Source organism: Humibacter antri (genome assembly GCF_054777235.1).
On the sequence record NZ_BAAHAW010000043.1, the window covers coordinates 1 to 56265 of the forward strand.

The window sequence follows — 56265 nt, forward strand, 5'->3', positions numbered from 1 at the left end:
CAGAACGAGTCGGTTGAGCAACAAGTCAGACCCGACCAGCACCCCCACCACCATCCTCAATGTTGAGCTTGAACCGCTGGTTGAGCTTGTCGAAACCGAGCCCGCCCTGGAACCTGGTTTCGACGAGCTCGATCAGCGATTTGCGGGCTCAGTCCTCGTCCGGTTCGTCGTCGAAGACGACCACCCGGTCCTCATCGGGAAAGCCGTCATCGATGTCGTCGTCGATGAGGCGTTCGTCCTCGTCTGCCAGCGCTTCCGCCTCATCGAACTCGGGCTCGTAGTCGCCCTCCTGAGCGGCGGCGAACTCGTCGTAGTCCGGGTCGGAGTCCGCGGGCACGGCTTCGGCGTGCTCGGTCATGCAGTCAGGTTACTTCCGGCCCGGCCGACGTGCACCCCATTGCTGCGTTCGCCTTCCGCGGATGCTCGGCCGCCCCCGCACGCAGTCCGCTCGTGACACCTGCGCAAGACTGGGGCGATGAGCAAGCGGCACGGCACCTCCACGATCGAGATCGAGCGCAAATACGACGTGACCGAGACGGCGGGCGTTCCCGCATTCGTCGGCGTCGGGCCGATCGCGGTGATCGAACCGCCGGAGATACGCGAACTGGATGCCGTCTACTACGACACCGCCGACCATGCGCTGGCTCGCGCCCGGGTGGCTCTGCGCAGGCGCGAGGGCGGCCCCGACGCGGGCTGGCACATCAAGCGCGACGTCGAAGAGGGCCGCCTGGAGCAGCACTGGCCGCTCGCGGTCGAATCGGATGACGGTCGCCCTGGAGACGACGACGTCCGCGGTGGTGGGTGGGTGCCGGTGCCGAATCCGCTGCTCGATGAGGTGACCGCCCTCATCGGGGGCGCGCAACTGCACCCGGTCGCCCGGGTGCGCAACCATCGGGTGGTCAACCGGCTTCTGGATGCCGCCGGGTACCCGGTCGCCGAGTACTGCGACGACCACGTGACCGGCGAGAACCTCGTCGCCGGCGGGCGCGAGACGTGGCGGGAGTGGGAGGTCGAGCTCTCGGCCGCCGCACCGGACAGCAGGCGGGCGCGAACCGAACTGCTCGACGGGCTGGAGCAGGTGGTGTTGGCGGCGGGCGGGCATCCGTCGCAGAGCTCGTCGAAGCTGGAGCGCGCGCTCATGGCGCACTGACCCGCGATCGGCCGTCCTCGTTTTGGAGGGACCGGCGGCATCCGGCATGATCATTGACGTATCGGCCGATACAGCGGCGTATCGACGTGCAAACAGATGTGATCCCTGTGTGTGCGAAAGAGGCGCGTAATGAAAATCGGAATCCTCACCTCGGGCGGAGATTGTCCCGGTCTGAATGCGGTGATCCGCGGTGCAGTGCTGAAGGGCGATCGCGTCTACGGCGACGAGTTCGTGGGATTCCGGTACGGCTGGCGCGGCGTGGTCGACGCCGACATCGTTCCCCTCGACCGGCACAGCGTCCGCGGCCTCTCCCGCCAGGGTGGGACCATCCTGGGTTCCAGTCGCACCAACCCGTTCGAGGGTGACGGTGGTGGGCCGGAGAAGATCCAGCGGATGCTCGACGAGCACGGCATCGACACGATCATCGCGATCGGCGGCGAGGGCACGCTGACCGCCGCACGTCGTCTCGTCGACGAAGGCGGCCTCAAGGTGATCGGCGTGCCGAAGACGATCGACAACGATCTCGCGGCCACCGACTACTCGTTCGGCTTCGACACCGCGGTCGAGATCGCGACCGAGGCGATCGATCGCCTGCGCACGACGGCGGAGTCGCACCAGCGGTGCATGATCGTGGAGGTCATGGGCAGGCACGTGGGCTGGATCGCTCTGCACTCCGGCATGGCGGCCGGCGCGCATGCCATCCTGATCCCCGAGCAGCCGCAGTCGATCGACCAGATCTGCGAATGGGTGGAGCATGTTCGCGACCGTGGTCGCGCGCCCGTCGTCGTGGTCTCCGAAGGCTTCCACCTGAACACCATGGAGGGCGCGCACTCGCACAAGGGGCTGGACGCGTTCAACCGTCCGCGCCTGGGCGGCATCGGCGAGCTGCTCGCTCCGATGATCGAGGAACGCACCGGCATCGAGTCCCGCGCCACGGTGATCGGCCACATCCAGCGCGGCGGCGTGCCCAGCGCGTACGATCGCGTGCTCGCCACGCGCCTCGGCATGGCTGCTGTGGATGCGGCGCAGACCGGGCAGTGGGGCTCGATGGTGTCCCTGAAGGGAACGGATGTCGAGATCGTGTCGATCGCGGACGCCACCGGCGGCCTGAACACGGTGCCCGACTACCGCTACGAGGAGGCGGCACTGCTCTTCGGCTAGAGGGCGCACAGAGCCCTTCAGGGCGGTCGGCCCGTCTCCGGGCAGCCGGTCTCTCGGCCGGCGAGATTGCTGGTGAAGCGAACCTTTTCGGGTGCTCGATGGTCCACCTGCGCAGCGTTGGCTAGGCTTGCCGCGTACTGCAGTCCTGATGAGGGGGGTCTATTCGGGCTGTCTGGAACCCGACCAGGAGTGCCCGTGGGCCGACACAGCAGCACCGACCGTCCCCGGAGGGGTGCATCGAGACGACCGGTCTTGCAGTCCACCGGACCCATCCCCGTTCCGCAACAACCGAAGCGGCGTCGTGGCCGCGGAACGGTGTGGTTCATCGCAGGCGGCGTGGTGCTCGTGCTCATCGTGACCGGGTGCGTCGCCTGGAGCAAGAACGTGTTCAACCCGATCCTGCCCGCCGCGGCCTGGGCGCAGACCTGCGATCCTGTCGACCTGCGGGTGGTGGCAGATCCCTCCATCGCGGCCGCGCTTGCGAAGTCCGCGCAGGGCTTCGACGCGACGACGCCGTGTGTGCACACGACGGTACGTTCCGAGAAATCGGCCGACACGGCATCCACGCTCGCCGTCGGCGGCGACGCGAAGGCCGACGTGTGGATACCCGACTCGCCCGCCTGGGAGCCGCGCATGCAGGTGCTGTCGTGGTCGCTCATCCGACGGGCGCCGCTGGCCGATTTCGGGCCTTCGATCGCCTCCAGTCCGCTCGTTTTCGCGACGCCGGCGCAGAATGCCGATGCCTTCGACGGGCAGGCCCTGCAGTGGAGCACCATCGCCGACGGAGACACTCCGGCGCTCCTTCCCGAACCGGCGCAGAACGGTTCGAGCCTTGCGGCGCTCGCCGAGATCAAGGCGACGGCGAATCCGAACGACGACCTGGCGTTCTCACGCGACATGATCGAACTCGGCAAGACGATCCCGCCCACCGTGGCCGACGCGTTCACCGATGCCGAGAAGGCGTCGAAACCCACGGTGGTCGTCACGACGGAGCAGTCCGTCGTCGCCCAGAACGACAGCTCGCCCGCCCATCAGTTCTTCGCCCTGTATCCGAAGGACGGCACCGTGAGCGTGTCGTATCCGTTCGTGCGCGTCGCCGGGCCCACGACCGGCGACAAGAACAAGGACGCCCTCATCGACGCCCTGGAGCGCCAGTTCACCAGCGACGCCCAGACGCTCGCGCACGCCGGATTCCGCACGGCCAACGCCGCGTCGGACTTCGTCGCGAAGGGTGTCGTGGCGAACGCGCCGAAGACCCGTGCGGCGCTCGACGGCGGCGCCCAGACCGGCCTGCTGCAGAGCTGGTCGGCAATCACTCTGCGCTCCCGCATGCTCGTGGTCGTCGACACGTCGGGTTCGATGGACGAAGACGCAGGCGGCCGAAGTCGCATCGCCGTTTTCCAAGATGCGGCGAACAGCATTCTGCAACTTCTCCCGCCGCAGACCGACATGGGCGTGTGGACCTTCTCCACGAATCAGGCCGGCTCGCAGCCTTGGGCGCAACAGACGCCCATCCTCCCGCTGACCGATCCTGCGCACGCCGCCGACGTGTCACGCGTGTATGCGTCTCTCTCCGGCATGGTCAAGGGCGACACCGGCCTGTACGACACGGTGCTCGCTGCGGTGAAGGCCGTGCAGAACGGCTACGACCCGCACATGGTCAACTATGTGCTCGTGGTCACCGACGGCAGGAACGACAACCCGGCAGGCGGTCTCAGCCTGCCCGACCTGCTCGCGCAGCTGAAGGCGCTGCGCAATCCCGCAAAGCCCGTGCCGGTGATCATGGTCGGAATGGGGCCGGACACCGACGTGTCCGCCATGTCGCAGATCGCGAATGCCACGGTGGGTGCTGTGTACACGGCGGAACAGCCGAAGGACATCACGAACGTGCTCGTCGATGCGCTCGCGCAGCGCACCTGTCGCCCCTACTGCTCGTGACCCGTCCCGCAGGGTGAGCTGGGCGTGTCGAAGGGTTGAAACCCGAGCGTCCTGGTTTCGACGAGCTCAACCAGCGGTGTGGAGCTCGACCAGCGGTGTGGAGTTCGACCAGCGGTGTGGAGTTCGACCAGCGGTGTGGAGTTCGACCAGCGGTGTGGAGTTCGACCAGCGGTGTGGAGTTCGACCAGCGGTGTGGAGTTCGACCAGCGGTGTGGAGTTCGACCAGCGGTGTGGAGCTCGACCAGCGGTGTGGAGCACATCCAGCAGCCAAGCCAGCTCGAACGCGCGTTCGCGCCACGAGTTGTACCGTCCGCTGACGCCACCGTGCCCGGCCGACAGCTCGGTCTTCAGCAGCACCGGAGCGCCCGCCGCTCGTAGTCGCGCGACCCACTTGGCCGGCTCCACGTACAGGACACGGGTGTCGTTCAGGCTGGTGACGGCGAGGATGCGCGGGTAGGCGCTGGCATCCTGCGGCACGTTCTCGTACGGCGTGTACGACTTCATGTACGCGTACACGGACGAGTCGTGCAACGGGTCGCCCCATTCGTCCCACTCGATCACGGTGAGCGGCAGATCGGGGTCGAGGATGCTCGTCAACGCGTCGACGAACGGCACCGCCGCCAGAATGCCGGCGAACAGCTGCGGAGCGAGGTTCGCCACCGCACCCATGAGCAGCCCGCCCGCGCTGCCACCCTCGGCCGCCATCCGGTCGGGAGTCGTCCAGCCGCGTTCCACGAGGTGCTCGGCGCACCGGACGAAATCGGTGAACGTGTTGCGCTTGCGGGTGAGCTTGCCGTCTTCGTACCAGTGCCTGCCGAGCTCGCCGCCGCCGCGCACATGAGCGATCGCGAACACGACGCCGCGGTCCAGAAGCGACAGTCGAGCGATGGAGACGGACGGGTCGATGCTGTGCTCGTACGATCCGTACCCGTACAGCTCGAGGGGCGCGGGAGTGCCAGGAGAGACGAGGTCTCTGCGGTAGACGAGCGAGATGGGCACCAGTGTGCCGTCGTCGGCTCGCGCCCACTCGCGGCGCTGCTCGTACGCATCCGGGTCGTAGCCGCCGAGGATCGGCTGGCGCTTCAGCAGTCGCAGTCCGCTCGTGGCCCCGGCGCCGGCGCCGTCCGGCGTCCAGTCGTAAACGGTGGACGGCGTGACCAGCGACCCGTAGCCGAGTCGCACGGTGGGCTGTTCCCATTCCGGGTTGCCGGCAGTGCCCACGGTGTACAGCGGCTCGTCGAACCCGAGTTCGCTCAGCTCGCCGTAGCCGTCGGCGTTCAGCGGAAGCACGGCGACTCGGGTGAGCGCTTCCCTGCGGTACTCGACGACCACGCGAGAGGCGAATGCGTCGACCGATTCCAGCCGAACGCCCGGGTGATGCGGAAGGATGACCCGCCGCGGCCCGCGCGGATCGGATGCCGCGACATCCACCAGCTCGAAGTCCTCGGCGCCGTCGTTGTGCACGATGAGCAGTCGATCTTCGCCGGCCACGACTGCGTGCTCCACCGAGTATTCGACGCCCTCGCGCCGTGGCCACACGACGATGGGCGTGGCGGTCGGATCGGCCGCCGGGATCAGTCGCGACTCGCTCGTGATCGACGATCCGATCCCGACCTCCAGATATCCGCGACTGCGAGTGACGCCGATCCCGACCCAGAACCGTTCATCGTCCTCGTGGTGCACCACGACGTCGGCGGAAGGCTCTGTTCCCCGTTCGTGCCGCCAGATGGTGTCAGGGCGCCACGCATCGTCGACGGTGGCATAGAAGGCGTACCGGCCGTCGGGGGAGAACACGGCGCCGGCCGATGTGTTCGGCACCTCGTCGCCGAGTTCGCCGCCGTTCACCAGGTCGCGCACGCGCAGCGTGTATCGTTCGTCGCCGACCGTGTCCACGGCGTACAACAGCATCGTGCCGTCGGCGCTGACGTCGAATGTGCCCAGCCGGAAGAACTCGTGGCCGTCCGCCTCCGCGTTCGCATCGAACAAGACCTGCTCGCCGGGAAGTGCGGGCGTTCCCGCGTCGACGTCTGCCACGACAGGTGGCGTCCAGTCGTCGTCCGCTGCGATCGGAGCGCGGCAGTGCACGCCGTACTGCTTGCCCTCGAACGAGCGGGAGTAGTACCACCAGCGTCCCTCGCGCACCGGGACGGAGAGGTCGGTCTCCTGCGTGCGGGAACGGATCTCCTCGAAGATCCCCTCGCGCAGAGCCTCGAGGTGCGCCGTCTGCGCCTTGGTGTAGGCGTTCTCGGCCTCCAGGTGTGCAATGACCTCGGTGTCGTCCTTGTCGCGCAGCCATTCGTAGGGGTCTTGCACCGAGTCTCCGTGGTGCGTGCGGGTGAACGGCACCAGCTTGGCGGCGGGTGCGACGATGTCGAGGTCGGGCATGGCATCCACGCTATCCGCAAGCACGCGTCGTCGCGGACGGCCGCTGCGACAGTCGCAGTGACAGCGAAAGCGACGTCGTCGGTGCCCGCCTCGGCATGGTGCACGGTCGGTAGCGTTGCATTCATGAGCATTGCGCAGCGCGTGTTGAACGATGGAACGAGCATTCCGGCGATCGGTTTCGGAACGTACCCGTTGCGTGGTGACGACGGTGAGAAGGCCGTGGTGTCGGCGATCGAGGCGGGGTACCGGCTCCTGGACACGGCCGTGAACTACGAGAATGAGGATGCCGTCGGTCGCGGCATGCTGGCATCCGGACTTGAGCGCGCGCAACTCATCGTGCAGACGAAGGTCCCCGGGCGGCATCACGGGTACGAGGAGACCCTTGCCTCGTTCGAGGAGTCCCGTCGCGCGCTGGGAGTCGATGTCATCGACATCTATCTGATCCACTGGCCGAACCCGAGCGTCGACCGGTATGTGGACACGTTCAAGGCGATGATCGATCTGCGCGACCGTGGATTGGTGCGCACCATCGGTGTCTCCAACTTCACCGAGGAGTTCCTCACCAGGGTGCAACGCGAGACCGGAGAGCTGCCGGCGGTGAACCAGGTGGAGCTGCACCCGTACTTCCCCCAGGACCGGCTGCGGGCGTTCCACGATGAGCACGGCATCGTGACCGAGGCGTGGAGCCCGCTCGGCAAGAACTCGCCGGTGCTGAAGGAGCGGGCGATCGCGGATGCCGCGGCGGTTCACGGCGTCACCCCGGCTCAGGTCGTGCTGCGCTGGCACGTTCAGCTCGGGTCGGTGCCGCTGCCGAAGTCGGGCGACGCCGAGCGTCAGCGGGAGAACTTCGACATCTTCGGCTTCGAGCTGAGCGACGAGGAGATCGCGGCGATCACCGCGCTCGGAGATCCCGACGGCCGGTTGTTCGCAGGCGACCCGAACCACCACGAGGAGCAGTGACCATGCAGCGCCCCGAAGAGATCGCACGCAGATTCGACCAGCGTGCCGGCCACTACGACGAGTCCGTGTTCCACAGAGCGCTCGCCGAGGCGGTCGTGCGGTTCGCCGGAACCGACGGCGTGCGCAGCGCACTCGACATGGCGACCGGCACGGGGCTCGTGCTTCGAGCGCTGCCGGAGGCGGGCATCCGGAAGGTCGGCGTCGACCAGTCTCCCGGCATGCTGGCCGTAGCGCGCGACCACCTCCCCGGTGCCCAGCTGATCGAGGGCGATGCCTCGATCGCGCCCGAGATCGAACACGGCTCGTTCGATCTCATCACCTGCGTCACCGCCCTGCACCTTCTGCCGAGTCCCGCGGATGCGCTGCGATCGTGGTTGCGGGTTCTCGCGCCGGGCGGGCGTGTCGTGGTGGGCGTGTTCCGAACGGACGACGTACGCGATGTGCCCGAGGTCGCCGAGGCGATGAGCCATGGCGCAGAGCGGCACCCGCACGGCGAACACGATGAACTTCACGCACGGGTCGGAAGCGAGGAAGCGCTCCGGGCGCTGTCGGTCGAGTCAGGTTGCGAGCTTGGGCGAGTGCGCACCTGGGTGCTGCCGGATCCGCTCGAGGTGTGTCTGCTCGCGGAGTTCGCTCCCGCACGCCGACTCGGTGTCCGCGACGCATAATGGCGACATGATCACCACCGAGCTGGCGCGCGACCTGCGAGATCACGGACTGGTGTGGCACCCGGCATCCGGCGACGTGTTCGCCATCGACTCGGGCGAGTTCGACGGTGAGACGTTCACCGTGAGCGACATGACGATCGAGGCGCACGAGTTCGACACCGGCACGATTCTCGGCTTCAACGGCACGACGGAGTGGGCGCTCGACTCGGTCGCGGTCGAGAACGCGGTGTGGCTGCCGCGCGAGGATCAGCTCCGTGGCCTGCTCGGCGGCACATTCGTCTGCCTGAACCGCACGGATGCCGGCGACTACGTCGTCGAGACCGCCCGCGAAGGAGCGCGTTCACGTTTCGAAGCGACCGACGCCGAGACGGCGTACGCGCACGGCGTGCTCGCTCTCATCGCGCAGGCGACGGCGGACGCCGCGACCTGATCGAGAGAGGCATGCTCAGACGTCGGCGAGCATCTCGCGCGTGATGTCTGCCGCCGATCGGCATCTGCGAGCAGGCGATGCCGAGGTTGCGGACTCTGACATCCTTCAGCGAGCGCGGTTGGTGGCCGGATCGGCGAGCGGGTTCCTGGCCGAGTTGACCGTGCCACCGCCACATGTGACGATCGACGTGGTCTTAACGCCCGGTGCACGACGAATGAACCTCGACCGTGCGCCGACTTCGGCTCGCCGGAGATGCGGGAGGCCGCGCCCGTGCCCGCTATTCGAGAAAGACGTCGGTGGACTTCAGCCTGATCGTCGTGCTGGTGATCGCACTGGCGCTCTTCTTCGATTTCACCAACGGCTTTCACGACACGGCGAACGCCATGGCGACCCCGATCGCGACGGGCGCAATGCGTCCGAAGATCGCCGTTGCGTTGGCCGCAGTGCTCAACCTGGTCGGCGCGTTCCTCTCCACCGAGGTGGCCAAGACCGTCTCGAGCGGGCTCATCAACGAGGGCCACGGCGGCGTGTTGATCACGCCGACGATGATCTTCGCCGGGCTCGTCGGCGCCATCATCTGGAATCTCGTCACCTGGCTGTTCGGCCTTCCCTCCAGTTCGAGTCACGCACTGTTCGGCGGCCTCATCGGGGCGGCCATAGTCGGAGCAGGGTTCGGATCCGTCGACTACGTCGTGCTGCTCGACAAGGTCATCCTGCCTGCCGTGCTGTCGCCGGTGATCGCCGGGCTCGTCGCGTTCTGCGCCACCCGGCTCGCCTACGCCATCACACGCCGCTACGATCGCCTGCCCGACGGGCGGGCCGGCTTCCGGTTCGCGCAGATCTTCTCGTCATCGCTGGTTGCGCTGGCCCACGGCACCAACGACGCGCAGAAGACGATGGGCGTCATCACGCTGGTGCTCATCTCGGCCGGTGCACTCGCCCCAGGGTCGAACCCGCCGATCCTCGTCATCGCGGCATGCGCGCTGGCGATCGCGATCGGCACGTACACGGGCGGTTGGCGCATCATCCGCACGCTGGGCAAGGGGCTCACCGACGTGAAGCCGGCGCAGGGTTTCGCGGCGGAGACCAGCACGGCAGCGACCATCCTGGCGTCATCGCATCTCGGGTTCGCACTCTCGACCACCCAGGTGGCATCCGGATCGGTGATCGGCTCCGGCCTCGGCCGCAGAGGCTCCAGCGTGCGGTGGGGCACGGCCGGCCGCATCGGGCTCGGCTGGCTCATGACACTGCCTGCCGCGGCGGTCGTCGGTGCGATCACTGCATTCATCGGGTTGCTCGGCCTTCCCGGCGTGCTGATCGATCTCGTCATAGCGATCGGCGTGATCGTGCTCATCTTCGCGATCTCCAAGCGCGATCACGTGTCGGCGCGCACCGCCTTCTCGGGCGTCAACGAGGTGGCCGAGTCCGGTCGCGTCGTAAAAATCCGCAAGGTCAAGCCGAAGAAGCCGAAACGGAGCGCAGCATGAGCGGCATCGACTGGATCTCGTTTCTGATGGTCGCCGTCGTCGCCATGGTCTCCGCGTGCGTCGTCGTGTCGCTCTTCGCCCTCGCCCTTCGAATGCTCTCCACGGCAGGCAAGGCCCCGCACGTCACCCCTGCGGAGTTCACCGACGCGATCACGATCGTCACTCCTGCGGAGGCCGCTGCCGAGGCGAAGCGCATCAAGAAGGCCGCATCGCGCAATCCGCTCACGCCGCTGCAGAAGCGCCTGGCACTCGTCGTGGCCTATACGTGCTTCGTGCTGTGCGCTCTCGTCGTTCTGTTCGGCATCTACCTGATCATTCCCGCGCTGCACAGCTGATCGAGGCTCGGCAGAACGAGTTTCCCCGTTCTGCCGGAGCTGTTGAGCGGCGCAGCCGCGATCACACCTGGCGCTGGCACGAACCTCAGTCGGTGCGCCGCCACCGGCCGATCGCGTTCATCAGGTGGTAGATCACGATGGCGGCGATCGTGCCGAGCACGATGCCGCTCAGCTGGATGCCGCCCTTCGGGCTGCCGATCACCCATGTGAGGTTGCCGACGCCGATCACCAGAGCGACGGCCGCGGTGAACTGGTTCTTCGGCTTGGAGAAGTCGACCCGGTTGTCCAGCCAGATCTTGATGCCGACCACGCCGATGAGTCCATACAGCGCGAGGGTGGCGCCGCCCAAGACGCCGGACGGGATCGTGTTCAGCACGGCACCCACCTTCGGTGACAGGCCCAGCAGCACGGCGACGGCGCCGGCCACCCAGTATGCGGCTGTCGAGTAGACCTTCGTGGCCGCCATGACGCCGATGTTCTCGCCGTAGGTCGTCGTTCCCGAACCTCCGAACAGGCCGGCCACCGTGGTGGCGAGGCCGTCGGCGAACAGTGCACGGCCGGTGAGCACGTTGACGTCCTTGCCGGTCATCTGTGCGACGGCTCGGATGTGCCCGACATTCTCGGCGATCAGCACGAGCACGACGGGGAGGAAGACCGGCAGCAGCGCCCAGAGCGAGGCATCCGCGAACGGATTCCCCGGCAGCGAGAACGAGGGCAGCCCGATCCAGGCAGCCTTCGCCACCGGTGCGAAGTCGACCACGCCGAGCAGCACGGCGACGAGGTAGCCGATCACCACGCCGACGAAGATCGACATGCGGCCGAGCATTCCGCGGAACAGCACGGTGCACAGGAGGATCGCGGCCAGCGTGACGAGCGCGACCAGTGGCGACGTGCTGAAGTTCGAGACAGCGGTGGGCGCCAGGTTGAAACCGATGAGCGCGACGATCGCCCCTGCCACCACCGGCGGCATGAGGGCGTCGATCCAGCCTGTGCCGGTGAGCACGACCACGCCGCCGACGATGGCGAGCAGGATGCCCACCGCCAGGATTCCGAACAGCGCCCCGCCCCTGCCGTGGCCCGCGGTTGCGGCGGTGATGGGTGCGATGAAGGCGAAGGACGATCCGAGGTAGCTGGGCAGCCGATTCCGGGTGATGAGCAGGAACCCGATGGTGCCGATGCCCGAGAACAGAAGCGTCGTCGACGGCGGGAAGTGTGTGAGGAGCGGAACCAGGAACGTCGCGCCGAACATCGCGACGACGTGCTGCGCGCCGATGCCGATCGTGCGCGGCCAGCTGAGCCGCTCATCCGGTGCGACGACCGTGTCGGGGCGGATCGTCTTGCCATCGCCGTGCAGGGCCCACAGAGTCGGCATCTGGCCTCATTTCGTCATTTCACAGGTGGGGGAGGGTGGAACGCGATCGACTGCCGCGGCATGCATCTCCGCGATGCCCGCATCACCTGGCAGTTGCCTGACAATATCGTCTCTACGCGCAGCGTTCATCTTTCCCCCCGCTGGAACCGAGAGCGCGCCCGGCTTGAACCACGTTCCGTGGGTCGAGCTCGTCGAAACCCGAGTCGGGACGACTCAACCTGGTCAGCTGACCAGCATTAGCATGAGGCATGACTTCTGAGCAGATCGCAGGCATCGTGGCCGAGCGACGCGCGGCCTTCTCGGCCGGAATCACCAAACCGCTGGCCTGGCGCATTCAGCAGCTGACGGGTATCGCTCGCATGCTCACCGAGCACGGTGCGGAGTTCGAGGCGGCGCTCGCCGCCGACCTGCGCCGCAGCCCGACCGAGACGCAGCTCGCAGACATCAACGTCATCTTGGCCGAGGTGTCGCACGCGCTGAGGAATCTCAAGTCGTGGACGACGCCGAAACGAGTCTCGCTCCCGCTGGCGTTGCAGCCCGGGCGCGGATGGGTCATCCGCGAGCCCCTCGGCGTCGTGCTCGTCATCGCACCGTGGAACTACCCGATCCAACTGCTCCTCGGCCCGGTCGTCGCCGCGCTCGCGGCGGGCAACGCCGTCGTCATGAAACCCAGCGAGCTGGCGCCGGCCACGTCGTCCACGGTCGCCCGCCTGGTTCCGGACTATCTGGATGCCCGCGCCGTCTCGGTCATCGAGGGTGCGGTGCCCGAGACCACTGCCCTCCTCGAGCAGCGCTTCGACCACATCTTCTACACCGGCGGCGCCCGTGTCGGTCGCATCGTCGCCGCTGCGGCCGCCAAGAACCTCACGCCGGTCACGCTGGAACTCGGAGGCAAGTCACCGGTGTACGTCGACGACTCCGTCGACCTGGCGGCGGCCGCCAAGCGGATCGCGTGGGGCAAGTTCCTCAACGCCGGTCAGACCTGCGTTGCGCCCGACTACCTGATGGCCACGCGAGAGGTGATCGACCGCGTGGTGCCGCTCATCGATGCAGCGGTGCACGAGTTGTACGGCCGCGACCCGCAGGCATCCGGTGACTACGCCCGCATCGTGAGCCCTGCCAGGTTCGAGGCGCTCACCGGGCTTCTGGGGGACGGCACCATCGCCTCAGGAGGGCAGACGGATGCCGCCGACAAGTACATCGCGCCCACCGTGCTGATCGACGTGGCCGACGACTCCCGCATCATGGGGGAGGAGATCTTCGGACCGATCCTCCCGGTCATCGAGGTGACCGGTGCAGACGACGCGATCCAGCGCATCGCGTCCGGCGAGAAGCCGCTCTCGCTGTACGTGTTCACGAACGACGACCGCGTACGCAAGGCGTTCCTGAGAGGCACGTCGTCGGGCGCGGTCGGATTCAATGCGGCACTCATCCAGCAGACCGTGATCGGGCTGCCGTTCGGCGGCGTGGGGGAGAGCGGCATGGGCCGCTACCGCGGCGAGGCCGGATTCACCACGCTCAGCAACGAGAAGGCCGTTCTCAGCAAGCCGCTGAAGCCGGAGTCGATGACCATGATCTTTCCGCCGTACACGAAGCGGGTCGATTCTTTCGCGCGGGGCCTGCTGCGCCGTCTCTCGTAGCCCGTCCGTTCTCGCAGCTCATCCTGCGCGTGGGAGCGGCGGCGCGCGGCCGAGTGTCCTGAATCCGGTCGGTCGGACACCCGTGCGTCCGGTGCCCAGGATGGCATACGGCGCGCCGCGTAGAGTCGGAACGCGGGCGCGACGACGCGTTACGCGGAAAGGCCGATGAGTCGTGACAGCGACGCAAGAGATCCCCGTTCAGCAGCCCGATTCCGACATGTCTCCGCCCGACGGCTGGGAGGCGCAGGAGGGCGACCATCGCATCGAGACGGACTCGCTGGGGCAGCGTCGTATTCCTGCAGACGCATATTGGGGCATCCACACGTCGAGGGCCCTGGAGAACTTCCCGATCGCACATCGGCCGATCTCGGTGTACTCGACCTTCGTCGACGCGCTCGCCATGGTGAAGCTCGCAGCGGCGAGGGCGAACGCCGAGATCGGTGCGATCGAGCCGCACAAGGCGGAACTCATCGAAGCCGCATGCCTCGAGCTGCTCGACGGCAAACTGCACGACCAGTTCGTGGTGGGCATCATCCAGGGCGGTGCCGGCACCTCCACCAACATGAACGCCAACGAGGTGATCGCCAATCGGGCGCTCGAACTCGGCGGATGGCAGAAGGGCGACTACGCCCACATCCACCCGATCGACGACGTCAACCGCAGTCAGAGCACGAACGACACGTATCCGACGGCGCTGAAGATCGCGTTGTCGTTGTTGCTGCGTTCGCTGCTCGACGAGCTGTGGGCGCTGCGCGAGTCGTTCTCACGCAAGGGCGTCGAGTTCAAGCATGTGCTGAAGGTGGGGCGAACGCAGCTTCAGGATGCCGTGCCGATGACTCTCGGACAGGAGTTCCATGGCTTTGCGACGACGCTCGGCGAAGACCACCAGCGGCTCAAGGAGACCATCTGGCTGCTCTCCGAGGTCAACATCGGCGCGACAGCGATCGGCACCGGCATCACCGCGGATCCGCGCTACTCCGCCTCAGCGGTGCAGCACCTCGCGCGCATCTCAGGGCTCGACCTTGAGGCCGCGCCCGACCTCATCGAGTCCACGAGCGATGCGGGCGCCTTCATGTCGTTCAGCGGCGCGCTGAAGCGCAGCGCGGTGAAGCTCTCCAAGATCTGCAACGACCTGCGCCTGCTCTCCAGTGGTCCGCAGGCGGGCCTCGGCGAGATCAATCTGCCGCCGCGGGCTGCGGGATCCAGCATCATGCCCGGCAAGGTGAACCCGGTCATCCCCGAGGTCGTGAACCAGGTGGCGTTCAGCATCATCGGAGCGGATGCCACGGTCACCGCGGCCGCGGAGGGCGGCCAGTTGCAGTTGAACGCGTTCGAGCCGGTCATCGCCAACTTCCTGCTGCAGTCGATCACCTGGCTGCGCCAGGCATGCCTCACGTTGCGTGTGAACTGCGTGGACGGCATCACTGCCAACGAGGAACGGCTCGAGACGATGGTGGGATCGAACATCGGCGTGATCACCGCACTCACCCCGCACATCGGGTACGCGGCGGCCGCGGCGCTGGCGAAGACGGCATTGCTGACGAACCGGAACGTCGCCGATCTCGTGGTGGAGGCCGGTCTCATGCCGCGCGAACGTGTCACCAGGCTGCTCTCGCCTGCCCGGCTGAGCGGGCTGGAGACGATCACCACGTCGATCCCGGTCGTCTCGGACCATCACGGCAGTCCCGACGAAGGGCTCTGAAGCACGCCGCCCCTCTCCGACGCACGCTGCCCCTATGGTGAACGAGTGCCCATCGACGAGGAGCGCCGCGACACGTCGCGGGCGGCAGGCGACCGCGACTCGCGTCGCGCAGCGATAGCGGCCGACGCGGCGATCGGCGAGTTCGACTGGTCGGTTCCTCCGGAGGGCACCGTGGTCGGCCGGTTCGAGGCGCCGAGCGGATCACTCGCCACCTGGTCGATGGGCGACCCCAGTGGTCCGCGCGTCGTGCTCGTGCCCGGTGTGACCGGCTCGAAGGAAGACTTCGTGCTGCTCGGCCCGATCCTCGTGGCCGCGGGCTACAGCGTGCTCAGCTACGACCTCGCTGGGCAGTACGAGTCGGCGGATGCCGGCCCTCCCCTTCGTGCGGCCGTCACGTCGCAGACCGCCGGCCGGAACCGCCGACGGGGGCCGGGAACGGGTGGGGCCTACGACTACGACCTCTTCGTCGACGATCTTCTCGCCGTGCTCGCCGCCGGCGGCCCGTCGCACCTGCTGGGATACTCGTTCGCCGGAACCGTGGCCCAGCTGGCCGCCGTGCGCCGGCCAGACCTCGTGCGCAGTCTCACCCTGCTCACCACACCACCGCTGCCGGGCGGGACGTTCCGCGGAGTGCGGCTGATCGGCTGGCTGAGTCGCTTCTCCACGGCCCGTCAGGGCGCTGGGCTGATGATCTGGGGGATCGTCACCAACAAGAACAAAGTGGGCCCGAAACGGCTCGAGTTCGTGCGATCCCGGTTCGAGCTCACCAGTCGCAAATCGATCGACGACATCATCGGGCTCATGCGCCACACGCCGGACGTGGCGCCCGTGCTGCGCGCGACAGGCATCCCGGTGCTCGTGGCCACCGGGGAGCACGACCTGTGGCCGGTCAGGCTGCATGCAGGGTTCGCAGAGCGGCTCGGAGCCACGCTCGCGGTGTACCGAACGGGACACAGCCCTTGCGAGACCGCACCGCACCAGCTCGCCCGCGACATGCTGGAGTTGTTCGCCCGAGCCGGATGACGCGCCGTGCCTTCAGACCGTGCTGGTCGCGTCGCCCTGGTCGGCCTCGTCCGCCCGGTGACGCAGCCGGTACTTCTCGCGCTCCTCGCGGATGCGCCACGGCGACGCCTCCGGCCAGTTCAGCCGGAAGGTCAGATAGGCCCAGCCCAGCCTCCTGCCGAAGGCGCGCCACGACGAGAAGGGCCTTGCCGAGATACCGACGCGCAGCGTGTCATCGACTCGCACGACGACATCCGGCGGTAGGTGCAGGCTGAGGTCGAGGTCGTCGTGCACACGCCGCAGATCGCGGTGCACATCGTTGCGCACGCGCAGCCACACCTCACGTCGCATCGCGAAGTTCGAACCGAAGATCGGGCCGTTGTCGAGCCACAGCCCGCCGAACCAGAAGTACCCGCCGATGTACAGATTCTCGCCCAGCCAGGTCACGAGCGGGTTGCCGTCGTAGAACTCGCCAGGGCCGGTGAGTACGCCGACTTCGGGCGCGACGGTGAGTTCCGCCTCGATGTGGACCAGCCAGTCTGCCGGAGGCCGCGAGTCGGCGTCCAGCCGGGCGATGATGTCTCCGGATGCCGCGTCATAGCCGGCCGAGGCGGCCGGGAAGATGCCAGGCACCGGCTGGTGCACCACTGTGGCGCCGAACGAGCGGGCGACTTCGGCAGTCTCGTCGGTGCTCGCATTGTCGACGACCACGATCTCGTCGGCCGGCCGCAACTGGCCGCGCAGCCTGTGCAGACACTCCCGGAGCATCACCGCATCGTTGTACGAGGGGATCACCACGGAGATCGTCGACACGTCGCGCAGCGCTCCCATCCGCATGACGACCCGTGAGCTGGGCGCCCGCCGCCCACCGATCCTACGCGTAAGATTCCGATGCGTTCACCGGCGCCCGTGCGTCTCAGCGGGCTTGACACGACGAGGAGTCGCATGTTCGATCGGATGCGCCGCGGCGCCCCCGGAACGGTCGGACCGTCTGCATGAGCGGGTATCCCCGCTCTCCGTCGCCACCCTTCCCGCCGAAGCCGCGCGCCCGCACCAGCACCGTGGTGTGGACGATCATCGGGCTGGTGCTGCTCACCCAGCTCCTTGTCGTCGTGTTCGCCTACCTCGTGCTCGCGTTCGGGGCCGGCGCCGTCGCGGTGAGCACCCTGCTCGCGCTGGTGCCGCTGGCCATAGTGGTGCTCACGGCCACCTGGATCGACGCCTGGGAGCCGGAGCCGTGGGCGGCGAAGGTGTTCGCCTTCCTGTGGGGCGCGGCTGCAGCCATCACCATCGCGTTGCTCTTCGACGTGGGCCAGCGTCTCCTCACGGGCATTCCCGAGAGTTCGATCCTGTCTGCGACGGTCCGGGCCCCGATCGTGGAGGAGTCGGCGAAGGGTGTGGCGGTGCTCATCCTCGTCTTCGCGGCCCGCCGCACGTTCGACGGTCCCATCGACGGCATCGTGTACGCGGCGTTCACCGCCGGCGGTTTCGCCTTCGTGGAGAACATCCAGTACTTCGGTACGGCGCTGCACAACGGCGGTGCCAGTGAAGCCGCCACGGTGTTCGTTCTGCGCGCGTTGTTCTCGCCGTTCGCACACGTGCTCTTCACCTCGTGCACCGGGCTGGCCGTGGGGCTGGCAGCGCGCAGGAGGGGTGTCGGGCGGATCCTCGGCGCGTTCGCCGTCGGACTCGCGGTCGCGATCGTGCTGCATTCGGTGTGGAACTTCGCCGGCTACCTCGGCTTCTGGGGTGTCTACCTGTTCTTCGAGTTCCCGATCTTCGTGGCCGCCGTCGTCACCGTGGTGCTGCTGCGGGTGCGCGAGCAACATTCGACCAGGGACCGGCTTGAGGAGTACGGCAGGGCCGGATGGTTCGCGCCGGAGGAGGTCGCGCTCTACGGCACCAGAGTCGGGCGCCGTCGGGTGCGCGCCTGGGCCAGGACACGAGGCGGTGAGGCGCCGGCCATCGTGCGATCGATGGTGCGTGACACCACCAGGCTCGCGATGGACCGGCAGCGCCTCGTGACCGGGGCGGGGGATGGCTATACGTCGGCCGAAGAAGCGGCTCTGCTCGCCGAGATCAGCACGTCGCGGAGCCGGCTGTACGGCCTCGGCTGATGCGACCCATGCACGGTTCGCGGTGCGGATCGTGTCGTTGACCAAAAACTCACCGCTCGGTGGTGCGGCACTGCCTGCAGCCGAATCCGAGCGGCGAGTTGGTCTGCACCCAGAGTGCATCGGTTCGCGCAGTATTGCAAGCACTCGAATCGCTTCGCCATGGCTGAGGCCGGTCGCCACGTCGTCGAGGCCACGCTTTGACGCAGACGGCACCGTGCCGTTGGATGGACGGATGAGTGAAACGCAGAAGTCCAAGCCCGAGATCGACGCGCCCCAGGGCCCGGCACCAGAGGCTCTCGAGATCGTCGACCTGGTCGAGGGCGACGGTGCACAGGCGACGCCCGGCGCGAGCGTCGACGTGCACTACCTCGGAGTCGACTACGACTCGGGCGAGGAGTTCGACTCGTCGTGGAGCAGGGGCCAGTCCATCCAGTTTCCGCTCCGAGGTCTCATCCAGGGCTGGCAGGACGGCATCCCCGGCATGAAGGTCGGCGGTCGGCGCCGGCTCACGATTCCGCCGCAGCTGGCGTACGGTCCGGCCGGCAGCGGACATCCGCTTGGTGGCAAGACGCTGATCTTCGTGATCGATCTGCTCGACGTGAAGTAGGAACGGCTTCTGCCACCGAGTGCCGGTACGGAGCGCCGCATAGGGTTGGACGGGTGACCCGTGCGCGTGACGAGCTGGCCCGTCTGCTGGTGAGCGTTCCGGACTTCCCCGAGCCGGGCGTACTCTTCCGCGACCTGGCCCCGGTGTTCGCCGACGGCGTCGCGTTCAGGGCCATCATCGACGACCTCGCACAGCATTTCGAGGGCGAGTTCGATGCAGTCGCCGGCGCGGAGGCGCGAGGATTCGTGCTCGCCGCCGCGGTCGGCTATGCGGCAGGAGTGGGCGTGCTCGTGGTGCGCAAGGCGGGCAAGCTGCCTGGCGCGTTGCTCGCCGAGTCGTAGGACCTCGAGTACGGCAGTGCCGGCCTCGAACTGGAGCAAGGCCTGCTGACGAGCGGTTCACGGGTGCTCGTGCTCGATGACGTGCTCGCCACAGGCGGCACCCTGGGCGCGACCGCCAGGCTCATCCGCAGGGCCGGATACTCGATCGCGGGTTTCGGTGTGGTGCTCGAACTCGACGAGCTCGGTGGCCGTGACCGTCTCTCCGGCTCGCCGGTGTACAGCATCGCTGCGCTCTGACGAGAACCTCCGCCTGTGTCGCGCGTCTAACCTGATCGTGTGACTGCAACGGAGGCGGCGCTCGGGAACGCCGCGGAGGAGCAGGGGCCGGTCGTTGCCACCGGGTTCGGACGTGTTCGGGGCGTGCGCGGCGACGGCGTGCACTCGTTCAAGGGAATCCCATACGCGGCTCCTCCGGTCGGAGCGCTGCGCTTCCGCAGCCCGCAACCGCCTGAGGGGTGGGAGGGCGTGCGTGACGCCACCAGGTTCGGCAGCATCGCGCCGCAGCCGTTCCAGGCGTTCCCCGGCGCGCAGCCGCGGGAGATGAGCGAGGACTGCCTCACGGTCAACGTCTACACGCCGGAGCTCGGGTCGGCAGACCTGCCCGTCATGGTGTGGATCCACGGCGGTGCCTACTACGTGGGGTCTTCGTCCGACCCGCTGTACGACGGCGCCCTGCTGGCGAAACGCGGAGTCGTGGTGGTGACCTTCAACTACCGCATCGGACCGCTGGGCTACCTCGACCTGTCGTCGTTCTCGACGGCGGACGACGTGTTCGAAAGCAACGTGGGTCAGCGCGATCAGTTGGCGGCGCTCGCCTGGGTGCGCGAGAACATCCGCGAGTTCGGCGGATGCCCGGATCGCGTCACCCTGTTCGGCGAGTCCTCGGGAGCCGGAGCGGTCACCACCATGCTGGCCACTCCGCGTGCGGAGGGCCTGCTGCACGGAGCGATCGCCCAGAGCTCCCCGGTCGGAAGCGTGTATTCGCCGCAGACCGCGCGCGTCTCGGCCGAGCGGTTTCTGGCCAGGCTCGACATCACCCGGCATGCTGTGCACCGCCTCCGCCTACTCCCTGCCGGAGCGCTCGTCGAGGCGTGCTCTCGGCTCATCGTCGACACCAGCGTGCTCGAACCGGGCACGATCCCGGTGGCGCCGGTCGTCGATGGCGATCTGGTGCCGGAATACCCACTGACCGCCATGGCTCGCGGCGGTGCACTCCGCGTGCCGCTCCTGATCGGATCGAACCGCAACGAGGCGATGCTGTTTCGGCTGCTGCGCTCGCCGATCGTTCCCAACAGCTCGAAGGCCGTCCAACTCATGGTGGAGCGGCTCGGCACGCCGGAAGCGCTCGCAGTGCCGTCCGGCTATCGCGGCTATCCGCGGTTGCGGCCGGCGCTGAGCTTGGCGACGGATGCCGCGTTCCGCATGCCGACGGTGTGGGCAGCTTCCGCGCACAGCAGCTACGCACCCACCTGGGCGTACGAGTTCGATTTCGCGCCGCCGCTCATGAAGGCGGCCGGATTGGGAGCGATGCACGGAGCGGAGCTGCCGCATGTGTTCGGTGCCGACGTGCCGCGCGTGCTGTCGTTCGGCGCGCGGGGATCCGGGCGTCGTCTGACGGAGAGGATGCAGTCCCGCTGGGTCTCGTTCGCCCAGATCGGCGATCCGAATCCGCTCGGCATGTCACCGGTATGGCCGCATTACGACACACAATCCCGTTCGACCTACGTCTTCGACAGCAGCGACCGGGTTGTGGCAGACCCCCAGGGCGACCTCCGCAGGGTCTGGGGCGATGGAATCATCGCCTTCCGTTGACGGGGTGCGATGGAATCATCGCCTTCCGTTGACGGGGTGCGATGGCATCATCGCCTTCCGTCGGCCGCCCGCAACGTGCGTCGCAGCAGGGTCCACAGCTCCGGATGACCCAGCACACGGAAGTGCCCGTCCACCGGAAGGCGCACGTTGGCGCGGGCATCCGGCAGCAGGCTTCCCGCGGGGATCTGCGGGTCGAAGCGCGGGAACACCGACACGATGTCGTGATTCGCCGCCTTGTTCGCCGCGAGTTCGAGCAGGGTGGAGTCGGCGGGGGAGAAGTCGCGCAGCGAACGCACCGGTGCCCGGGTGGCGAATGCCGATCCGGAGAACGGGGTCGCGATGGCGACCATGTCGCTCACGCGTGATCGAGTCCGCTCCCACGTCATCAGCTGCTTGCCGACGAGGCCGCCTTTGCTGTGCGCAATGACGAGCACGTCGGTCAGATCGTGTCGTTCGAGGTAGGCCGCGGCGAGTTCCGCGGTGTCGAGCACGCGTTCCACGTTGCGTCCGAGCGCAGTCAGCACGTGCGGGCGTTGCCCGCACGCCACGCAGAGCGCCGCGAACGGGTCGAGGAACCGGGGCGATTCGTGCACGCCGGGCAGGAGCAGCACGGGTGGCCCGTCGAGCGGATGCCCGTGGTCGCCGACGATCCACCTTCTTGCCCGCGCGCCGCGAGCGTGCCATCCGGGGAGGAACGCCGCATCCGCAAGGCCCACCGTCGCGGCTTTCGCCACGGCCCGCGCTGTCAGCTGGTCGTGCGTCGACATGTCTTCCACCTTCGCACCATGGGCCTGACCGACTCGAACCGATCGGTCGAGGTCGCGGCTCGCGGAGGTACGGCCGGCCCGTCTCGCAACCCGCGGGTAGTGTCGATCGGGTAGTTGAAACGACCCGGCCGGGCGTTGCGTCAGCCCGGTGGACAAGGAGACGACCTGTGACCCCGACGAGGAAGACGAGCCAGGGGACCCGGCCGAACGAGGCGGAGTCCGAGCGGTCCGCCGAGCTCGCAACCGAGGCGACGACGGTGCCTGTCACGCCCGAGCGCGTTGCCTCTGCATCACTCCGGCGCGAGCCTGTGGCGCCGGAGGCGGTGACCGAGCGGCTCGACGCGGCGGATCCGCTCGGCGATGCCGTGCAGCGACCCGCCGATGCGGAGTCCGACGCCGTCGCGCACGAGGTGCCGGTGGGCGAGGCGCCGCAGCTGTTCGCCGCGGAGGACCACGTCGGGCGCCCGCAGCCCGTAGAGGCTCCCGCACAGCCATACGTTCCGGCGCCACTGAGCGCGACCCAGTTGCAGAACGATCCGCTTCTGGGCACTCACGACGAGATCATCGTCGACCTCGGGCTCAAGCTCAGGTGGGCGGCCGTGGGGTGGGCGCTGCTGGGCGCCGTCGCTTCGTGGCTCATCGCCGCGCAGGTCGGGATCGCCACGAAGAGCGGCACACCGTTCGGCTGGGCGCTCGCCGCGACGATCTTGATCTTCGCCGGAGCCGTCTGGTACTTCGCGGATGTCTCCACCCGCTTCACCTCGGTCGCCGCGTATCGCAAGGCCAAGACACCGCAGTCCATCGCCCGCCTCCATCGAGGTGCTGTCGTCGGCCTGTACTCGGCGATCGGCGCGTGGATCGGGGTCGCGCTCGGCGCGCTCGTCGTCGTGAGCGGAACGGTCACGGCCGTGCTCACCCTGGCGTTCGGGGCATCCGGCTGGGCCTGGTTCTTCGGGGCGGTCCCCGCCGCACTGCTCTACCTTTACGGCTTCGCGCTGCTGCATTACCGACTGCTGGAGAAGACGCGCGACGCAGTCGCCTGACGCTTCCGCGCCGTCGCCTGACGGTTCCCGCCCCTTTCGCCGACAGGGCCGTCCGCGTTCTCTCGTCGCGCGAATCGGCATGTTCTCGGTCCGATGTCCTGTCGAGACCGGGCCCGACGCGGGCCGGCCAGCGATGCTGCTAAGCTTTTCCGGTTGCCGTCAGAACGGCCGCGGAGAAAGAGCGCCAGGGCATCCGGCTCGTGGCACCGCGCAACGAGAGGAAGGGGATCGAATCTATGGCACTCGATGCAGATGTCAAGAAGGCGATCATCGAAGAGTACGCAACCCACCCCGGTGACACCGGATCCCCGGAGGTTCAGGTCGCGATCCTGACCAAGCGGATCAAGGACCTCACCGAGCACCTCAAGGAGCACAAGCACGACCACCACTCGCGTCGTGGTCTGCTGCTGCTCGTGGGCCAGCGCCGTCGCCTGCTGGGTTACCTGCAGGAGATCGACATCAGCCGGTACCGCACGCTCATCGAGCGTCTCGGCCTTCGCCGATAAGGCACAGCTGAGAACCGCGTCGATCGACAGCTCTGCGTTCGACAACGCGAACTTCTTGGAAACGGCCCGCCACCTCTCAGGGTGGCGGGCCGTTTCGCCGTTCCCGGGTGCGCTCAGGAGGCAGGGAATCGATCAGGCGGGTTCTGCGGCAGCGAGCTCTGCCGCCAGCTCTCGCGTGCCCCGGTTCCACGGTGTCCCGTGTCCCGGCAGCACCCACGTGGCGTCGATGGAGGCCAGCTTCGCGTGCGACCGGCGCGCCGCATCCGGATCGTCGGTGAACGGCGAGGGCTGAGGGCCCCGCTTCCCGGTCAGCACGTGTCGGGTGGTGAGAGCATCGCCGACGAAGACCGCGTCGAGGGAGGGTGCCACGATCGCGATGCTTCCGGCGGAGTGGCCGGGAAGGCCGACGATCCGAGGACTGCCGGGGAGGTCGAGCACATCACCGTCGTGCACCGGTGTCACCGCCGTCAGGTACGTCGTGCGCAGACCGCCCTTGCGCAGGGTGTACCAGAGGAACCCCGCAGTGGCGCCGAAGCGCGTCTTGCCCCACGCCGGATGAGTCGACTCCTCGCCGCGAGCACGAGCCGCGTCTTCCTCGCCGATGTACACCGGGATGTCGTGTTCGCGTCGTAGTCGTTCGGCGTATCCGATGTGGTCGGAGTCGCCGTGCGTGAGGATGATGCCGCGGACGTCTGCGACCGTGCGTCCCATTGCGGCGAGTTCCTTCAGCAGGTCGGAGTACTGGCCGGAGATTCCGGCGTCGATGAGGGTGAGGCCGCCGTCTCCCTCGATGAGGTACGCGGCGACGAGGTCGTTGCCGATGCGGTGCAGGCCGGGGGCGAGTTCCATGACTGTTCCTTCGGGCGGTGATGAGTGTAACGTTGCCATGGCTACGATAATTAGCCATGATGGCTAATGTCAATAGCCAACGCCGTGTGTGTCGTTGCAGCACGGCGGCGTTTCGAAGGGGGAGACGGATGCCTGCACCCACCCGCACGACGAACGACGAGATCTTGACGGCGGCCGTGCGGCTCGTGGAGGAGGGCGGTCCCGACGCGCTGACCATGAAGGCCGTGGCCGCCAGGGTGGGCGTGCAGCCGCCGTCGTTGTACAAGCGGGTGCAGGGCAGAGAGCATCTGCTCGGGATGGTCGCCGAACGCGCCGCTTCCGATGTGGCGGCCGTGCTCGACGAGGCGCAGGGGGCTGCAGGTGAGAATCCGCTGAACGGCGTGATCGCCATGGCGAGGTCGCTGCGACGGTTCGCTCACGAGCATCCGCGCCTGTTCGGATTGATCTTCGCTGCGCTGCCCGACGCAGCGCGCCCGTCACGAGACGTGCTGGCGCGAGCGAGTGCCGGCGTGGTCGCCGCGGGCGGCCGCCTCGCCGGTCCCGAGCGCGCGCTCGACGCGGCACGCACCGTCACAGCGTGGGCGTTCGGCTTCCTCACGATGGAGCTCGCGGGTGCCTTCCAGCTCGGCGGCGACCCGGGTGAGGCGTTCGAGTTCGGCGCGCACGCCATCGCACGCTCGCTCGAGGCGCCCGTGGATGAGCCGGGAAAGGTGCGCTGATTGGCCCGGCGGCGGTCCGTCGTCGTAGTCTGGGAGCGACGCTTGGCAACGGTGCTGAGCGGACCGGCCACGCCACAAGCATCCGCCGGTCACGATCGATGAAGGCTGCGTACAACGATGCTCACCATCAGACCTGGTATGGACACGTCCACCCGTCAGGGCCAACTCGCCCGGCTGATCGCCCCGGACGGCGAACGGCTGCATGACCCCGATCTCGACCCGTGGGTCGCCGACGTCTTCGAGGAGCAGCTCCTCGGTCTGTATGAGGACATGGTGGTAGCCCGCCGTATCGACACCGAGGCGACGGCGCTGCAGCGTCAGGGGCAGCTCGTGCTCTGGCCGCCACTGATCGGCCAGGAGGCCGCTCAGATCGGCTCGGCCCGCGCCTTGCGGCGCGGAGACTTCGTGTTCTCCAGCTACCGAGAGAACGCGGTCGCGTACGTGCGCGGCGTATCGATGACCGACATGCTCCGGGTGTGGCGTGGGTCGCAGTTCTCCGGCTGGAACCCCTACGACGTGGGCATGGCGACCCCGACCGTGATCATCGGCGCCCAGACCTTGCACGCTGTCGGCTACGCCATGGGCGTGCAGCACGACGGTGCTGACGACATCGCCATCGCGTACTTCGGCGACGGTGCGACCAGCGAGGGCGACACAAACGAGGCGATGGTGTTCGCCGCCGCGTACGGTTCGCCGGTCGTCTTCTTCTGTCAGAACAATCAGTACGCCATCTCCGAGCCCGTCGGATTGCAGGCGCAGAAGCCGATCGCCGACCGCTCACCGGGATTCGGCATCCCGAGCATCCGAGTCGACGGCAACGACGTGCTGGCAGTGCTGGCCGCCACCCGCATGGCCGCCGAGCACGCGCGCTCCGGTGAGGGCCCGATGTTCATCGAGGCCGTCACGTATCGGCTGGGGCCCCACACCACCTCCGACGACCCGACCCGGTACCGAGAGACCGTGGAGCTGGACACCTGGCGGGAACTCGACCCGATCGAGCGCACCCGCCTGCTGCTCGTCGACTCCGGCGCCCTCACCGAGGAACGTGCGGCCGCCGTGAAGGCCCGGTCCGACGCGATCGCCAAGGAACTGCGCGACGGATGCCTGTCGCTGCGTCCCCGGGCACCGCTCACGATCTTCGACGACGTCTACGCGCACGCCCCGTCGGCCCTCCAACGCGAGCGCGACGCGTACGCCGACTATCTCGCGTCGTTCCAGAACCCGGATGCCGCGGCGGGCCGGGCCGGCACGTCGGAGGTGTCGCGATGACCGAGCTCACTCTGGCGAAGGCGATCACCACCGGCCTGGCCGATGCACTCGAGGCCGACGAGAAGGTGATTCTGCTCGGTGAAGACATCGGCAGACTGGGCGGCGTCTTCCGCGTCACGGACGGCCTGCAGGAACGCTTCGGCGCCGACCGGGTCATCGACACACCCCTCGCCGAGGCGGGCATCATCGGCACCGCCGTGGGAATGGCGATGCGCGGGTACCGGCCGGTGTGCGAGCTGCAGTTCGACGGCTTCGTGTTCCCCGGTTTCGACCAGGTCGTCGCTCAGGTCGCCAAGATGCGTTACCGCACCATGGGTGCTGTGGGCATGCCGATCACGATCCGCGTGCCCTTCGGCGGCGGCATCGGCTCGGTCGAGCATCACTCCGAGTCCCCGGAGGCGTACTTCGCGCACACACCGGGGCTGCGCGTCGTGGCGTGCTCGAACCCGCAAGACGCGTACACCATGATCCGGCAGGCGATCGAATGCGACGACCCGGTCGTCTTCTTCGAGCCGAAGCGTCGCTACTGGTCGAAGGGCGATGTGCTGCCCGATGTCGCAGACGCGCCCTCGCTCGAGCGGGCGCGCGTCGTGACCTCCGGAACCGATGCCACCCTCGTGACATACGGACCACTGGTGCAGACCGCGAAAGATGCCGCGCTCGCCGCTGGAGACGAGGGCGTCTCGGTCGAGGTGATCGACCTGCGTTCGCTGGCTCCACTTGACGAGGATGCCATCGTCGACTCCGTGCGCAAGACCGGGCGGCTCGTGATCGCACACGAGGCGCAGCGGTTCGGCGGCCTCGGCGCGGAACTCGCAGCCACGGTCACCGAACGCTGCTTCGACACGCTCCTCGCGCCGCCGCTTCGGGTGACCGGGCACAACATCCCGTACCCGCCGTCGGAGCTGGAGGAGCACTATCTCCCCGACCTCGACCGTATGCTCGACGCGGTCGACCGTGTGATGGGGGTGCGGGTATGACCGTCAAGGAGTTCGCTCTGCCCGACCTCGGCGAGGGCCTGACCGAGTCGGAGGTCGTGGCGTGGAAGGTTTCCGTCGGTGACGCGGTCGAGCTGAACCAGATCATCGCCGAGGTGGAGACCGCGAAGGCGTTGGTCGAGGTGCCGTCGCCGTTCGCCGGCATCGTCAAAGAACTCCACGCCGAGCCCGGTGAGACCCTCGAGGTGGGTGCGCCGTTGATGTCCTTCGACGTCGAGAGCGAAGCAGCCTCGGAAGACTCTTCGGATGCCTCTGTTCCGGCATCCGATGAGGCACGCGTCGCGGAACCGATCGGCGTGGGCGCCACGCAGACAGGCTCGCGACCGGTCGTGACGAACGCCGGCGGTCGGCCGCGCGTCGCCGGGCCCGCGGGACGCGAGCAGTCCGAGGGGACGGGCGCCGGCCCGGAGCCTGCGGCGGCCGCATCCGCCGACAGCGCAGAGCCGGTAGAGGAGGAGCGCCACGAAGTGCTCGTCGGACGCGGTCCACGTGCGCAGTCCGCGCGGAGGCCGCAACGCAAGGCGCGCTCAGGACGCCTGGCTGAGCCGATCGCCTGGGAACGTCCGGCGGGTGTCGGTCGCCGAGACGGGGCCGAGCCCGTGCGGTCGGTCGAGTCCACACAGTCGGTCGAGTCTGCGCCGCCTGTCGAAACCGCGACGACGACCAGATCGGCGGGCGAGACCCGGAGCACCGCGACCGGTGTCCGACGTCGCACCGCAGAGGCGATGGTGCGCAGCGCCGCCGTGCCGCAAGTGACGGAGTTCCTGACGGTCGACGTGACTCGGAGCATCCGTCTCATCGACCGGCTGGCCGGCTCGCACGAGTTCCGCGGGAGGCGCGTCACCGTGCTCACTCTGGTGGCGAAGGCGCTCTGCCTCGCGCTCCAGGCCACCCCGGAGGCGAACACGCGTTGGGACGACTCCACCGGCGAGATCGTGACGCCTGCCGGAGTGAACCTGGGGATCGCCGTGGCGACCGACCGCGGCCTCGTCGTGCCGAACATCCGCGATGCCGCTGCTCTGCGCATGCCGGAGCTCGCCGACGCGCTCACCGCTCTCGTCGAGCGCGCCAGAACGGGACGGTCGACGCCGGCGGAGTTCACGGGCGGCACGGTGACGATCACGAATGTGGGCGTGTTCGGCGTGGATGCCGGCACGCCGCTGCTGAACCCCGGTGAGACGGCGATCCTCGCGCTCGGCGCCGTGAACCGGCGTCCGTGGGAGCACAAGGGACGCGTGCGTCTGAGGCACGTCATGACACTGAGCCTGACGTTCGACCACCGCGTGATCGACGGCGAGCAGGGATCGAGGTTGCTGCGTGACACCGGGCGCATCCTTTCCGATCCCGCCAGCACCCTCGCACTCGCCTGACCATTCTCGGATTCGGTCGGTCGTCGAAAGCTACGGCCCCTGGACGGGCGGAGCATGCCGGAGCGCACATCTCACAAGCAGCTGCGCCTGTTCAGGGGTCGTGATGCACGTCGGTGGGGTCAGGAATGACCTAACCTGTCAGGAATGACCAGCACGCCGCGCAAGCCTCTGTGGCGCTGGGATCCGGCGCCCTATGTGCTCCTTCTCATCCTGCTGATCGTCACCTCGTCGATCCCGCCGCTCGGCGCGCCCGTGCTCTACTGGGCGCTCGTCGCGATCACGGCGCTCGTGGCGCTCGTCCTCGTCGTCCTGCTCGTCGCACAACTCGCTCGCGGACGGCGCAACCCGGATGCCGCAGGCATCCTTTCCAGTCTTGACGGGCTCGAACTCGTGCGACTGGCGGCGAGTGCCGCACCGGCAACGCCGGTCGTGGAGACGCGGCGCCACCAGGGCGCGCTCGAGAGCGTGCTGGCCAGAGTCGGGGAGAACCCCGAGGCGGTACTCGTTCCGGATGCCACGCGCTGGCTGGGCCTGCGCATCCGCATCGCTGTGCACCTCGTCGCGGGCGGCCGTGTGCATCACGTGGGATTCCTGCCCGACCGCTCGACACAGCGGTACAACGCCGGCCTTCGGGCGCTGGCGGCGCGGCACCTCTATGTGTGTGCCCCCTCCACGGTGATCTCTTCGAAGGCCACAAGGTCGACTCCGAGCGGAACATCGTCCGTTCTCGACGTGCAACTGGATCTCGGCTCCCTCGCCGATGTCGTCGACCAGGCGTCGACCTGACGCACAGCGAGTCGCCAGCGACACTCCAGGGAGTACCGACAGGCTGAGCAGATGTTCCGGCGACACCCCATCATCAGCGTTCTCACGCTTCTCTACCTTGCCGGTGTCGCGATGATCACGTTGGGGCCGCAGCCGCCGGTCGCAGGCAAGGACGGCATCGTCATGCAGGTGCTGCGCGTTCTGTGGGAGCATCCGGCGACGGACTGGATCACCTACAGCGGCATCGAGTTCACGGCGAACATCGCGATGTTCCTGCCGATCGGACTCTTCTTCCTCCTACTGTTCGGTCGGAGGAAGTGGTGGCTTGCAGTGGGCATACCGTTCCTCATGACGTTGAGTATCGAGACGGCGCAGATCTGGATTCCCGGTCGGGTCTCCGACATCCGCGACGTCATCTCCAACACGATGGGCGCGATCGTGGGCGTGCTTCTAGGACTGGCGATCACCGCACCCCGAGCACGCCGGGACCGTGAGGCCGCGCGCATCGCCTCGGCGCATGCGGCAGCGCGCCGCGCCACGCCCACCGACGCCCGCTGAGGGCAGCAGGCCCGGAACGACCCGCTCTGCTAGGATCGTCACGGTTCAAGTACCACATGACACTCGCCCTGCGGATCAGGCAGGCTGCTGGTCTTCGGTGGTGGAATCCCAACCGCACCCCGCGCGACAAACGAATCTCGCCGCGGAATCTCGGCTGCGGGTGGTGCTCTTCTACTGATGGCCGGCGCGGAGCATCTCGCTGACGTAACGCCTGTCTTTCCGCATGTTCGGGCGAGCGCGCCCATGTCCACACGGGACGGCGCACGAACAAAGGAGAAGAGACCTCAATGGAAGGTCCAGAAATCAAATTCGCCGAGGCTGTCCTCGACAACGGCCGATTCGGCACCCGCACGGTTCGTTTCGAGACCGGGCGGCTCGCGCAGCAGGCGCAGGGCGCCGTGGCCGCGTACCTCGACGAGGAGACCATGCTGCTGAGCGCCACGAGCGCCGGCAAGCACCCGAAAGACAACTTCGACTTCTTTCCGCTGACGGTCGACGTCGAGGAGCGGTCGTACGCGGCCGGCAAGATCCCCGGCTCGTTCTTCCGTCGCGAGGGACGTCCGTCGACGGAGGCCATCCTGGTCTGCCGCCTGATCGACCGCCCGTTGCGTCCGTCGTTCGTCGACGGCCTGCGCAACGAGGTCCAGATCGTCATCACCGTGCTCTCGATCGCACCCGACGAGTTCTACGACGCGCTCGCCATCAACGCGGCATCAGCGTCGACGCAGATCTCGGGGCTGCCGTTCTCCGGTCCGGTCGCGGGCGTTCGTCTCGCGTTCATCCCCGGCAACGGCGAGCACGAGGACCAGTGGGTCGCATTCCCGAAGGCCTCGCAGCTGGAGAGCGCCGTGTTCGATCTCGTCGTGGCGGGCCGCGTGCTCACGAACGACGACGGCTCGGAGGGCGACGTCGCGATCATGATGGTCGAGGCCGAGGCGACCGAGCACAGCTGGAACCTGATTCAGGGCGGCGCGACGAAGCCGAGCGAGGATGTCGTCGCCCGGGGTCTCGAGGCGGCCAAGCCGTTCATCCGTCAGTTGGCCGGTGCGCAGAACGTGCTCGCTCAGCAGTCGGCGAAGGACATCGCCGAGTATCCGGTGTTCCTGCCCTACTCGCAGCAGAGCTACGACAACGTCGCAGGACTCGCGTACGACGACCTGGTGAACGTCTACCAGATCGCCGACAAGATCGAGCGACAGAACGCCGACGATGCACTCAAGGAGCGCGTCAAGGCCGCCGTCGCCGAGAAGGTCGAAGCGGGCGCGTTGCCGGCCGAGGTACTTGAGCAGTTCTCCGCGGCCTACAAGGCCGTTTCGAAGGTGGTCATGCGCTCTCGCGTGCTCCGCGAGGGCATCCGCATCGACGGCCGTGGTCTGCGCGACATCCGTCCGCTCGACGCCGAGGTCCAGGTCATCCCGCGCGTGCACGGTTCCGCCATCTTCCAGCGCGGCGAGACCCAGATCCTGGGTGTCACCACTCTGAACATGCTCAAGATGGAGCAGCAGATCGACTCGCTCTCCCCGGTGACGAAGAAGCGTTACCTGCACCACTACAACTTCCCGCCGTACTCGACCGGTGAGACCGGCCGTGTCGGCAGCCCGAAGCGTCGTGAGATCGGCCACGGCTTCCTGGCCGAGCGTGCGCTCGTCCCGGTGCTGCCCACCCGCGAGGAGTTCCCCTACGCGATCCGCCAGGTCTCAGAGGCGCTGGGCTCCAACGGCTCGACGTCGATGGGTTCCGTCTGCGCGTCCACGCTGTCGCTGCTGAACGCCGGTGTGCCGCTGCGCGCCCCGGTTGCAGGCATCGCCATGGGGCTCATCTCCGACACGGTCGACGGTGAGACGCGCTACGCGGCGCTCACCGACATCCTGGGAGCCGAGGACGCCCTGGGCGACATGGACTTCAAGGTCGCCGGAACAAGCGAGTTCGTCACCGCCATCCAGCTGGACACCAAGCTCGACGGCATCCCGTCGTCGGTGCTCGCAGGTGCCCTGCAGCAGGCGAAGGATGCCCGCACGACGATCCTCTCGGTGCTCAACGCCGCGATCGACCGTCCGGACGAGATGGCACCGACCGCTCCGCGCGTGATCAGCGTGCAGATCCCCGTCGACAAGATCGGCGAGCTGATCGGCCCGAAGGGCAAGACGATCAACGCGATCCAAGACGAGACGGGCGCCGACATCTCGATCGAGGAGGACGGGACCGTCTACATCGGCGCCGTCGACGGGCCGAGTGCGGAGGCCGCGCGCCTTCAGGTGAATGCGATCGCCAACCCGACCAACCCGGAGATCGGCGACCAGTTCCTCGGCACCGTGGTGAAGATCGCCACATTCGGCGCCTTCGTGTCGCTGCTGCCCGGCCGAGACGGCCTGCTGCACATCTCCGAGGTGCGCAAGCTCGCCGGCGGCAAGCGGGTGGAGAACGTCGACGACGTGCTCTCGGTCGGTCAGAAGATCCTGGTGCAGATCACCAAGGTCGACGACCGCGGCAAGCTCTCGCTGCAGCCGGTGATCGCCGAGGAGACCAGCACCGACGATCACGGAGCGGCCGCGGTGCCTTCGGCGGAGCCCGCCGAGACCACCGCGGAGATCGTCGAGGCCTGAATACCTCTCAGCTGACAGAGGCCAGAGCAGTGCGAGCTTGCTCGCTCTGTCGAACCGATTGAAGCAATTCAGCGGCGCGGCCGCGAACACACGCCCGTCCGGCTCCTGCCGCGACGGGCGTGTCGCGTTCGGCGCGCGGTCGGATCCACTCCGCGTGTCGCAGCTACCCGCACGCGGCACTCGTTCGGGCGGAAACACACCCGAATGCGGGGCGCGGGGCGGGCCGATCCAAGGGTTTTCCAAAGATTTGGTAACGGTTCAATCGTTTCGACCGGGCCGGCGCACACTCGTCAATTACGCTCGCTGGCATAGATGTGACGCGGCATCCCGCGTCGCAATGGCTCGTGGGGGGCCTGAAGAGCTGGAGGGGTACATGGCACAGTCGTATCCCGTGCGCGCACGGGAGCACGCGAACCGCGGCGTCAGCGGGATCGGACCGGTGTTCGACGCGCCGGTGGCGCCTGCCGACTACGACGGCGTAGCAACCGCGCCGCTCTCCATCATCGCGCCGCGCCGCCTTGGCGAGACCGAACTGGCCGTGTATCCGTTGGCCCTGGGCACGGCCGCGCTCGCCCGTGCCGCGGATGTCGACGCCGCACAGGCGGTGCTGGACCGCTACGTGCACCTGGGTGGCAACCTCGTCGTCACCTCCGATGCCCACCTGCGCGGCCTCGGCAACGCGATCGTCGGCGGCTGGATGCATCGTCGCGATATCCGCGACAGCCTCGTGCTCGACCTCCGAGTGGGCGCCGGGGAGGAGAGCCCGGGGCTCGGCCAGGTCAACCTGGTGCGCTCGGTGGAGTCGGCCCTGCGCCGGCTCGCAACCGACCACGTCGACATCCTCACCCTCGAGGGGCCGGATGCGAGTACCGCGCTCTCCGACACGCTCGCCACAGTCGAATGGCTGATCGACACCGGCAAGGTGCGGTTCGTGGCGATCTCGGGCTTCTCTGCCGAGAGTCTCATGGAGGCGAGGGTGCTCTCGTCATTCGGTCTGCCGAAGGTCGCCGCGATCGAGGTTCCCTACAACCTGATGAACCGCGGCGCGTTCGAAGGTGATCTCCGCATCGTGTCGGCCGCGCAGTCGCTCGGGGTGCTCCCTGTGCGACCGCTCGCACATGGATACCTGGCCGGCGCGTACCGCTCGCGTTCCGACCTCGACGCGGATGCCCGCGGTGCGGGGGTCGCCGGGTTCCTGGGCCGCCGGGGGCACCGAGTACGTCAGGTGCTCGACCGGGTCGCGGCCGAGCACGACAGCAGCATGGCCACCATCGCCGTCGCATGGCTCCTCGCCAAGCGCGGTGTGGTCGCGCCGGTGGTCAACGTGGCATCAGCCGTCGAGGTGGATGACCTCATGGCGGCGTGCAGCGTGAGCCTCAGTCGCAGCGACATGCTCGAACTCGATCGCGTTTCCGAGTAACTCTCCCCTCAGCGACTACCTTCCCGAGAGTGCGGTTCTCTCGCTCCGAGGACGGAATCCCGAAGGCGTGTCTTCGGGATTGTCGTCGCTTGTGCCTTCACTAGGGCAGCAAGCGCTTCAGGGCGCGGTTCAGTGCGGCGTCTGTTGCGTCCGAGTCTGCGATCGGTGCGCCGCCGAACGCGCCATCCCTCGCCAGAAGCAGATCGTCGGCGGCGGCCTCGGGATCCGCCGCGCCTGCCTCGCCGAACAGGCCGACCAGGTTCGAGCGCAACCAGGTACGCCACGCGACGACGGTGGGCGTGACCGGGCCGGAGGCATCCAGCTGCGACGTGGCGGCGTTGATGAACGGGCAACCGTGGAAGCCTGGACGTCTCGATTCAGCGGCGAATCGCTCGATCATCGCCCGAAGTACGGCGGAGGCGTCGTTCAGTCGCTCGCGGTCCGCCTCGACCGTCTCGCGGGCCAGATCGGCGCGGGTCTGCACGTATGCCGCGATGAGCACGTCCTTGGAGCGGTAGTGCTTGTAGAACGTCGCCTTCGTCACATGCGACTGGGCGATGATGCGGTCCACGCCGACGGTGTGCACGCCCTCCTCATAGAAGAGACGGTCTGCCGTGGCGAGAATCCTGAGTTTGGCGGGAGCCGGCGGGCGAGCGGCGGGCGCTTTCTGATCGGGCATCCGGTGCTCCTCGACTCGACAGGTTCTGCTGCTCTGCGACGTGTCCCGTCGCGGATCGTATGCAAGTATAGAGGGGTAGAAAGCACTGTTTGTCCTCAAGAATGCGGACATATTCGCTTGTCTCGCACTCGGGTTTTCGCGGCTGTCTCGCGGGCCGACACGATCCCCTATTCTTGAGGGGATGAACGGCGCCGTTGACCTCCCACTCGACCGCGCCGATCTGACGTTCGCCGCATCCGGCGATGCACTCGTCTCCCGCACGGTGCTGCCGAGCGGTGTGCGCGTCTTGAGCGAGCATGTGCCCGGCGTGCGCAGTGCGACGATCGGATTCTGGTTCGGCGTGGGGTCGCGCGACGAGACCGGACCTCTGCTCGGCCGTGCAGGCCACTCCGCCAGCTTCGGTTCGACGCACTTTCTCGAGCATCTGCTTTTCAAAGGAACGGGACGGCGTACCGCCTTCGACATCGCGATCGCATTCGACGCGGTCGGCGGCGAGCACAATGCGCTGACCGCGAAGGAGCAGACCTGCTACTACGCCAAGGTGCAGGACCGCGATCTCGGTATGGCGACCGAGGTGCTCGCCGACATGGTGACGTCATCAGTGCTCGATGCGACGGACTTCGAGAACGAGCGAGGCGTCATCCTCGAAGAGTTGGCCATGGCCGAGGACGACCCGGCGGATGCCGTCAACGAGCGCTTCTTCTCTGCTGTGCTGGGAGAGCATCCCATCGCCAGGCCGATCGGGGGGAGCCGCGCAACGATCAACGGCGCGACGAGGGATGCCGTCTGGCAGCACTATCGCGCCAGCTACCGCCCGCAAGACCTCGTGGTCGCCGCGGCCGGTGCCGTCGACCATGCCACGCTCGTGGCCGACGTGGAGCGCGCCCTGATCGCCGGCGGCTGGCCGATGACGGACCAGGCTGCGCCGGTCGACCGGCGCAGCACACGCGATGCGGAACTGACCGGCTCGGTGTCGATCGTCACCGCGAGGCGGCCTATCGAGCAGACTCATCTGGTGATCGGCACGCCGGGGCTCCGAGCCACCGACGATGCCCGCATCACCATGGGCGTGCTCAACTCGGTGCTCGGCGGCGGCATGTCGAGCCGGCTCTTCCAGGAGGTGCGCGAGAAGCGCGGCCTGGCGTACTCGGTCTACTCGTTCGCGGCGGGCTACTCCGACACAGGGGTGTTCGGCATGTACGCGGCGTGCGCCCCGCAGAAGTCGCGCTCCGTCGCCGCGATCATGCTCGACGAGCTGCGGCGGCTCGCCGCGCACGGGATCAGCCACGACGAGCTCGCCAGGGCTGTCGGCCAGCTCTCCGGAGGGTCGGCGCTCGCGCTCGAGGACTCCGACACGCGCATGACGCGGCTCGGCCGCTGCGAGCTGAGCACCGGCGAGTTCGTCGACCTCGATGAGACCCTCCGTCGGCTCGCCCTGGTCACCGTCGACGATGTTCGAGAGCTCGCCGCGACGCTGGCATCCCGACCACTCACCATCGCCGCGGTCGGAGCCGTCGACGACGCCGTGTTCTCCGGCCTCAACTGAACACCCTCGAATCGAAGGAATCCCAGGTCTTGCCCCACTATCTCTACCTCGTGCGCCACGGCGAGCAGCAGGATGCCGAACACGGCATGCCCGACGGTCCGCTCTCCCCGCGAGGCAAGCGTCAGGCCACGCTCATCGCCGAGCGTCTCGGCGGCGTGCCGTTCACCTCCGTCTACCACTCGCCGCTGCGCCGCGCGGAGGAGACGGCGAAGATCATGGCCGAAAGCCTGCCGGCGCTCCAGCCAGAGCCCTCCAGCCTGCTGTTCGACTGCATCCCCTCCGGCCCCACTCCCGACATGCCGAAGGCGTTCGAGTCGTTCTTCGGCGCCGTCACCGAGGCCGAGGTCGAGGCGGGAAGCGCCCAGATGGCGGATGCCGTCAGCGAGTTCCTCACACCGGCCCGCGCCGACCGCCACGACCTGCTCATCACGCACAACTTCGTGATCGGTTGGTTCGTGCGCCACGTCTTCGACGCTCCCGACTGGCGTTGGCTGGGCCTCAACCAGGCCAACTGCGGACTCACGATCATCAGGGTGCGCTCCGCGAAGCCGCCGGTGCTCGTCGTGCACAACGACCTTGGTCACCTTCCCGTGGAACTGCGCACCGGAATGCCCGAGCTGCAGCCCGTGTAGGGCGTGTCTCTCAATTCGGGCCTGGTCGGGCCCCCGCCTCCGGTTCCGGCGCCGTTCGCGGCGCCGGCCGTGCGACAGGGACGGTGTGCCCGGTACGGCCGCTCCCTGCGTCCTCGTCGTCGGTGTCACCACCAATGACGCTCCCGTCCTCGTCCTTGCGATCGCGCGGAGCACATCCTCACCTGAATCGAGAGAAGCACCCTGGCCGCATCGTCGGCGTTCAGGCGCGTGGGTCGACGTCTTTCGCGTACCAGTGGGTCGCGTTCGGGTTGTCGTTGTACGGCTCGACGGTCGTGTACCCCGATGTGCGGTAGAGGTTTCCCGCAGCTTCGAGACTCTCATTGGTGTCGAGCACGAGCCGACGGGCGCCGAACTCGATCGCGCGGCGCTCCAACTCCGTCAGCAGTGCTCGCCCGGCGCCCTTTCCGCGCGCGCTCGGAGCGAGCCACAGGTGCTTGACCTCGAAGCAGGCGAGGCGAGCGCCCGAGCCGTCCCGAACATCCGCGATTCTGCGCACACCACCGCAGCCGGCCGGCTCACCGTCGATCGTCGTCACGACGAAATCCCCGGCGGGCGGCACGAAGTGCTCCGGATCGGGGAGCTTCACGCTGTAGCTGCCCTGTGTCTGCGGGAACGTCTCGGCACGTTCGGCGAAGTACTTCTCGAGCAGATCGGCAGCGATCGGATCATCGGTTCGCAGGCTGGTGAAGGTGACCATCGCCGACAGCCTAAGGTGAAAGCCATGACCATTCGTGTGGCCGTCGTCGGTGCAAGCGGAAAGCTCGGCAGCGTCGCCGTCGACCTCATCGAGAAGGCGGAAGATCTCGAACTCGTCGCAGCTCTCGGCTCGAAGAGCGACCTGGCAGCGATGCTCGGGCCGGATGACGCGCCGTCCGAGGTGGTGCTCGATGTCACACTCCCGGCTGCGAGCCCGGGAATCGTGGACTACGCCCTTGATGCCGGCCGCAACGTCGTGGTCGGAACCTCCGGCTGGTCCTCGTCCCGGCTTGCGCCGCTTGGCGCCCGGCTGCGGGATCTGCCGGAGCGCGGCGTCATCGTCGTGCCCAACTTCTCGCTGGGGTCGGCGCTCGGCACCGCCTTCGCAGCGTCGGCGGCCAAGTACTTCGACTCGATCGAGATCGTAGAGACCCACGCGGCATCCAAGATCGACTCACCGTCGGGCACCGCCGTGCGCACTGCCGAGCTCATCGCCCAGGCGCGCGACGAGCTCGGCCCCGTCGCCGCCCCGCACACCGACCAGCGGGCGCGTGGCCAGCAGGTCGCCGGAGTCCCCGTGCACAGCCTGCGGATGGCCGGCGTGGTGGCCAGGCAGAGCGTCGTGCTGGGTGGTGCCGGCGAGACGCTCACCATCACCCACGACACGACGGATGCTCGGGCCTACGCTGCAGGCATCCTGCACGCGCTGCGGTCGGCGCCTGCGGCGCGCGGCCTCACGGTCGGCCTCGACCGACTGCTGGGCTTGTGAGGTCGGGCCTGTGAAGGGACGCGTCGCGGCCATCGTGATGGCCGCTCTGCTGCTGCTCTACGTCGTGATCGTGGTGCGTTACGGCGTCATCCTGCTCACAAGTGGATCCGGTATCGGAATCGCCATAGCGGTCGCTCTGTTCGTGCTGGCGGTGATCGCCGCGTGGGCGCTGCTGCGCGAACTCTTGTTCGGGGTGCAGACGCAGCGGCTGGTGCGCATTCTCGACGAGGAAGGCGGCCTGCCGGTCGAAGACCTTCCCCATCGTGCCAGCGGGCGCCCGCTACGCGACGCCGCCGATGAGGAGTTCCCGCGGTACAAGGAGGAGGTAGAGGCTGAGCCGAGCAGCTGGCGGGCCTGGTTTCGGCTGGGATTGGCCTATGACGCGTCGGGTGACCGCCGCAGAGCCCGGCATGCCATGCGCGAGGCGATCAGGCTGCACAAGGCCGGTTCCCCGGGCGCCGCATAGCCGCCCGGGTGCACGACTGACATGTCGGCCAAAGGCCGGCGCGAAACGCTGTGCGAGTCGGCGGGCTCATGCGCCGGTTTCGGCGGGCGCAGCAGAGACACTGCCTGCATCGAGCCCGACCGTGCGGCCTGCTGACCGCGGTGCGCAGCGCGGGTACCGGCGCGTGGGGCGACTCAGGCCAGTTCGGCCTCGATGGTGATCGGGATGCCCGCGAGCGCCTTCGACACCGGGCAGCCGCTCTTGGCGTCGTGGGCGAGCCGCTGAAAGTCGGCGTCCTCCAGTCCGGGCACCGTCGCGTTGACCAGCAGATGACTTCCGGTGATACCGGGAATGGATGGGTCGAACGTGACGGCGGCCGTCACCTGGATGCTGGTCGGCGGCGTGCCGTTGCTTGCAAGGATGTTCGAGAACGCCATGGCGAAACACGCCGAATGGGCGGCGCCGATGAGCTCCTCCGGGTTGGTGGTGCCCGTCTCTCCCTCTGACCGGGCTCGCCAGTTCACGGCGAAATGAGCGGCATTCGACGAGTCGAGGGTGACCTCGCCCGATCCGCTCGTGAGCTCTCCCCGCCAGACGGCGGTTGCTTCGCTGGTGATGGCCATGGTCGCTCCCTTGCATTCGTGATGCTTGTCGTCTTCCCCAGCGTAGGTGCCGAAGAGGGCGGCCGGAAAGAGCGCCTCCAGTACTGCAGCCCTCGGCACTGCGCCCTCGGGGCGATGCCCTCGTTCCGTGGCTTCAGCTTTGTGGCTTCAGCTTTGGGGCTGACTGCCTCGCGTCAGACCGAAGCGCACGAGCAGCAGGTAGATCTGGCATCCGAGGCAGTAGCCGAACACGGCGTTGAGAAACGCCGCGATGAACGCCAGAGCCGCAGCCACGACAGCGGCGTCCGGAACACCGACTACCTGCAGCACTGCACCGAGTGCGGTGATCACGAAGCCGACGCCCTGGGCGAACGTCGGCGGGGCGGCGTCTTCGAGTTCGGCGGGCGCCTCCAGCCGTGGCCGGACCAGCGCCCGGAAGAGAAGGCCCCACGGATGCCGCGCGACCCCTGCTACCGCACCCCAGAGGAACAGCAGCGCGAGCGCCGCGACGAGAACGGTCGAAGCGTAAGTGCCGCCGACCAGCCCGAGAAAGAGGGCGACAAGTAGCAGCACGGCCGTGATGCCCGCACCGAACCGTGGTCCTCGAGGGTCGATGCCTGGCTTCTTCGGCGTGCGTCCGGGTGCTGCGTCAACCTGTGACGGCATGGCTCTCCTCCTCGAACTCGTCGAGGCGAGCCGCGACCTCGTCGGCGCGCGGAACTCCCCCGATACGGGCACGGATGCCGCCTGTGGCATCCAGCAGCAGGATCGTCGGCGTCTGCATGACGCCGAATTCGGTGGCGAGCTGCGGTCGCTGCCCGAGGTCCACCTCGATGTACCGGACGCCGTCACGTTCCGAGGTCACATCGCGCAGGAGGCGCTCCGCGACGCGGCAGGGACCGCAGTACTCGGTGGAGAACTGCAGCACGGTCGCCCTCGAGCCGAATTCCACGTCGGGTCCGAGCGACCGGGCAGCCACACTGGTGCCTCCGGCCTCTCGCATCCGACCGTTCCGGGCACGCCAGAAGATGCCGGCGAGCGTCGCGAGCGCGACGAGGCCGGCGATGACGGCGAGAGCAGCGGCGGGATTCATGGCTGCCGCCACGCTACGTCGCACTTCGGCGAAAGCGGCTGTGTGTGACGCAGCATGACGTGCCGGCGACCGCCGAGCCACGGTAGCCTGAACCACGTGTCCACGTCACAGAATCCCTTCGGCCAGGTCCTCGTCGCGCTGGTGACTCCGTTCACCGCCGACGGTGAAGTGGATTGGCCCGGCGTGGAGAAGCACCTCGACGACGTCATCGCCGACGGGGCCGACGGCATCGTCATCTCCGGCACCACGGGTGAGACCTCGACTCTGACCGACCGAGAGAAGCTCCGCCTCGTCGAGGTCGGGCTCGAAGTGGCTGCGGGCCGCGCCAAGATCATCCAGGGCGGCGGGTCGAACGAGACTGCGCACGCGATCCAGCTCTACAAGGCCAGCGAGAAGGCCGGCGCCGACGGCGTCATGATCGTCACGCCCTATTACAACAAGCCGACGCAGGCAGGCATCCTCACGCACTTCCGCTTGATCGCCGACGCCACCGACCTGCCGGTCATCCTCTACGACATCCCCGGTCGCACCGGTGTGCCCATCAAGTACGACACGATCCTGCGCGCGGCCAAGCATCCGAACATCGTGGCCATCAAAGATGCCAAGGGCGACTTCGCCGAGGTCTCGCGGGTGCTCAACAACACCGATCTGATGTATTTCTCCGGCGCGGACGACAATGTGCTGCCGCACCTGGCGATCGGCGCGACAGGCCTCGTCGGGGTGACGGCGAACATCGCTGCACGTCCGTACCGACAGATCGTGGATGCCGTGAATCGCGGCGACCTGAAGACCGCGACAGACCACCACAAGCGGCTCGAGCCGCTTGTGCGTGCCGTCATGACGCATGTGCCGGGCACGGTCGCCGCGAAGTACGTGCTTCACGGACTCGGCCGCATCCAGAGCCCCCGAGTACGGCTCCCGCTGGTGGGGCCGGAGGACTTCGAGGCGGCGCAGATCGAGGCCGATCTCGATCTCGTGCACGAGGTGGAAGGCCTCGATCTGACCAACTTCAGACCCGATCGCAACGCGGCCGCCGGGGGAGCGCTCCCCAAGGTGGCGGGCACGACGCGCTGACGGCACCGCTCCGGTCGGCATCGCCGATCGGCCGACACGATGCCACCCGGATGCCTTCGGGTCGGCACAGGAACAACGGAGGCACGGCATATGCCCACGTCGGTATACGACCCGCCCGCTCTTGAGCCGGGAACACTGCGCATCATCCCCACCGGCGGCCTCGGCGAGGTCGGTCGCAACATGACGGTCTTCGAGATCGATGGCAAGATCCTGATCGTCGACTGCGGCGTTCTCTTCCCCGAGCAGGACCAGCCGGGAGTCGACCTGATCCTCCCTGACTTCGGGCCGGTGCGCGACCGCCTCGACGACGTCGTCGGAGTCGTGCTCACGCACGGCCACGAGGACCACATCGGAGCGGTGCCCTATCTGCTGCGACTGAAGCCGGACATCCCGCTGCTGGGGTCCAGCCTGACGCTGGCGCTCGTCGAGGCGAAGCTCAAGGAACACCGCATCCAGCCGTACACGCTCACCGTGAAGGAGGGCGGGCACGAGCGGCTCGGACCGTTCGAGCTCGAGTTCGTTGCGGTCAACCACTCCATACCTGATGCCCTTGCCGTCGCCATTCGCACGAGCGCCGGTCTCGTGTTGCACACCGGCGACTTCAAGATGGACCAGCTCCCGCTCGACGACCGACTCACCGACCTGCGTGCGTTCGCGCGGCTCGGCGAGGAGGGCGTCGACCTCTTCCTCGTGGACTCGACAAATGCGGACGTGCCGGGGTTCACCGCCCTGGAGCGTTCGATCGGCCCGGTGCTCGACAACGTCATCGCCCGAGCACCCCGACGAGTGATCGTCGCGAGCTTCTCCAGCCACGTGCACCGGGTGCAGCAGGTGCTGCACGCGGCGAAGGCGAACGGTCGCCGCGTCGCACTCCTGGGGCGCTCGATGGTGCGCAACATGACCATCGCCGCCGATCTGGGATACCTGCACGTGCCGGAGGACGTGCTCATCGACTACAAGAAGGCCGCCGACCTGCCGGACGACAAGATCGTCTACATGTCCACCGGCTCCCAGGGCGAGCCGATGGCGGTGCTCGCGCGCATGGCCAACCTCGACCACCAGATCGAGATCGGCCGAGGCGACACGGTCATCCTCGCCTCCAGCCTCATCCCGGGCAACGAGAACGCGGTGTACAGGGTGATCGACGGACTGACGAAGCTCGGTGCGACGGTCGTGCACAAGGGCAACGCGAAGGTGCACGTCTCTGGCCACGCGGCCGCCGGCGAGCTGCTGTACTGCTACAACATCCTGAAGCCGCGCAACGTCATGCCCGTGCACGGCGAGTACCGGCACCTGGTCGCCAACGCCCAGCTCGCACAAGACACCGGCGTACCGGAGGAGAACACGCTGCTCGCCGAGGACGGCAGCGTCATCGACCTGCGCGACGGCGTGGCCCGTGTCGTCGGTCAGCTCGACCTCGGGTTCGTGTATGTCGATGGCTCGTCGGTCGGCGAGATCACGGATGCCGACCTCAAGGACCGCAGGATCCTGGGCGAGGAGGGCTTCATCTCGATCATCGTGGTGGTCGAGGCGGGAACGGGACGAATCATCACCGGTCCGGAGGTGCATGCCAAGGGCTTCGCCGAAGACGACGCCGTGTTCGACGACGTCAAGCCGAAGATCGCGGCCGCGCTCGCGGATGCCGCCCACAACGGCGTGCGGGATGCTCACGCACTGAGCCAAGTGGTACGTCGCACTGTCGGCCGCTGGGTGAACACGAGCTACCGCCGCCGCCCGATGATCGTCCCGTTGGTCATCGAGGCGTAGACGAGCCTGCGTTGATCGGGCTCGACAGCTGAATCTCTGCCGCTCCGCGGCGCTTCACCGGCGATGACGGCCGCCGCCACTACCGTTGTCCCATGGCCACGAGTACCAAGTCGACGTCGCGCGCCCGCGCGCGCGGCACGTCGGCCACGCGCACGCCGTCGCGTCAGACGGCCAATCAGAAGACGAAGGTGATTCCGGCGGCCGAGCCGCATCGTGGCATCGTGACGAGGGCGTGGCTAGGTCTTGCGCACATGGTCGGGGGAGCGGCGCGCGCGTTCGGGCCGGAGAAGCTCGCCAAAGATGAGCGTCGCGACGGGCTGCCGTTCTTCATCGTGCTGCTGGCCGTCGCAGGTGCGATCGTCGAGTGGTTCCTGATCGACAACCAGGTGGCTCAGCAACTGGATGCCTGGACGTTCGGCGGCCTCTTCGGCCGCGTGGCCTTCGGCCTTCCTGTGGTGATGCTGTTGCTGGCCGTGTGGCTGTTCCGGCATCCGGCTTCGGTGCACGACAACACCCGCATCGGCATCGGTCTGGCGCTCCTGCTCGTGACGGTGTCCGCGCTCTGCGAGATCTTCTCCTCCCGGCCGCAGCCGAGCGACGGAATCGACGCGTTGGCGAAGGCCGGCGGAGTGATCGGCTGGATGCTGGGGGCGCCACTGGCCGCGGTGGCGACTCCGATCGGAGCGGCGGCGATCGTGATCGTCATTCTGCTGCTGAGCATCCTGATCATCACGAAGACGCCACCGAACCGCGTCGGCAGACGCCTCGGCGAGCTGTACTCGTACCTCTTCGGCGCGCAGACGGAGGAAGTCGCCGAATCCGCCGGCGAGCAGGAGCCCGCGCGCAAGTTCCGGCGTGGCAAGGATGCGGCCGAAGAAGACGTAGCCGAGCCGGATGAGAGCGTGCCGTGGTGGCGCCGCAACAAGAGCGGGCGCGAGGTCGACCCCGACTTCGAGCCCGCTGACACGTCGTTCACCGAGGTGCTCGGCGTTCCGTCGCCCCGCGCAGGGTTCGACAGCGCGCTCGAACCCCAGCCGCAGGACTACAAGACCGAGGTGCTGGCCGACCTGCAGGATGCCGAGAACGCAGTCAGCAGATTCACCGGCGATCTGTCGCGCACGGGCAAGCATCCGACAGGGCTGCGCCCCGACACCGCGACTGCCGTGCTCCCCGGTTTCGGTGCACTGTCCGACGACGACTTCGACGAGGCTGCCGCAGAGGCGGCCAAGCCGTTGGAAGCGGTGCCGGATGCGCCATACGTCTTACCGGCGGCATCCACTCTGTCCGCTGGTACTCCGGCGAAGGCGCGTTCGGCGGCGAACGACGAGGTCGTCGCAGCGATCACGTCGGTGCTCGACCAGTTTCAGGTGGATGCCCGTGTCACCGGCTTCTCACGCGGTCCCACGGTCACGCAGTACGAAATCGAGCTCGGCCCCGGGGTGAAGGTCGAACGTGTCACGGCGCTGAGCAAGAACCTCGCGTACTCGGTGGCGTCGAACGAGGTGCGCATCCTCTCCCCGATCCCCGGCAAGAGTGCGATCGGTGTCGAGATCCCGAACTCCGACCGCGAGATCGTCTCGCTCGGCGACGTTTTGCGTTCGGCGGCCGCGACGAACAGCCACCATCCGATGACGATCGGCGTAGGCAAGGACGTCGGCGGCGGCTTCGTCGTCGCGAACCTCGCCAAGATGCCGCACCTCCTGGTAGCGGGTTCCACCGGGTCGGGTAAGTCCATCTTCGTGAACACCCTGATCACGAGCCTGCTGATGCGGGCGAAGCCGAGTGACGTGCGCATGGTGCTCGTCGACCCGAAGCGCGTCGAACTCTCCGTGTACGCAGGCGTTCCGCATCTCATCACGCCCATCATCACGAGTCCGAAGAAGGCTGCGGAGGCACTGCAGTGGGTCGTCAAAGAGATGGACATGCGGTATGACGACCTCGCCAGCTTCGGCTTCCGGCACATCGACGACTTCAACAAGGCCGTACGCAACGACGAGATCGTCCTGCCGGAGGGCAGCGAACGCAAGCTCAAGCCGTATCCGTATCTGCTGGTCGTCGTCGACGAGCTCGCCGACCTCATGATGGTCGCGCCGCGTGACGTCGAGGACTCGATCGTGCGTATCACTCAGTTGGCGCGCGCGTCCGGCATTCACCTCGTGCTCGCCACCCAGCGACCGTCGGTGGATGTCGTCACCGGACTCATCAAGGCGAACGTCCCGTCGCGCCTCGCTTTCGCCGTGGCAAGCGTCACCGACTCGCGAGTCATCCTCGACCAGCCGGGCGCCGACAAACTCATCGGACAGGGCGACGGTCTGTTCCTGCCGATGGGGGCATCGAAGGCGATCCGCGTGCAGGGCGCCTTCGTTGCCGAGAGTGAGATCCAGCGCGTCGTCGACCACGTGACGACCCAAGCGCGACCCGAATACCGTCAAGATGTCGCCGCGGGACCGGAGAAGAAGCAGATCGACTCCGACATCGGCGACGACCTCGACCTTTTGCTGGCCGCTGCTGAACTGGTCGTGTCGAGCCAGTTCGGCTCGACCTCGATGCTGCAGCGCAAGCTGCGGGTGGGATTCGCGAAGGCCGGCCGGCTGATGGATCTGCTCGAGTCGCGCGACATCGTCGGGCCCTCCGAGGGATCGAAGGCGCGCGACGTGCTCGTCACGCCGGAGCAACTGTCGCAGGTCATGGCGCGGCTGCGCGGAGAGGACACGGGCCAGGCCTCCGCGGCGCAGGCCGCAGCTGCGGTCGGTCAAGCGGGCCCGGTTTCGCAGATGAGCCCGAACGCGCAGGCGGGTCAGGGCGTGCCGTCCGGCCAGCCGGCCTCAATGCAGGGCGATGACCGCTACGACGACCCCGTGTCGCGGCAGTTCGATGACCTCGAGGAGGTCGATGGTGACTCCGACGAAGACGCCTGGGGACTGACGGGACGCGAGTAGCGCCCTGGGCCATAGGCTTGCTGCATGACCGATCCCGGCCGCGCCGAAGCGCCGACCGCACCCGGCAACTTCAATCTGCCGAACCTCATCACGGTGGTGCGCATTCTGCTCGCACCGGTGTTCTTCTGGCTGCTGCTGGCCGATTCCGGTGCCGACGGCGTTCTGCGCTGGATCGCCGCCGCACTCTTCATCGTGGCGATTGCGACGGACGGTATCGACGGCGCGATCGCCAGGCGCAAAGGCCTGGTCACCGACCTCGGCAAGATCCTCGACCCGATCGCCGACAAACTGCTCACGTCGGGTGCCCTGGTGTGCCTCTCGATCCTGGGCGAGCTGTGGTGGTGGGTGACCATCGTGATCATCGTCCGTGAAGTCGGGATCACGGTGTGGCGCATGGTCGAGCTGTCGCGCGGCAACGTGGTGCCGGCCAGCCGGGGAGGCAAGCTCAAGACCATCGCGCAGGCCGTCGCCATCTCGTTCGCTCTTGCTCCGACATGGATCGTCGTGGGCGACTGGATCTTCTGGCTGAACTGGGTGCTGATGGGCATCGCGCTCGCCCTCACCGTGTGGTCGGGTCTCGACTATCTGTTGGCGGCCTATCGCCTCCGGCGCGGGGCCAGGCAGCAGTCGTGACGCAGACGGTTTCGTCCAACGCCGGGGCTATGGACGATACGGCGACGCTGATCGCCCGACTCACTGAGTGCGGCCTCACGCTCGCAGTCGCCGAATCGCTCACCGGCGGCGCGCTGACGGCGGAGCTGACAAGGCCGGCCGGAGCATCCGCAGTCGTGCTCGGTGGTGTCGTGGTGTACTCCACGGAGCTCAAGCACACACTCGTCGGAGTGGATGCCGCACTGCTGGCCGAGCACGGGCCGGTGCATCCCGAGGTGGCGCGCCAGCTGGCCAGGGGCGTGCGCTCGGTGCTGGCCGTCGGCCGACGCGCTGCGGATGTCGGCATCGCCACCACGGGCGTAGCAGGGCCGGACGGCCAGGGCGGGCGCTTGCCCGGCACGGTCTTCATCGGCGTCTCGCACGGCGACGAAGACGATGTCATCGAGCTCGCACTGACGGGAACGAGAGCGCAGATCCGCGCACTCTCGGTGGATGCCGCCGTACGGCTGGCGATCGAGCGGCTGCTGTAGGTGCGACGGAATAGCGGCGATCTCGAGTTGGTTACACAGTGATGTACTCACATCCAAACCCCAGTCGTCGATGGTTAGAGTTCATGGGCCGTCAAAGCGCGTAGCGTTGAAGGTATCGAAGAACGATGGATCGAAGGTTGTGGCAGGAAGAGAAAAGGAGGCTCCAATGATTCTTGTACGTCAAGAAATCGGCGACGTGCTACGGGACTTCCGCCTGCAGAAGGGGCGCACTCTTCGTCAGGTCGCGAGCCGGGCGAGTGTCGCTCTCGGTTACCTCAGCGAGGTCGAGCGTGGTCAGAAAGAGGCGTCGAGTGAGATCCTCGCGTCTGTGGCCGAAGCGCTCGACACGCCCATTTCCGTGATCATGCGTGAGGTCGGCGATCGGCTCGCGGTGCTCGAGGGCATCGACCAGGTCATCCCCGACACCGTTCCCGACGAGTTCGTGGCCGCGCTCGATGCGGATCTCGTCGCTCGGTGAGTTCGCTCGTCGCATGACGCGAACGTGACGCCCCGCTCCGGCGGGGCGTCATCCGTTTGACTGCCGGTGCCGTTCGGTGCGCCGTCCCCCGGCCCGAAGGGCACCGAATGTCGTGGCGATCTCTTATGCTGTCGCGGTGCGAACGAGCGAATTCCGACGAGCCGTGACCACCGAGTTCGGCGAGCAGTACGGTCGGGCGCTGCTCCGCGACCTCGTGATCGACAGCCTCAGCCACCTCACGTCTGATCAGGCGCTGGCCGACGGCGTGCCGGAGCGCGACGTCTGGCTCGCCCTGTGCGAGGCGATGGAGATTCCGGTCGATCGCTGGCACGGCGCCGGCCTTCCGACGCCTCCGAAGCACTGATGTCGCGAGGCGACCGCGGCATGTGAGCGCTCGCGGAGCAGGCCGCCGACCTGTGCGAAGAAGGCGGCCGACACGCCACACGAACGTACGAAGAGATGTTCGGTTGTTGTTACTCTGAGTCCACAGAACTTCTCGAAGCGAGTTATCCACTTCGCGCCGGCACGACACTCTGTTGTCGCAGGTGCGTCCTACGGTACGAAGCAGCGATTACACGACGACTGTTCCGGTGAAAGGAAGCCACACCATGCCCACTCCAGCAGATCGCGAAAAGGCACTCGAGACCGCTCTCGCTCAGATCGACCGGCAGTTCGGCAAGGGCTCCGTCATGAGACTGGGCAGCGACGAGCGTGCGCCCGTCGAGGTCGTCCCCACAGGCTCGATCGCTCTCGACGTCGCACTCGGTATCGGTGGCCTTCCCCGTGGGCGCATCGTCGAGATCTACGGTCCGGAGTCTTCCGGAAAGACGACGCTGACGTTGCACGCCATCGCCAACGCACAGAAGGCAGGCGGAATCGCCGCGTTCATCGATGCCGAGCACGCACTCGACCCGGAATACGCGAAGAAGCTGGGCGTCGACATCGACTCGCTCCTCGTCTCGCAACCCGATACAGGGGAGCAGGCGCTCGAGATCGCCGACATGCTCGTGCGAAGCGGCTCGATCGACGTGATCGTCGTCGACTCTGTCGCCGCCCTCGTTCCGCGCGCCGAGATCGAGGGCGAGATGGGGGACTCGCACGTCGGGCTGCAGGCCCGCCTGATGTCCCAGGCGTTGCGCAAACTCACCGGCGGGCTCAACCAGACGAACACGACCATGATCTTCATCAACCAGCTTCGCGAGAAGATCGGCGTGTTCTTCGGCAGTCCCGAGACCACCGCCGGCGGCAAGGCCCTCAAGTTCTACGCGTCGGTGCGGCTCGACATCCGTCGCATCGAGACTCTCAAGGACGGCACTGAAGCCGTCGGCAACCGGACCAGGGTCAAGGTCGTCAAGAACAAGATGGCTCCGCCGTTCAAACAGGCAGAGTTCGACATCCTGTACGGCGTCGGCATCTCCCGCGAGGGCAGCCTGCTGGACTACGGCGTGGAACAGGCGATCGTGAAGAAGTCCGGCGCCTGGTACACGTACGAGGGCGACCAGCTGGGCCAGGGCAAGGAGAACTCCCGCAACTTCCTGATCGGCAACCCCGACATCGCGGCGGAGATCGAGCACAAGATCCTGGTCAAGCTGGGCGTGATCGCGAGTCCGGATGCGCCGGTCGAGAACGCTTCGAACGTCGAGTCGATCGAGCCGAAGATCGCCCAGCGCAAGGGCGCCTGAGGCGAGGCGAGCGCACGATGGTGGTGCAGTTCCCACCCACGGGATCCGCTGGCCGTAGGGATGCAGGCGAGGAGCGCGGGCTCGCTCCGGTGACGTACCTTCCGGGTGCGCAGCCCTCGCACGCGGCACAGAACGCCCTCGTTCGCACTCGCTCTCTTCCGCAGCGCGCCGCGTCGGATGCTGACGAGGAGGCGACCACGGGTCAGAGCGAGCGCCGTGACCGCAAGACGGCTCGCGCCGGCAACGTGGCGATCCATCAACTCGCGCGACGAGGCATGTCTCGCTGGGAGCTCGAGCAGGTGCTGGCCAAACGCGAAGTGGATGCAGACACGGCGGCAGCGGAGCTCGATCGGCTCGAGAGCCTGGGACTGGTCGACGACGCGGCCCTCGCGGTCTCGGTCGTCTACGCGATGCACACGCGTAAGGGCTCGGGGCGGGCCGCCATCGAGGGGGAGCTGCGGAGGCGGCACCTGGATGACACGGTCATCGCCGACGCCATGGCGGAGCTCGGCAGCGACGACGAACTCGAACGAGCCACCGAACTCGCGGCGGCACGCGCACGGCAGTTGCGTTCCGTCGACTACGAGGTCGCTGCACGGCGACTGAGCGGATACCTGGCCCGCAAGGGTTACGACGGCGAGGTCATCCGGCCGGCGGTACGCACCGCGCTGGACGGACATCCGAAGGGCTCGTCCTTGGCCGGGGGAGTCCGGTTCCACTGAGACGCCGCCGCACCCGGCGGTCAGGAACGCGAACGTAGACTAGTGCGCACTATGAGCATTGCCGATCGAATCCGACCCGGCTCGACTCCGACGTCGATCGCCGTGTCGGATGCCGCCGTCGACACCGACGGGCACGTGCGCACCTACGAGGTTCGCACGTACGGCTGTCAGATGAACGTGCACGATTCGGAGCGTCTCAGCGGTTCGCTGGAGGCGGCCGGGTACGTGCGCGCGGCCGGAACGGAGGCCGACGTCGTCGTGATCAACACCTGCGCGGTGCGCGAGAACGCCGACAATAAGCTCTACGGCAACCTCGGCCACCTGGCATCGGTGAAGCGGCGGCACGCCGGCATGCAGATCGCCGTCGGGGGCTGCCTGGCCCAGAAGGACAAGAACGTCATCCTGGAGAAGGCGCCATGGGTCGACGTCGTGTTCGGCACGCACAACATGGGTGCGTTGCCGAATCTGCTGGAGCGAGCGCGGCACAACCACGAAGCACAGGTGGAGATCCTCGAGGCCCTCGAGACCTTCCCGTCGACACTCCCGACGAAACGCGACTCCACATACAGCGGCTGGGTGTCGATCTCCGTCGGCTGCAACAACACGTGCACCTTCTGCATCGTGCCGTCGCTGCGCGGCAAGGAGAACGACCGCCGGCCAGGCGACGTGCTCGCCGAGATCCAGTCCCTGGTCGACGATGGCGCGATCGAGGTGACGCTCCTCGGCCAGAACGTGAATTCGTATGGCGTCGACTTCGGCGACCGGCTCGCGTTCGGCAAACTGCTGAGGGCTGCTGGTGGGATCGACGGGCTGGAGCGCATCCGGTTCACCTCGCCGCATCCTGCCGCATTCACCGACGACGTCATCGACGCCATGGCCGAGACACCCGCCGTGATGCCGCAACTGCACATGCCTCTGCAATCCGGCTCCGATCGCATCCTTCGCGCCATGCGCCGCAGCTATCGTTCCGCGAGGTTCCTCGGCATCCTCGACAGGGTGCGCTCGCGCATCCCTGACGCCGCGATCAGCACAGACATCATCGTGGGGTTCCCGGGAGAGACCGAGGAAGACTTTCAGGAGACGCTCCGTGTCGTCGAGCAGGCGCGGTTCGCCTCGGCATTCACGTTCCAGTACTCCGCACGCCCAGGCACTCCTGCAGCCAGCATGGCGGAACAGGTGCCGAAAGGCGTCGTGCAGGATCGCTACGAGCGGTTGATCGCCCTGCAGGAACGCATCGGCCTGGATGAGAACGAGAAGCTCGTCGGACGTGAGGTGCAGGTGCTCGTCTCCACCGGCGAAGGTAAGAAGGACGCCGAGACGCACCGCATGAGCGGACGCGCCGAAGACAGTCGTCTCGTGCACTTCGAACTGCCGGAAGGGTCAGGGATCCCGCGGCCCGGTGACATCGTCACGGTGCGCGTCACGCATGCCGCTCCCTTCCATCTGCTGGCCGACTCGGGGCCGGGCGAACTGCTCCGAGTGCGTCGCACGAGGGCAGGCGATGCATGGGATCGCGCTGAGGCCGAGTCCTGCGCCGTCCCCTCGCACGGGACATCCGGTGCCGAGGGGAGGGTGTCCCTAGGTCTGCCTGGGTTACGTCCCCGATCGGAGATGGGCCCCCGGCGACGTACGAACACGCTCGACCCCGGCACGCCGGCCGGTCCGACGACGCCGATCTACGATCTCGCCGACGGTGAGCGGTAGTCCGTCCGCCAGCCGCGTGAGCGAATCCGCCGAGCAAGTGTCTTCCCGGCCATTCAGGGAACCGGATGGCTCGCGGAACTATCTCGCGATCGTCGGTGCGACCGGCACGGGCAAGAGCGACCTCGCGATCGCGATCGCTCTTGCCCTCGGAGAACAAGGTGTCCGCGCCGAGATCGTGGGCGCGGACGCCATGCAGTTCTACCGCGGCATGGTCATCGGCACCGCGAAGCTGCCGTCCCACGAGCGCCGGGGCATCAGGCATCACCTGATCGACGTGCTCGAGGTGACGCAGGAGGCCACGGTCGCCTGGTACCAGCCGGTCGCCCGACGCGCGATCGATGACATCCGTCGCAGGGGAGCCCTGCCGATCCTGGTCGGCGGTTCGGGACTGTACGTCTCGTCGGTGATCTATGATTTCGCGTTTCCCGGCCGAGACGAGCAGCTGCGGGCGCGGCTCGAGGCCGAGGCGCAAGCATCCGGCACCCGTCCGCTGCTGGAGCGGCTGCGTGCGCTCGACCCGGTCACGGCGGAGCGAGTGGATCCGGCGAACCCACGACGTGTCATACGTGCGCTCGAAGTGGCCGAGTTGCGGCAGCAAGGGCACGGGGCGTCTCTTCCCGAGCACCCGGTGCCGTGGTCGCCGGTGACGGTGGTCGGCCTTGCAGTTCCCCGTGATCGCCTTGTCGAACGACTGGATGCTCGTGTCGAGCGGATGTGGGCGGCCGGGCTTCTCGACGAGGTGCGTGGGCTCCTCTCCAAGGGCTTCGACCAAGGTGTGACGGCGTCGAAGGCCATCGGCTACGCCCAGGCGGCGGCGCAGCTGCGGGGTGAGCTGACGCAGGATCAGGCGATCGCCGAGACGCAGCGACTCACCCGACGATACGCGCGGCGGCAGGTCGCGTGGTTCAAGCGGTATCCGGAGATCGGTTGGCTCGACGCATCGGGTACGGGCCCCGCGGAGGCCGACCGGCTCGTGACAGCGGTACTGGATAGGCTTGCGCGGTGACCACACTCTCGTTCAGCAAGGGCCACGGCGCCGGCAACGACTTCGTGCTCTTCGCCGACCCCGAAGGTGCAGTCGATCTCTCGGCGGCACAGATCGCGTTGATCTGCGACCGGCACTTCGGCGTCGGCGCCGACGGCGTGATTCGTGCCGTGAAGTCGTCCGCGATCCCCCAGGGTGCGCTCGCGCTGTCGGAGGACCCGACGGCAGAGTGGTTCATGGACTACCACAACGCCGACGGCACCCCGGCCGAGATGTGCGGCAACGGCATCCGGGTGTTCACTCGCTACCTGATCGACGGCGGATTCGCACACTTGCAGCCGGGCCAGACCCTTCCGATCGGAACTCGTTCCGGCGTGCGAGACGTGCAGCGCAGCGGGGCGGGCTTTCAGGTCGACCTCGGCAGATGGCATCTCGTCGGCGACGACCCCACAGTGCGCGCCAAGGGGCTGGGGGTGCCGCGGCCCGGCGTGGGCATCGACGTCGGCAACCCGCACGTGGTGGTCGCGCTGGCCGACGACGACGAACTCGACCGTCTCGATCTCGGTCCGACGCCGATGCTCGATCCGGAGCCGGTGAGTGGCGCGAACGTGGAGTTCGTCGTCCCCTTCGACCCGCTCGTCGACGACGGGGTCGGCCGCATCCGCATGAGAGTGCACGAACGGGGCAGCGGTGAGACCTTGGCGTGCGGCACCGGGACTGCGGCCGCGGCGCTGGCCACTCGGTACTGGGCGGGCGATGGTGCTCCGGACAACTGGAAGGTGCGCACTCCTGGCGGAACGCTGGGAGTGCGGATGTTCGCAGCCGAAGACGGCGAGCACGTCGCGTTGTCGGGTCCCGCCGAGCTCGTCTACGACGGCGAGGTCACCATCGGCTGATGCCGCTCCGTGCTGATGCCGCTCTGTGCTGATGCCGCTCTGTGCTGATGCCGCACTGTGCGGCGAAAGTGCTATCGAGTCAGCCTGCGGTACGCCCTATTCGCGCCTGACACGCAGCACGCGGAATCCCTTGCTGGAGGAGGCGCGTCGAACACCGAGCCCGGACGGAAGGTCTGTCTCGAGCCACCGCTGTAGTGAGTCCGAGCCGAGGTTGCGCTGCACGACGAGCCAGGCATCCGCGTCGACATCCAACCGCGGCAGCCAACGCAGAAGCATGGCATGCAGTTCGTCCTTGCCCACGCGAATCGGCGGATTCGACCAGATCGCACGAAACGCGACCTCATCGGGTACGTCGTCGGGCAGAGCGGCGCGGACGTTCGTGAGCCCGAGGATCAAGGCGTTCCGGCGCACGATGTCGAGGGCGCGTTCGTTCACGTCGACGGCCCAGACCGTCGCGTCCGGGGATTCGAGCGCGAGAGTGAGGGCGACCGGCCCCCAGCCGCAGCCGAGGTCGAGAAGATGCCCGCTCGAAGGCGCCTCCGGCGCGTCGGTGAGGAGTACCCGTGTGCCGATGTCGATCCGATCGGGGCTGAAGATGCCTGAGGCGGTGACCAGTTCGACTTCACGGCCGGCGAGGCGAACGGGGAGCGGCCGCAGCTTCGCGTCGCCGCCGGGTCGTGCCGTGAAGTAGTGCTCGCCGCTGGCCATACAAGGAAAATACCGGACGAGCTCTCGCTTCCCACAGCCGTCGGGGAGACTGCGGCGGGTGTCGGCGTCTCGGCGCAGGCAGGAAATGGCTCTTGCTCATGGCTCCGGGGCGCTGTCGGCGTAGAGAACTATGGTGGAGCACACGATGACGCAAACCCACAGTGAGCACGGGCGCGATGCGCTCGACGACCGCAACGACGAACCGACCGAGAACGACGAACCGACGGAGTCGGCGCCTGACGACGTGGTCGCGCGGATTCTCGCGCGGGCGGAGCAGACATCCGCTCGAACGACGATCTTCGGGCAGAGCGCGCAGGCCCTGCAACGGTCCGCGGCCGACGGCCAGAGCGACGACGGCGAGCAGTTCGACCGCGAAGAGCGTGCGGCGTTGCGCCGCGTTGCGGGTCTCTCCACGGAGCTCGAAGACGTCACAGAGGTCGAGTACCGGCAGTTGCGGCTCGAGAACGTGGTGCTGATCGGTGTGTACTCGGCGGGAACGCAGGTGGATGCAGAGAACTCGCTGCGCGAACTCGCGGCACTCGCCGAGACGGCCGGTGCCGTCGTACTCGACGGCGTACTGCAGCGGCGGCCGCACCCCGACCCCGGCACGTACCTCGGCAGCGGAAAGGCGCAGGAACTGCACGACATCGTCAAGGCGCTCGGCGCCGACACCGTCGTCGCCGACACCGAGCTGGCGCCGAGCCAGCGTCGTGCACTCGAAGACATCGTCAAGGTCAAGGTGATCGATCGCACCGCAGTGATCCTGGACATCTTCAGCCAGCACGCGAAGAGCCGCGAGGGCAAGGCGCAGGTGGAGCTGGCGCAACTCGAGTACCTGCTCCCGCGCCTGCGCGGCTGGGGCGAGTCGATGAGCAGGCAAGCCGGCGGCCAGGTGGGCGGCGCGGGCGCCGGCATGGGCAGCCGCGGGCCCGGCGAGACCAAGATCGAGCTGGACCGCCGACGCATCCATTCCCGTATGGCGAAACTGCGCAGACAGATCAAGGACTTCAAGCCGGCACGAGAGGCCAAACGGGCGAACCGCCGTCGCAACAGCGTTCCCTCGGTGGCCATCGCCGGCTACACCAACGCCGGCAAGTCGAGCCTGCTCAACCGCATCACCAAGGCGGGCGTTCTCGTCGAGAACGCACTGTTCGCCACCCTGGATGCCACGGTGCGGCGCTCCATCACCGCCGACGGCCGTTTGTACACGCTGGCCGACACGGTCGGATTCGTACGCAACCTTCCGCATCAGCTTGTAGAGGCCTTCCGGTCGACGCTGGAAGAAGTGGCCGACGCGGATGTGATCGTGCACGTCGTGGATGCCTCCCACCCCGATCCGGCGGCGCAGCTCGCCACAGTTCGCGACGTGATCGGCGAGGTCGGGGGGCGCGACATCGCCGAGCTCGTCGTCTTCAACAAGGCCGATCTCATCGACGACGGTCGGCGCCTGGAACTGCGCGGATTGGAGCCGGCGGCGATCTTCGCCTCCGCACGCAGTGGCGAAGGCGTCGATGAGGTGCTGGCGGCGATCGCGCGCGCGCTACCTGACCGATCCGTCGAGATCGACGTGTTGATCCCGTACGACCGGGGAGATCTCGTGTCCGCCCTTCATGAGCGCGGACGCGTGATGCGCACCGAGTACGAACCGGACGGCACCCGCATCACCGCGAAGGTGGCTCCCGAGTTCGTGCCCGTCTTCGATCCGTTCCGT

General features: G+C 67.7%; 53 protein-coding genes and 1 pseudogene (1 of these 54 only partly in view). 42 read left to right on the top strand and 12 right to left on the bottom strand.

What is annotated here, in order from left to right; genetic code table 11:
- Window positions 1-148: 148 nt before the first annotated feature.
- Window positions 149-358 carry a hypothetical protein gene (locus ACYVDK_RS16345; protein WP_460523691.1) on the bottom strand — a complete coding sequence of 70 codons (210 nt, stop codon included), beginning with the start codon at window positions 356-358 and terminating at the stop codon, window positions 149-151.
- Between the two features lie 117 nt (window positions 359-475).
- Between ACYVDK_RS16345 and ACYVDK_RS16350 the strand changes: the two genes are divergently transcribed.
- The 3 genes from ACYVDK_RS16350 (at window position 476) to ACYVDK_RS16360 (ending at window position 4249) form a co-directional block, all read left to right on the top strand.
- The gene (locus tag ACYVDK_RS16350; RefSeq protein ID WP_460523693.1) at window positions 476-1150 is read left to right on the top strand and encodes a CYTH domain-containing protein; all 675 of its coding nucleotides are present in this window, start codon (window positions 476-478) and stop codon (window positions 1148-1150) included.
- Between the two features lie 129 nt (window positions 1151-1279).
- Window positions 1280-2311 (top strand): 6-phosphofructokinase, encoded by a 1032-nt coding sequence (locus ACYVDK_RS16355; protein WP_460523695.1) that lies wholly within the window; start codon window positions 1280-1282, stop codon window positions 2309-2311.
- Between the two features lie 252 nt (window positions 2312-2563).
- Window positions 2564-4249 carry a VWA domain-containing protein gene (locus tag ACYVDK_RS16360; protein ID WP_460523697.1) on the top strand — a complete coding sequence of 562 codons (1686 nt, stop codon included), beginning with the start codon at window positions 2564-2566 and terminating at the stop codon, window positions 4247-4249.
- 66 nt (window positions 4250-4315) lie between these two features.
- On the opposite strand, the gene ACYVDK_RS16365 is transcribed toward ACYVDK_RS16360, so the two are convergent.
- Entirely contained in the window at window positions 4316-6634 is a 2319-nt protein-coding gene (locus ACYVDK_RS16365; protein ID WP_460523699.1) for a S9 family peptidase, read from the bottom strand.
- A gap of 123 nt (window positions 6635-6757) precedes the next feature.
- Here ACYVDK_RS16365 and ACYVDK_RS16370 point away from each other — a divergent pair, with 123 nt between their 5' ends.
- The 5 genes from ACYVDK_RS16370 (at window position 6758) to ACYVDK_RS16390 (ending at window position 10514) form a co-directional block, all read left to right on the top strand.
- On the top strand, window positions 6758-7594 hold the full coding sequence (locus tag ACYVDK_RS16370; RefSeq protein ID WP_460523701.1) for an aldo/keto reductase: 837 nt from the start codon (window positions 6758-6760) through the stop codon (window positions 7592-7594).
- 2 nt (window positions 7595-7596) lie between these two features.
- Window positions 7597-8262, top strand: coding sequence for a class I SAM-dependent methyltransferase (locus ACYVDK_RS16375; RefSeq protein WP_460523703.1), 666 nt, complete (start codon window positions 7597-7599; stop codon window positions 8260-8262).
- A 7-nt stretch (window positions 8263-8269) separates the two neighbouring features.
- Entirely contained in the window at window positions 8270-8692 is a 423-nt protein-coding gene (locus tag ACYVDK_RS16380) for a hypothetical protein (protein ID WP_460523705.1), read from the top strand.
- 296 nt (window positions 8693-8988) lie between these two features.
- The gene (locus ACYVDK_RS16385) at window positions 8989-10179 is read left to right on the top strand and encodes an inorganic phosphate transporter (RefSeq protein ID WP_460523707.1); all 1191 of its coding nucleotides are present in this window, start codon (window positions 8989-8991) and stop codon (window positions 10177-10179) included.
- Window positions 10176-10514, top strand: a complete 339-nt coding sequence (locus tag ACYVDK_RS16390) for a peptidase (RefSeq protein ID WP_460523708.1) — start codon at window positions 10176-10178, stop codon at window positions 10512-10514. The genes ACYVDK_RS16385 and ACYVDK_RS16390 overlap by 4 nt, the downstream gene beginning before the upstream one ends.
- Before the next feature lie 85 nt (window positions 10515-10599).
- Here ACYVDK_RS16390 and ACYVDK_RS16395 read toward each other — a convergent pair whose 3' ends face one another.
- Entirely contained in the window at window positions 10600-11886 is a 1287-nt protein-coding gene (locus ACYVDK_RS16395) for a uracil-xanthine permease family protein (RefSeq protein ID WP_460523709.1), read from the bottom strand.
- Between the two features lie 248 nt (window positions 11887-12134).
- On the opposite strand from ACYVDK_RS16395, the gene ACYVDK_RS16400 reads away from it, so the two are divergent.
- The 3 genes from ACYVDK_RS16400 to ACYVDK_RS16410 all read left to right on the top strand — a co-directional run bounded on the left by ACYVDK_RS16400 (window position 12135) and on the right by ACYVDK_RS16410 (window position 16251).
- Window positions 12135-13526: an aldehyde dehydrogenase family protein gene (locus ACYVDK_RS16400; RefSeq protein ID WP_460523710.1), complete on the top strand. Its 1392-nt coding sequence runs from the start codon at window positions 12135-12137 to the stop codon at window positions 13524-13526.
- A gap of 217 nt (window positions 13527-13743) precedes the next feature.
- Entirely contained in the window at window positions 13744-15228 is a 1485-nt protein-coding gene (locus ACYVDK_RS16405) for an aspartate ammonia-lyase (RefSeq protein ID WP_460523837.1), read from the top strand.
- Between the two features lie 45 nt (window positions 15229-15273).
- Window positions 15274-16251: an alpha/beta fold hydrolase gene (locus ACYVDK_RS16410; RefSeq protein WP_460523711.1), complete on the top strand. Its 978-nt coding sequence runs from the start codon at window positions 15274-15276 to the stop codon at window positions 16249-16251.
- A 12-nt stretch (window positions 16252-16263) separates the two neighbouring features.
- Here the strand turns inward: ACYVDK_RS16410 and ACYVDK_RS16415 are convergent, their stop codons facing one another.
- On the bottom strand, window positions 16264-17043 hold the full coding sequence (locus ACYVDK_RS16415) for a glycosyltransferase family 2 protein (RefSeq protein WP_460523713.1): 780 nt from the start codon (window positions 17041-17043) through the stop codon (window positions 16264-16266).
- Window positions 17044-17225: 182 nt separating this feature from the next.
- On the opposite strand from ACYVDK_RS16415, the gene ACYVDK_RS16420 reads away from it, so the two are divergent.
- The 4 genes and pseudogenes from ACYVDK_RS16420 to ACYVDK_RS16435 all read left to right on the top strand — a co-directional run bounded on the left by ACYVDK_RS16420 (window position 17226) and on the right by ACYVDK_RS16435 (window position 21107).
- Window positions 17226-18347, top strand: a complete 1122-nt coding sequence (locus ACYVDK_RS16420; protein ID WP_460523715.1) for a PrsW family intramembrane metalloprotease — start codon at window positions 17226-17228, stop codon at window positions 18345-18347.
- 232 nt (window positions 18348-18579) lie between these two features.
- The gene (locus ACYVDK_RS16425; RefSeq protein ID WP_460523717.1) at window positions 18580-18954 is read left to right on the top strand and encodes an FKBP-type peptidyl-prolyl cis-trans isomerase; all 375 of its coding nucleotides are present in this window, start codon (window positions 18580-18582) and stop codon (window positions 18952-18954) included.
- 53 nt (window positions 18955-19007) lie between these two features.
- Window positions 19008-19532 (top strand): annotated as a pseudogene (locus tag ACYVDK_RS16430) (adenine phosphoribosyltransferase).
- A 39-nt stretch (window positions 19533-19571) separates the two neighbouring features.
- A complete protein-coding gene (locus tag ACYVDK_RS16435; protein WP_460523719.1) occupies window positions 19572-21107 on the top strand; it encodes a carboxylesterase/lipase family protein in 1536 nt (511 codons plus the stop codon).
- A 47-nt stretch (window positions 21108-21154) separates the two neighbouring features.
- Here the strand turns inward: ACYVDK_RS16435 and ACYVDK_RS16440 are convergent, their stop codons facing one another.
- The gene (locus ACYVDK_RS16440; RefSeq protein WP_460523721.1) at window positions 21155-21874 is read right to left on the bottom strand and encodes an esterase/lipase family protein; all 720 of its coding nucleotides are present in this window, start codon (window positions 21872-21874) and stop codon (window positions 21155-21157) included.
- A 167-nt stretch (window positions 21875-22041) separates the two neighbouring features.
- On the opposite strand from ACYVDK_RS16440, the gene ACYVDK_RS16445 reads away from it, so the two are divergent.
- Together ACYVDK_RS16445 and rpsO are read left to right on the top strand one after the other, a co-directional pair.
- Window positions 22042-22917, top strand: a complete 876-nt coding sequence (locus ACYVDK_RS16445; RefSeq protein WP_460523723.1) for a hypothetical protein — start codon at window positions 22042-22044, stop codon at window positions 22915-22917.
- 236 nt (window positions 22918-23153) lie between these two features.
- Window positions 23154-23423: a 30S ribosomal protein S15 gene (rpsO, locus tag ACYVDK_RS16450; protein WP_460523725.1), complete on the top strand. Its 270-nt coding sequence runs from the start codon at window positions 23154-23156 to the stop codon at window positions 23421-23423.
- Window positions 23424-23555: 132 nt separating this feature from the next.
- On the opposite strand, the gene ACYVDK_RS16455 is transcribed toward rpsO, so the two are convergent.
- Window positions 23556-24272 carry an MBL fold metallo-hydrolase gene (locus tag ACYVDK_RS16455; protein ID WP_460523727.1) on the bottom strand — a complete coding sequence of 239 codons (717 nt, stop codon included), beginning with the start codon at window positions 24270-24272 and terminating at the stop codon, window positions 23556-23558.
- A gap of 128 nt (window positions 24273-24400) precedes the next feature.
- On the opposite strand from ACYVDK_RS16455, the gene ACYVDK_RS16460 reads away from it, so the two are divergent.
- The 8 genes from ACYVDK_RS16460 to ACYVDK_RS16495 all read left to right on the top strand — a co-directional run bounded on the left by ACYVDK_RS16460 (window position 24401) and on the right by ACYVDK_RS16495 (window position 33974).
- A complete protein-coding gene (locus ACYVDK_RS16460; RefSeq protein ID WP_460523729.1) occupies window positions 24401-24991 on the top strand; it encodes a TetR/AcrR family transcriptional regulator in 591 nt (196 codons plus the stop codon).
- Window positions 24992-25108: 117 nt separating this feature from the next.
- Entirely contained in the window at window positions 25109-26260 is a 1152-nt protein-coding gene (gene pdhA / locus ACYVDK_RS16465; protein ID WP_460523731.1) for a thiamine pyrophosphate-dependent dehydrogenase E1 component subunit alpha, read from the top strand.
- Window positions 26257-27240 carry an alpha-ketoacid dehydrogenase subunit beta gene (locus ACYVDK_RS16470; protein ID WP_460523733.1) on the top strand — a complete coding sequence of 328 codons (984 nt, stop codon included), beginning with the start codon at window positions 26257-26259 and terminating at the stop codon, window positions 27238-27240. Before pdhA ends, ACYVDK_RS16470 begins: the two co-directional genes overlap by 4 nt.
- A complete protein-coding gene (locus ACYVDK_RS16475; protein WP_460523735.1) occupies window positions 27237-28628 on the top strand; it encodes a dihydrolipoamide acetyltransferase family protein in 1392 nt (463 codons plus the stop codon). Before ACYVDK_RS16470 ends, ACYVDK_RS16475 begins: the two co-directional genes overlap by 4 nt.
- A 144-nt stretch (window positions 28629-28772) precedes the next feature.
- Complete coding sequence (locus tag ACYVDK_RS16480; RefSeq protein ID WP_460523737.1) at window positions 28773-29414, top strand: hypothetical protein; 642 nt, start codon at window positions 28773-28775, stop codon at window positions 29412-29414.
- Window positions 29415-29465: 51 nt separating this feature from the next.
- Entirely contained in the window at window positions 29466-29951 is a 486-nt protein-coding gene (locus ACYVDK_RS16485) for a VanZ family protein (RefSeq protein WP_460523739.1), read from the top strand.
- Between the two features lie 287 nt (window positions 29952-30238).
- Window positions 30239-32554 carry a polyribonucleotide nucleotidyltransferase gene (locus ACYVDK_RS16490; protein WP_460523741.1) on the top strand — a complete coding sequence of 772 codons (2316 nt, stop codon included), beginning with the start codon at window positions 30239-30241 and terminating at the stop codon, window positions 32552-32554.
- 373 nt (window positions 32555-32927) lie between these two features.
- Complete coding sequence (locus ACYVDK_RS16495) at window positions 32928-33974, top strand: aldo/keto reductase (protein WP_460523743.1); 1047 nt, start codon at window positions 32928-32930, stop codon at window positions 33972-33974.
- Window positions 33975-34074: 100 nt separating this feature from the next.
- Here the strand turns inward: ACYVDK_RS16495 and ACYVDK_RS16500 are convergent, their stop codons facing one another.
- Window positions 34075-34653, bottom strand: a complete 579-nt coding sequence (locus ACYVDK_RS16500) for a TetR/AcrR family transcriptional regulator (RefSeq protein ID WP_460523745.1) — start codon at window positions 34651-34653, stop codon at window positions 34075-34077.
- A 181-nt stretch (window positions 34654-34834) separates the two neighbouring features.
- Between ACYVDK_RS16500 and ACYVDK_RS16505 the strand changes: the two genes are divergently transcribed.
- Entirely contained in the window at window positions 34835-36199 is a 1365-nt protein-coding gene (locus ACYVDK_RS16505; RefSeq protein ID WP_460523747.1) for a M16 family metallopeptidase, read from the top strand.
- 29 nt (window positions 36200-36228) lie between these two features.
- A complete protein-coding gene (locus tag ACYVDK_RS16510) occupies window positions 36229-36831 on the top strand; it encodes a histidine phosphatase family protein (protein WP_460523749.1) in 603 nt (200 codons plus the stop codon).
- Between the two features lie 220 nt (window positions 36832-37051).
- On the opposite strand, the gene ACYVDK_RS16515 is transcribed toward ACYVDK_RS16510, so the two are convergent.
- A complete protein-coding gene (locus ACYVDK_RS16515; RefSeq protein ID WP_460523751.1) occupies window positions 37052-37549 on the bottom strand; it encodes a GNAT family N-acetyltransferase in 498 nt (165 codons plus the stop codon).
- A 24-nt stretch (window positions 37550-37573) separates the two neighbouring features.
- Here ACYVDK_RS16515 and dapB point away from each other — a divergent pair, with 24 nt between their 5' ends.
- Window positions 37574-38317, top strand: a complete 744-nt coding sequence (gene dapB, locus ACYVDK_RS16520; RefSeq protein ID WP_460523753.1) for a 4-hydroxy-tetrahydrodipicolinate reductase — start codon at window positions 37574-37576, stop codon at window positions 38315-38317.
- Window positions 38318-38354: 37 nt separating this feature from the next.
- Window positions 38355-38783 carry a tetratricopeptide repeat protein gene (locus tag ACYVDK_RS16525; RefSeq protein WP_460523839.1) on the top strand — a complete coding sequence of 143 codons (429 nt, stop codon included), beginning with the start codon at window positions 38355-38357 and terminating at the stop codon, window positions 38781-38783.
- A 173-nt stretch (window positions 38784-38956) separates the two neighbouring features.
- Here the strand turns inward: ACYVDK_RS16525 and ACYVDK_RS16530 are convergent, their stop codons facing one another.
- From ACYVDK_RS16530 to ACYVDK_RS16540, 3 genes are all read right to left on the bottom strand, one after another.
- On the bottom strand, window positions 38957-39385 hold the full coding sequence (locus ACYVDK_RS16530) for an OsmC family peroxiredoxin (protein ID WP_460523755.1): 429 nt from the start codon (window positions 39383-39385) through the stop codon (window positions 38957-38959).
- Window positions 39386-39532: 147 nt separating this feature from the next.
- A complete protein-coding gene (locus ACYVDK_RS16535) occupies window positions 39533-40030 on the bottom strand; it encodes a DUF4395 domain-containing protein (protein ID WP_460523757.1) in 498 nt (165 codons plus the stop codon).
- Window positions 40014-40457, bottom strand: coding sequence for a thioredoxin family protein (locus tag ACYVDK_RS16540; RefSeq protein ID WP_460523759.1), 444 nt, complete (start codon window positions 40455-40457; stop codon window positions 40014-40016). Before ACYVDK_RS16540 ends, ACYVDK_RS16535 begins: the two co-directional genes overlap by 17 nt.
- Window positions 40458-40553: 96 nt before the next feature.
- Here ACYVDK_RS16540 and dapA point away from each other — a divergent pair, with 96 nt between their 5' ends.
- From dapA to dapF, 12 genes are all read left to right on the top strand, one after another.
- Window positions 40554-41531: a 4-hydroxy-tetrahydrodipicolinate synthase family protein gene (dapA, locus tag ACYVDK_RS16545; RefSeq protein WP_460523761.1), complete on the top strand. Its 978-nt coding sequence runs from the start codon at window positions 40554-40556 to the stop codon at window positions 41529-41531.
- A 90-nt stretch (window positions 41532-41621) separates the two neighbouring features.
- Window positions 41622-43298 carry a ribonuclease J gene (locus tag ACYVDK_RS16550; protein WP_460523763.1) on the top strand — a complete coding sequence of 559 codons (1677 nt, stop codon included), beginning with the start codon at window positions 41622-41624 and terminating at the stop codon, window positions 43296-43298.
- 92 nt (window positions 43299-43390) lie between these two features.
- The gene (locus ACYVDK_RS16555) at window positions 43391-46237 is read left to right on the top strand and encodes an FtsK/SpoIIIE family DNA translocase (RefSeq protein WP_460523765.1); all 2847 of its coding nucleotides are present in this window, start codon (window positions 43391-43393) and stop codon (window positions 46235-46237) included.
- A 24-nt stretch (window positions 46238-46261) separates the two neighbouring features.
- Complete coding sequence (gene pgsA, locus ACYVDK_RS16560; protein ID WP_460523767.1) at window positions 46262-46870, top strand: CDP-alcohol phosphatidyltransferase family protein; 609 nt, start codon at window positions 46262-46264, stop codon at window positions 46868-46870.
- Window positions 46867-47379: a CinA family protein gene (locus ACYVDK_RS16565; RefSeq protein WP_460523769.1), complete on the top strand. Its 513-nt coding sequence runs from the start codon at window positions 46867-46869 to the stop codon at window positions 47377-47379. The genes pgsA and ACYVDK_RS16565 overlap by 4 nt, the downstream gene beginning before the upstream one ends.
- Before the next feature lie 166 nt (window positions 47380-47545).
- The gene (locus tag ACYVDK_RS16570) at window positions 47546-47857 is read left to right on the top strand and encodes a helix-turn-helix domain-containing protein (protein WP_440296053.1); all 312 of its coding nucleotides are present in this window, start codon (window positions 47546-47548) and stop codon (window positions 47855-47857) included.
- A 136-nt stretch (window positions 47858-47993) separates the two neighbouring features.
- Window positions 47994-48221 (top strand): DUF3046 domain-containing protein, encoded by a 228-nt coding sequence (locus ACYVDK_RS16575; protein WP_460523771.1) that lies wholly within the window; start codon window positions 47994-47996, stop codon window positions 48219-48221.
- 244 nt (window positions 48222-48465) lie between these two features.
- Window positions 48466-49539 (top strand): recombinase RecA, encoded by a 1074-nt coding sequence (gene recA / locus ACYVDK_RS16580; RefSeq protein WP_460523773.1) that lies wholly within the window; start codon window positions 48466-48468, stop codon window positions 49537-49539.
- A gap of 17 nt (window positions 49540-49556) precedes the next feature.
- Window positions 49557-50261 (top strand): regulatory protein RecX, encoded by a 705-nt coding sequence (locus tag ACYVDK_RS16585; RefSeq protein ID WP_460523775.1) that lies wholly within the window; start codon window positions 49557-49559, stop codon window positions 50259-50261.
- A 51-nt stretch (window positions 50262-50312) separates the two neighbouring features.
- Entirely contained in the window at window positions 50313-51965 is a 1653-nt protein-coding gene (gene miaB, locus ACYVDK_RS16590) for a tRNA (N6-isopentenyl adenosine(37)-C2)-methylthiotransferase MiaB (protein ID WP_460523777.1), read from the top strand.
- Between the two features lie 37 nt (window positions 51966-52002).
- Entirely contained in the window at window positions 52003-52971 is a 969-nt protein-coding gene (miaA, locus tag ACYVDK_RS16595) for a tRNA (adenosine(37)-N6)-dimethylallyltransferase MiaA (protein ID WP_460523841.1), read from the top strand.
- Window positions 52968-53846: a diaminopimelate epimerase gene (dapF, locus tag ACYVDK_RS16600; protein WP_460523779.1), complete on the top strand. Its 879-nt coding sequence runs from the start codon at window positions 52968-52970 to the stop codon at window positions 53844-53846. Before miaA ends, dapF begins: the two co-directional genes overlap by 4 nt.
- A 96-nt stretch (window positions 53847-53942) precedes the next feature.
- On the opposite strand, the gene ACYVDK_RS16605 is transcribed toward dapF, so the two are convergent.
- On the bottom strand, window positions 53943-54554 hold the full coding sequence (locus ACYVDK_RS16605) for a class I SAM-dependent methyltransferase (RefSeq protein WP_460523781.1): 612 nt from the start codon (window positions 54552-54554) through the stop codon (window positions 53943-53945).
- A gap of 145 nt (window positions 54555-54699) precedes the next feature.
- Between ACYVDK_RS16605 and hflX the strand changes: the two genes are divergently transcribed.
- A protein-coding gene (gene hflX / locus ACYVDK_RS16610; RefSeq protein ID WP_460523783.1) for a GTPase HflX crosses the window boundary here: on the top strand, window positions 54700-56265 show its 5' portion. Its footprint extends 30 nt past the window's final position; the window shows 1566 of its 1596 coding nt (coding positions 1-1566); it begins with the start codon at window positions 54700-54702; its stop codon lies off the right edge, out of view.

Excerpts from the sequence above, each read along its gene's own strand:
- ACYVDK_RS16345 (WP_460523691.1), bottom strand. The coding sequence starts at position 358 with ATGACCGAGCACGCCGAAGCCGTGCCCGCGGACTCCGACCCGGACTAC.
- ACYVDK_RS16350 (WP_460523693.1), top strand. The coding sequence starts at position 476 with ATGAGCAAGCGGCACGGCACCTCCACGATCGAGATCGAGCGCAAATAC.
- ACYVDK_RS16355 (WP_460523695.1), top strand. The coding sequence starts at position 1,280 with ATGAAAATCGGAATCCTCACCTCGGGCGGAGATTGTCCCGGTCTGAAT.
- ACYVDK_RS16365 (WP_460523699.1), bottom strand. The coding sequence starts at position 6,634 with ATGCCCGACCTCGACATCGTCGCACCCGCCGCCAAGCTGGTGCCGTTC.
- ACYVDK_RS16370 (WP_460523701.1), top strand. The coding sequence starts at position 6,758 with ATGAGCATTGCGCAGCGCGTGTTGAACGATGGAACGAGCATTCCGGCG.
- ACYVDK_RS16375 (WP_460523703.1), top strand. The coding sequence starts at position 7,597 with ATGCAGCGCCCCGAAGAGATCGCACGCAGATTCGACCAGCGTGCCGGC.
- ACYVDK_RS16380 (WP_460523705.1), top strand. The coding sequence starts at position 8,270 with ATGATCACCACCGAGCTGGCGCGCGACCTGCGAGATCACGGACTGGTG.
- ACYVDK_RS16390 (WP_460523708.1), top strand. The coding sequence starts at position 10,176 with ATGAGCGGCATCGACTGGATCTCGTTTCTGATGGTCGCCGTCGTCGCC.
- ACYVDK_RS16395 (WP_460523709.1), bottom strand. The coding sequence starts at position 11,886 with ATGCCGACTCTGTGGGCCCTGCACGGCGATGGCAAGACGATCCGCCCC.
- ACYVDK_RS16400 (WP_460523710.1), top strand. The coding sequence starts at position 12,135 with ATGACTTCTGAGCAGATCGCAGGCATCGTGGCCGAGCGACGCGCGGCC.
- ACYVDK_RS16405 (WP_460523837.1), top strand. The coding sequence starts at position 13,744 with ATGTCTCCGCCCGACGGCTGGGAGGCGCAGGAGGGCGACCATCGCATC.
- ACYVDK_RS16420 (WP_460523715.1), top strand. The coding sequence starts at position 17,226 with ATGAGCGGGTATCCCCGCTCTCCGTCGCCACCCTTCCCGCCGAAGCCG.
- ACYVDK_RS16425 (WP_460523717.1), top strand. The coding sequence starts at position 18,580 with ATGAGTGAAACGCAGAAGTCCAAGCCCGAGATCGACGCGCCCCAGGGC.
- ACYVDK_RS16440 (WP_460523721.1), bottom strand. The coding sequence starts at position 21,874 with ATGTCGACGCACGACCAGCTGACAGCGCGGGCCGTGGCGAAAGCCGCG.
- rpsO (WP_460523725.1), top strand. The coding sequence starts at position 23,154 with ATGGCACTCGATGCAGATGTCAAGAAGGCGATCATCGAAGAGTACGCA.
- ACYVDK_RS16455 (WP_460523727.1), bottom strand. The coding sequence starts at position 24,272 with ATGGAACTCGCCCCCGGCCTGCACCGCATCGGCAACGACCTCGTCGCC.
- ACYVDK_RS16460 (WP_460523729.1), top strand. The coding sequence starts at position 24,401 with ATGCCTGCACCCACCCGCACGACGAACGACGAGATCTTGACGGCGGCC.
- pdhA (WP_460523731.1), top strand. The coding sequence starts at position 25,109 with ATGCTCACCATCAGACCTGGTATGGACACGTCCACCCGTCAGGGCCAA.
- ACYVDK_RS16470 (WP_460523733.1), top strand. The coding sequence starts at position 26,257 with ATGACCGAGCTCACTCTGGCGAAGGCGATCACCACCGGCCTGGCCGAT.
- ACYVDK_RS16475 (WP_460523735.1), top strand. The coding sequence starts at position 27,237 with ATGACCGTCAAGGAGTTCGCTCTGCCCGACCTCGGCGAGGGCCTGACC.
- ACYVDK_RS16480 (WP_460523737.1), top strand. The coding sequence starts at position 28,773 with ATGACCAGCACGCCGCGCAAGCCTCTGTGGCGCTGGGATCCGGCGCCC.
- ACYVDK_RS16485 (WP_460523739.1), top strand. The coding sequence starts at position 29,466 with ATGTTCCGGCGACACCCCATCATCAGCGTTCTCACGCTTCTCTACCTT.
- ACYVDK_RS16490 (WP_460523741.1), top strand. The coding sequence starts at position 30,239 with ATGGAAGGTCCAGAAATCAAATTCGCCGAGGCTGTCCTCGACAACGGC.
- ACYVDK_RS16495 (WP_460523743.1), top strand. The coding sequence starts at position 32,928 with ATGGCACAGTCGTATCCCGTGCGCGCACGGGAGCACGCGAACCGCGGC.
- ACYVDK_RS16500 (WP_460523745.1), bottom strand. The coding sequence starts at position 34,653 with ATGCCCGATCAGAAAGCGCCCGCCGCTCGCCCGCCGGCTCCCGCCAAA.
- ACYVDK_RS16505 (WP_460523747.1), top strand. The coding sequence starts at position 34,835 with ATGAACGGCGCCGTTGACCTCCCACTCGACCGCGCCGATCTGACGTTC.
- ACYVDK_RS16515 (WP_460523751.1), bottom strand. The coding sequence starts at position 37,549 with ATGGTCACCTTCACCAGCCTGCGAACCGATGATCCGATCGCTGCCGAT.
- dapB (WP_460523753.1), top strand. The coding sequence starts at position 37,574 with ATGACCATTCGTGTGGCCGTCGTCGGTGCAAGCGGAAAGCTCGGCAGC.
- ACYVDK_RS16525 (WP_460523839.1), top strand. The coding sequence starts at position 38,355 with ATGGCCGCTCTGCTGCTGCTCTACGTCGTGATCGTGGTGCGTTACGGC.
- ACYVDK_RS16530 (WP_460523755.1), bottom strand. The coding sequence starts at position 39,385 with ATGGCCATCACCAGCGAAGCAACCGCCGTCTGGCGGGGAGAGCTCACG.
- ACYVDK_RS16535 (WP_460523757.1), bottom strand. The coding sequence starts at position 40,030 with ATGCCGTCACAGGTTGACGCAGCACCCGGACGCACGCCGAAGAAGCCA.
- ACYVDK_RS16540 (WP_460523759.1), bottom strand. The coding sequence starts at position 40,457 with ATGAATCCCGCCGCTGCTCTCGCCGTCATCGCCGGCCTCGTCGCGCTC.
- ACYVDK_RS16550 (WP_460523763.1), top strand. The coding sequence starts at position 41,622 with ATGCCCACGTCGGTATACGACCCGCCCGCTCTTGAGCCGGGAACACTG.
- ACYVDK_RS16555 (WP_460523765.1), top strand. The coding sequence starts at position 43,391 with ATGGCCACGAGTACCAAGTCGACGTCGCGCGCCCGCGCGCGCGGCACG.
- pgsA (WP_460523767.1), top strand. The coding sequence starts at position 46,262 with ATGACCGATCCCGGCCGCGCCGAAGCGCCGACCGCACCCGGCAACTTC.
- ACYVDK_RS16570 (WP_440296053.1), top strand. The coding sequence starts at position 47,546 with ATGATTCTTGTACGTCAAGAAATCGGCGACGTGCTACGGGACTTCCGC.
- recA (WP_460523773.1), top strand. The coding sequence starts at position 48,466 with ATGCCCACTCCAGCAGATCGCGAAAAGGCACTCGAGACCGCTCTCGCT.
- ACYVDK_RS16585 (WP_460523775.1), top strand. The coding sequence starts at position 49,557 with ATGGTGGTGCAGTTCCCACCCACGGGATCCGCTGGCCGTAGGGATGCA.
- miaB (WP_460523777.1), top strand. The coding sequence starts at position 50,313 with ATGAGCATTGCCGATCGAATCCGACCCGGCTCGACTCCGACGTCGATC.
- ACYVDK_RS16605 (WP_460523781.1), bottom strand. The coding sequence starts at position 54,554 with ATGGCCAGCGGCGAGCACTACTTCACGGCACGACCCGGCGGCGACGCG.